Raw genomic sequence first — 43,676 nt, forward strand, 5'->3', positions numbered from 1 at the left:
CACCGCTCACCGGCGGTTCACAAGGCTGTCCGGCTCGCTTCGCATCGCGGCTTCGGGTGTGCCTTGGCTTCGCCGTTGGCCCGCGTTGCCGTGTGGGTGGTTGCCTTGCGTTGGTGCCGTGCGAGTGGCTGCCTGTGGGGATCAGGGAGTGGTGATTACCTGACCCGCCCAGGAAAGGCCGCCGCCGAAGGCGAAGAGGAGGACTGGCTGGCCTGACGGGAGCTCGCCGCGTTCCACCATCTTCGACAGGGCGAGTGGGACCGAAGCCGCCGAGGTGTTGCCCGAGACGACTACATCGCGGCCGATCACCACGTCGTCGCGGAGCTTGAGCTTGCGGGTCATCGCTTCGATGATGCGGAGGTTCGCCTGGTGCGTGACCACGCCTGCGAGGTCGGTGGTGGCGATGCCCGCGCGTTCGCAGGCCTGGGCCGCGATCGAAGGAAGTTCGCTGGTGGCCCAGCGGAAGACTGCTTGGCCTTCCTGCTCGAAGCGCGGCTGCCACTCGTTCACCAGGCGGACCGTGTTGCTGCGGGAGGGGTCTGAGCCCCAGGTGACGGGGCTGATGCCGGCGTTGTCGGAGGCGCTGACCACCGCTGCGCCCGCGCCGTCGCCCAGCAGGATGCAGGAGGAACGGTCGGTCCAGTCGACCAGGTCGGACATCTTTTCCGCGCCGATCACCAGTGCGTGGTGGGCGGCGCCTGCTCGGATGGTGTGGTCTGCGGTGGCCAGGGCGGTGCAGAAGCCCGCGCAGGCGTTGTTCAGGTCGAAGCACACTGCTGTGGGAATGCCCAGGCGTGCGGCCACCTGGGCTGCGGTCGACGGGCTGCGGTCTATGGCGGAGCAGGTGGCCACGATGACCTGGCCGATGTCGGACGGGGCCAGGCCCGAGTTCGCCAGGGCCTTGGCGGCTGCGCTGGAGGCCATGTCCGCCACGGTTTCCGTGGGAGCGGCGATGCGGCGGGTGGAGATGCCGGTGCGCTGGAGGATCCACTCGTCGTTCGTGTCGACCATCTTTTCCAGGTCGGCGTTGGTCAGCACCCGTTCTGGTTGGTGGTGGCCTAGCGCTACGACACGGGATCCGGACACGGTGGCTCCTTCTGCGAGGCCTGGACTGCGACGCGGCGAATATAGCAACCGATCGGTCGGTAGCTAAAGGGTCGTAAACTGTGACGATGAGCCCGCGCCGATCCGTTGCCGACACGCTGGAGACCCGGCAGCGCATCCTGGACCGGAGTCTCGCCATCGCTTCGGCCGAAGGGCTCGAGGGGTTGACGATCGGGCGGCTCGCCGCCGAGCTCGGGATGAGCAAGGCCGGGTTGCTGGGGCACTTCGGGACCAAGGAGGCGTTGCAGCTCGCGGTGGTCGACCAGGCCGCCGAGGTCTTCCAGCGCGAGGTGCCGCGCAAGGTCAAGCAGATGCCGTCCGGGCTGACGCGGCTCAAGGCGGTCACCGAGGCGTGGGTGTCGTACCTCGAGCGCAACGTGTTGCCAGGGGGCTGCTTCTTCACGGCGGCCACAGCGGAGTTCGACGGGCGGAGCGGGCCGGTGCGGGACGCGCTGGCCGGCATGAACGCGTTGTGGCGCCGCGACCTGAGGATCCACATCCGGCGGGCGGTCAGCGATGGCGAGCTGCCGGGGGACGCGGACGTCGACCAGCTGATCTACGAGATCCTCGGGGTCATGCTGGCGCTCAACCACTTCCTGCAGCTGGAGCGCGACGCCGCCGCGCCGCGCAGGGCCCGTCAGGCGTTGGAGCGGTTGCTCACGAAGTGATTCACGATCGCCGCGATCTCGGCCGGTCGTTCGACGACCATGCCGTGCGTCGCGTCGATCTCGTGCACGCGGACGTTCGGGCAGATGGTCGGCAGGTCGCGGCGCAGGCCCGCTCGGTGGGCGTCCATCAGTGGCAGGAGATCGGGCGGTACCGGCAGGTTCCTCGTGGCGAGGACGAGCAGGAACGGGCTGGTCGCCTTGGCGAAGACCGGCAGCGCGTCCATGAACTCCGGTGCGGTGCGCAAGAACGACGTGATCGAGCGGTCCGGGCGGGTGATCGTCTCCAGCTGGGCGGTGAAGAGGGCGTTCAGGCGTGCCAGGCCGGTCTGGAGCTGCTCGTCGGGCAGTCCCGCGTAGTTCTCCGGATCCGTTGTGGCGGAACGGTGTCCGTCCAAGCTCACCGCGGCCGGGCACGACGGGTGCCGGAGCGCCCACATGGCGGCGAGGATGCCGCCCAGTGAGTGGCCGACGACCACGGGGTCTGCTAGTCCGAAGTGGACGGTTGTCGTGTCGAGGTCGTCGAGAACGGCCTCCCAGTCCCACGGGCCGTCGGGGGACTGGCCGTGCCCGCGCAGGTCCACGGCCACCGCACGGCCGTTCAGCTGCGGTGCAAGCGTCTCCCACACCGACATGTCGCCGCCCAGGCCGTGCAGGAGCAGGAACGGCTGACCGCCGGAGCCGTACTCGCGAGCCGCCAGTTTCACTGTTGTCTCCTCAGGCTGAGCCGTGCGCGGATCGAGTCGACGGTCACGCCGCCGTCGGCGTGGCGCACGAGCTTGTCGCGGTTGACCAGGTCGTGGACGCCCTGGCGGGTGATGCCGAGCATCGCGCCGGCCACCCCGAAGGACACGCCCTGCTTGCTCGGGTGGCCGACGCGACGGGCGGCCACCCGGCCCAGCGGCGTCGACCACCACGTGTCGGGCGGGTCGAACGGGGTGTCGCCGGGGTGCAGCACCGTCATGAGGCGGACCGCGGTCTGCCGGGCCACCGCGTCGTCCGGGCCCAGCAGCTGTGCCGCCCACATCTCGGCGTCGGCCTCGACGGAGTGCCGCAGACCGGTGAGATCGGCCTGCGGCAGAAGGATCTCGAGCGGGTCGAGCAGACGGCTCGTCACGAGCCGGATCAGGTCGTTCCGCAGGTCGACGTGCTCCGAGGTGGTCGCCACTTGACAGACGATAGCAAGTACTTGACGCCTGTCGTCAAGTAGTTACGATCGCGGACGTGGAGTTCCGGGTGCTCGGGCCGGTGGAGTGCTACGCCGACGACGGCGTGCGCCTGGGCCTGGGGCCGCCCAAGCAACGGGCCGTGCTGGCGCTGCTGCTCGCCGAGCCGGGCCAGGTGGTGCCGGTCGACCGGCTGGTCAGCGCGCTGTGGGACGACGCGCCGCCCAAGACGGCGCTCAAGAACCTCCAGGTGTACGTCTACCAGCTGCGCAAGGTCGTCGGATCTCGGTTGGAGTCGCGTCCGCCCGGCTACCTGATGTCGGTCGGTCCCGCCGAGCTGGACCTCATCCGGTTCACCGAGCTGCTCGACATCGCCAGGCAAGAGCGTACGCCGCAGCGCTATCGGGAGGCGCTCGCGTTGTGGCGCGGGCCCGCGCTGGCCGACCTCGCGAGTTCCGGGCTGCTGGGTGGAGTCGTTGCGCAGCTGGAGGAACTGCGGCTCGCTGCCCGCGTCGAGTGCGCCGAGGCGGAGCTCGACCTCGGCCGGCACGGTGAAATCGTCGCGGACCTCACCGAGTGGGTGCGCGAGCACCCGTTGAACGAACGCCTGCGCGAGCAGCAGATGCTCGCGCTGCATCGCGCGGGACGGCCCGCCGAGGCGCTCTCCGCCTACCTGGAGTGCCGCCGGGTGCTGCTGGACGAGCTCGGCGTCGAGCCGGGGGAGTCGTTGCGGCGGCTTCAGGCCGAGATCCTGCGCGCCAAACCCGTTGGGGCGGCGGCGATCCGGCAGCTGCCGCCGGACGTGGTGCCGTTCTTCGGCCGCAGCCGCGAGATGGGGCTGGTGAAGGCGCAGCTCCGTCAGGACGGGGTCGCGGTGTGCGTGATCACCGGGCAGGCGGGCGCCGGCAAGTCGGCGCTCGCGGTCAGGGCGGCCCACGAGATCGCGCCGGGGTTTCCGGACGGCCAGCTCTACGCCGATCTGTCCGACGGCGCCTCCGACCGGGTGTTGAGCCAGTTCCTGCGTGCGCTGGGGGAACGGCCCGGTGATGAGGAGGTGTTGCGGTACCGGTCGCTCACCGCGTCACGGCGGCTGCTCGTGGTGCTGGACAACGTCGCCAGCACGTCCCAGGTCAAGCGCTTGCTGCCCACCGGCTCCGGCTCGGTCGCGCTGATCACGTCACGGCTCCCGCTCGCGTCGTTGCACGACGCGTCGCACGTGAAGCTCGGCGCCCTGCCGTTGAACGAGGCCCTCCAGCTCCTCGAAGGGGTTGCCGGGGAGGTCGAGGACGCGGCGGAGCTCGTGCGCTGGTGCGGAGGTCTGCCTCTCGCGCTGCGGATCGCGGGCGCTCAGCTCGCCGCACGTCCACAGTGGACGGCAGCCTTTCTGGCCTCACGGCTTGCCGACGAGACCCGCCGGCTCGGGCTCGGTGACGTCGCGGTGCGCTCGGCGTTCGAGGTCAGCTACGCCGAGCTGCGTTCTCCCGCCGCGGCACGGGTCTTCCGCCTGCTCGGTCTCGTGGACGGGCCGGACTTCTCGGTCGCGGCGGCGCGGGCGTTGACCGACGTGCCGGACGTCGGGGAGTTGCTCGCCGAACTGGCCGGCGCGCACCTCGTCGAGGAACCGGTGCCCGGCCGGTTCGCCCTGCACGACCTGCTGCGGGTGTTCGCCCGTGAGCGCTGCCGCGGCTCGGAGGCGTCCGGGGAACGGGAGCCGGCGCTGGAGCGGCTGCACAAGCACTACCTGGAAGCCCTGTCGGACACCCCTTCCGACCTCTGGCTCGCGGAGGAGCGCGACAACCTGATCGCCGCCGCGCACCAGGCCTCGCCGGCCGACGCGATCGCGTTCGCCGCCGGGCTCTCCTGGTACTTCCGCCGCCGGTCCGAGGTGGCGGACTGGGCCGCGGTGAACGTGCTCGCCCTGGAAGCGGCCCGGTCGCTGGGCGATGTCCGCGCGGAAGCGCAGGCGTTGAAGGAACTCGGCGCGGCCTGCGAGCGCGGGTTCAGGTTCGCGGAAGCTCAGCAGCACTGGACGGAGGCGCTCGCGCTGGCCCGCTCGCTGCACGACCGGCGGCTCGAAGCCGTGACGCTCAACAACCTCGGCATCGTGCACTGGCGCCGCCGCGACCTGCCCGCGGCGGTGGCGTCACTAGAGGCGTCGCTGACGTTGCGCGAGGAGTTGGACGACGCGCAGGGCGCCGCCTACGTGCGCACGAACCTGGGGCTGGTGCACGCGGCGCTGGGTGACCTCCCGGCGGCTTTGGCCTGCTACGAGGAGACCCTGACGACGTTGCGCGCGTGCGGCGACAGGTCGGGCGAACTGCACGCGTTGGCGAACATGGCCGACGCCCACCGCCGGCTCGGGTCCCTGGACAGGGCTTTGGAACGGGCGGAGGAGGCGTTGCCGCTCGCGCGGTCGGTGGGGGACAGGCAGGTCGAGGCCGGGGTGCTGCTCGACCTCGGCATCGTGCACGAGCTGGCCGGACGGGTCGCCGAGGCGCGTGCGTCGTACGCGGGGGCCGTCGAGCTGTCGCGGCGGATCGGGTTCCGCTGGGGCGAGTCCGAAGCGTCCAGGAAGCTCGCGGCGCTGCCCGTTCAGTGAGCCGAACGGCCTAGTCTGGATCACGTGGAACTGCTGCACCTCCGGTACTTCGTCGCGGTCGCAGAAGAGCTCAACTTCTCGGCGGCCGCGCGCAAGCTGCACATGGCCGCGTCGCCGTTGAGCCAGCGCATCAAGGACCTGGAGCACGAGCTGGGGCGCCCGCTCTTCGACCGCAGCACCCACCACGTGGCGCTGACGGACGCCGGCAGTGCCCTGTTGCCGATCGCGCGGGACGTGCTCGACCGGGTCGGGTCCATCAGGTGGCGCCTCGACCAGGCGGCGAAGCCCGCGCGGTCGACCGTGTTCGTCGGCATGCCGGCTGGGGTCCACCCGGCGTTGCGGGAACGGCTGGCCGTGCTGGCGGAACGGGTCGGTGAGCGGTTCGAGGTCAAGCGGTGGCCGGGGACGACGACGGACCTGGTCGCGGCGGTGAAGGACGGCAGGCTCGCGCTCACACTGGCGCGGTTGCCCGTGCAGGAGGCCTCTCTCGAGACTCTCCATGTGATGACGGAACGCCTTGGTGCCGTGGTGCCCGCCGACCAGTTCGAGAACAGGGAATCCGTCACACTGGCCGATCTCGCCGATCTCGCCTATGCGAAATCACCGGAGGAAATCATGCCCGCGTATTTCGAGCAGCTGGACAGGCAACTGCACGAGCTGGGCATCAAAAAGCGCATCCAGCTCAGCAACACCGGCTACCAGGGCACGTCGGAGATCGTGTCGAGCGGGCTCGGGTTCTCCGTCTCGATGCTCGACGAGGACAGCGCCATGCAGGGCTATCGCTTGGAGAACATGGCGATCCTGCCCTTCGAGGACTTCCGGGCGCAGCTCGACACGGGGCTGCTGTGGCGGCGCGACCGAGGCGAGCAGGACATCGCGGAAATAGTGGAAACCGCCCGCGAGATCTTCGCGGAGCCCATCGTCAGATAATGGTGTGACCGCTGTGGTCATACCATTGTTCGCGACTTGATCGTTCCCTTTTCCGCTGTTCGTCACTAACTTCGGTGGTGCAGGACGAACAGGTGCGAAAGGACGAACGATGAAGGACATCACCGCCGGTCCGCTGGACGGCGTGCGGGTGATCGACCTCTCGACCGTGGTGATGGGCCCGTACGCGGCCCAAATCCTCGGAGACCTCGGCGCCGACGTGATCAAGATCGAGTCGCCTGTGGACACCGTCCGCAACGGCCGTTACCGCACCACGCCGGGCATGACGCCGCTGAGCCTCAACGTCAACCGGAACAAGCGCAGCGTCGCTCTGAACCTGAAGGATCCCGGCGAGCGCGAGACCGCTCTCAAACTGATCGACACGGCTGACGTGCTGATCACCAACATGCGGCCCGGCGCGCTGAGCAGGCTCGGCATGGACTACGCCGACGTCGCCGCGCGCAACCCCGGACTGGTCTACGCCCACGCCCAGGGCTTCCGCGGAGACTCCGACCGCGCGGGGATCGCCGCCTACGACGAGACGATCCAGGGCGCGTCCGGCCTGGTGGACATCGCGAACCGCGCCCTCGGCCGGCCCGTCTACCTGCCGACGATCATCGGCGACAAGGTGTCGTCGCTGACCATCGCCTACAGCGTGCTCGCCGCGCTCGTGCACCGGAACGCCACCGGTGAGGGTCAGCGGGTCGAGGTCCCCATGGCCGACACGATGATCGCGTTCAACCTGGTGGAGCACCTCTCCGGCCACACGTTCGTGCCGGAGGAGGGGCCGACGGGCTTCACCCTGTCGATGGCCAAGGGGCACCACGCCGTGCACACCAAGGACGGCCTCGCGTGCGTCGTGCCCTACAACCCGCAGAACTTCCGCGACTTCTTCGCCGCCGCCGGACGTCCCGACCTGGTCGAGGACCCACGTGTCGCGGGGGAGCGGATCGACCCCGGCCACAGCGACGACCTGATGGGCCTGGCCGACGAGTGCGCGTCCGCGCTGACCACCGAGGAGTGGGGCGAGGTGTGCGCGAAGCACAGCATCCCGTTCGGGCCGGTGCTGGAGCTCGACCGGGCGCACGAGGACGACTACGTCTGCGGCGGTCACCTGCTCGACGTCGTGCGGCACCCCACCGAGGGCGAGATCCGCTCGATCGGCATCCCCGTCCGGTTCTCCGCCACGCCCGCCACCGTCCGCCGCCAGGCGCCGTTGCCCGGCGCGGACACCGCCGAAGTGTTGAAGGAGCTGTCATGAACGAGGTTCGCACCGAACGCGTCGGCTCGGCGCTGCTGATCACGATCGACCGCCCGGAAGCCCGCAACGCCGTGAACGCGACCGTCGCCACCGCGCTGTCCGCCGCTCTGGACGAGCTGGAAGCGACCCCGGAACTGCGCGTGGGCGTGCTCACCGGAGCGGGCGGGTCGTTCAGCGCGGGCATGGACCTCAAGGCCGCGCTGAAGGGCGAGTCGCCGGTCGTCGGCGATCGAGGGCTCGGCGGTCTCACCGAGGCCGAGCTCGGCAAGCCGCTGATCGCCGCGGTCGAGGGGTTCGCGCTGGGCGGCGGGTTCGAACTGGCACTGGCCTGCGACCTGGTCGTCGCCGCCGACGACGCGAAGTTCGGGTTGCCCGAGGTCAAGCGCGGCCTGATCGCCGCCGCCGGGGGAGTCGTCCGCCTGCCGCGACGGATCCCGCACCACCTCGCGATGGAGCTGCTGCTCACCGGCGAGCCGATCGACGGCCGCCGTGCCGGCGAGCTGGGCCTGGCCAACCGGGTCGTGCCGAACGGCGAGACCGCCGCGGTCGCCCTCCAGCTGGCCGAGCAGATCGCGCTGAACGCCCCGCTGGCGCTCGCCGCCGTCAAGGCCGTCGTGCGGTCGCAGGATCCCTGGGCCGCGCAACGCACTGAGAGCGCCCGGTTGATGACTACCGCCGACGTCCGCGAGGGCATGACCGCCTTCGCCGAACGCCGCGCTCCACAGTGGACGGGGCGGTGACCGTGCTCGGCATCACACCGCTGACCGCGCCCGCGTTTCCCGCGGTGCGGCCCCGGTTCTTCGACCGCGAGTACCTGAACATCGTGTACCGGACGGATCCCGAGGCGCTGCGGGCCGTCGTCCCGGCGCCGCTCGAGATCGACGAGCCGCTCGTCCGGTTCGAGGTCATGAAGATGAACGACGTCACCGGCTACGGCCCCTACACCGAGGCCGGCCAGGCGGTCCAGGTCGTCTTCGACGGCGAACGCGGCGAGTACCTGCACGCGATGTACCTCGACAGCTTCGCCGCCACCGCGTCCGGCCGCGAGGTCAGCGCCTACCCGAAGGTCATGGGCTCGCCGGAGCTCTACGTCGACAGCGGTGCCCTGGTCGGCACGCTCGACTACGGCACCTTGCGGGTGGCGACGGCCACGATGGGGTACAAGCAGTACGAACTGGACACGCGCAAGGCTGAGGCGGAGATCACGGTTCCCACGTTCATGCTGAAGACCATTCCTCACTATGACGGATCGTTGCGGGTGCAGGAGCTCGTGCGCACGGAGATCACCGACGTGGTGGTCAAGGCCGCGTACACCGGCCCGGCGCGCCTGCAGCTGTTCCAGCACGTCCTCGCGCCGCTCGCCGACCTCCCCGTGCTCGAGGTCGTCTCCGCCAGCCACATCATCACCGACCTGACGCTCGCTCCCGCCAAGCCGGTTCACGACTACTTGGAGGAAGCATGAAGACCGTCGCAGTCGTCGGGGCCGGTGTCATCGGCCTGTCCTGGGCCCGCCTGTTCGCCGAGCACGGCATGACCGTGCTGGTCACCGACCCGAGGCCGGACCTCGCCGAGGTCGTGCCCGATGGCGTCCAGGTGGCGCAGGGCGTCGCCGAAGCCGTGCGGGACGCGGACTTCGTGCAGGAGAACGGCCCCGAGGACCTCCAGTTCAAGAAGGACCTCTTCGCCGAGCTGGTCCGGGAGGCGCCCGAGCACGCCCTGCTGCTCAGCTCGTCGTCCGCGATCCCCTCCACCGCGTTCACCGAGGGCATCGACGGCTCGCGAGTCCTGATCGGACACCCGTTCAACCCGCCGCACGTGATGCCGCTGGTCGAGGTCGTGCCGGGGGAGCAGACCTCGGAAGACTCGATCACCAGGGCCGTCGGGTTCTACCGCTCCGCCGGGCGCACTCCGGTCGTCGAGCGCAAGGAGATCCCCGGTTTCGTCGGCAACCGCCTGCAGGCGGCGCTGTCCCGCGAGGCCGCCTACCTGGTCGAACAGGGCGTCGTCACGCCCGCCGACCTGGACACCGTCGTCACCGGCTCGCTCGGCCTGCGCTGGGCGACCGTCGGCCCGTTCCTCGGCGCCCACCTCGGCGGTGGCCCCGGTGGGTACCGCCACCTCGCCCAGCACATCGGCGCCTCCATGCGCGACCTGGAGCTGGGCACCCCGTCGCACGATCCCGAACGGCTGATCAAGGCCGTGGAAGACGCTTACGGCTCCTCCACGTACTCGGCGCTCGCCGAGGCGCGCGACCGCAGGCAGCTCGCCGTTCTGACCGCATTGGAGGAGAACTGATGGACCGCGTGGAAGACCAGCTAACCGCCGACTTCTACAACTACGAGGCGCTGCTGAGCGACGAGGAGCGCAAGATCCTGCTCGGCGCCCGCGAGTTCATGACCACCGAGGTCAAGCCTCTGGTGAACGACGCATGGGGCAAGGGCGAGTTCCCGCACGAGCTGATCGACAAGTTCCGCGGGGCCGGCCTCACCGCGTTGTCGTACGAGGGCTACGGCGAGCACCCCGCCGCCGTCAGCAACCTGCTCACCGGCATGCTGGCGATGGAGATGACCCGCACGGACGCGTCGGTCGCGACGTTCTTCGGCGTCCACAACGGACTCGCGATGTACTCGATCTACTCCGGCGGCTCGCAGGAGCAGCGCGACCGCTGGCTGCCCGCCATGGCCGCGATGGACAAGATCGGCGCCTTCGCGATGACCGAACCGCTCGGCGGCTCCGACGTGGCGGGCGGCATGCGCACCACCGCGAAGCGCGACGGCGACGCGTGGGTCCTCAACGGCGCCAAGAGGTGGATCGGCAACGCCACCTTCGCCGACTACGTCGTGGTGTGGGCGCGCGACCTCGACGACAACCAGGTCAAGGGCTTCGTCGTCGAGAAGGGCACGCCCGGCTTCGTCGCGGAGAAGATCGAGGGCAAGATCGCGTTCCGGATCGTCGAGAACGCCGAGATCACCCTCACCGACGTCCGCGTGCCGGAGGAGAACCGGTTGCAGGGCATCAACTCGTTCCGCGACGTCGCGGAGATCCTGCGCGCCACCCGCGGCGGCGTCGCGTGGCAGGCGCTCGGCGTGATGATCGGCGCCTACGAGCTCGCCCTCGCCTACGCGAAGGAGCGCGAGCAGTTCGGCCGCCCGATCGCCGGTTTCCAGATGGTGCAGGACAAGCTGGTGCAGTCGCTCGGCAACATCACCGCCTCGTGGGGCATGCTCGTGCAGCTGGCGCGTTTGCAGGACGCGGGCATCTTCCGGGACGAGCACTCGTCGCTCGCCAAGGCGTTCGTCACCTCCCGGATGCGCGAGGTCGTCGCCTGGGCGCGCGAGATCTTCGGCGGCAACGGCATCGTGCTCGGCTACGACGTGGCGCGCTTCTTCGCCGACGCCGAGGCGATCTACTCGTTCGAGGGCACCCGCGAGATGAACACTCTGATCGTGGGCAAGGCCATCACCGGGAAGAGCGCCTTCGTGTGAGGCCGCGCGGTTGACCCCGCGCCTGAGCAGGAGCAACCTGTCGAATTGAAGACTTCTTCAATTCGACAGGTCGTGATGCCGTGAACGAGTTCAGGGACAACCTCCTCGCCCGCATCGAACAGGCGGAGGAGGCCGTGCGCGAGGCCACGGAACGGCAGGACGCCTACGGCGCGGAAGTGCACGGCGCCGATCTGGCCAACCTGAGGCGACTGGCTGCCGAGCACGGTGTGAAGTGACCGTGCCGGTCCTGCTCTGCCAGGCCAAGGCGCAGTTCTTCCGCATGCTCGGGCACCCGGTGCGCATCCGGGTGCTGGAGCTGCTGCTGGACGGGCCGAAGGCGGTGCGGGACCTGCTCGCCGAGATAGACGTCGAGGCCTCGAACCTGTCCGCGCAGCTGGCCGTGCTGCGCAGATCGGGGATCGTCACGGCGACCCGCGAGGGTTCGACGGTGGTCTACGTCCTCGCGGGGGCCGACGTGGCCGAGCTGCTCGGAGTGGCCAGGCGCATCCTCACGGAGGTGCTGGCGGGCCAGAACGAGCTGCTGGTGGAACTCAGGAAAGAAGCCGTGCGCTGATGGCGTGATCCGGAACGCTGCCGGACCACACCACTAGGAATGACCGGCGATGCGGTGCGGCTCGTACGCGGACTCGAGCGAGCGCACCTCGTCGTCGGTCAGCTCGACGTCCAGCGCCGCCACCGCGTCGTCGAGCTGCGCCGGCTTGGTCACGCCGACGATCGGCGCCGTCACGACCGGGTTGCGCAGCAGCCACGCCAGCGCGACCTGCGCCCGTGACACGCCACGGGCCGAAGCGACCGCGGCCACCTGCTCGACGATCGCGCGGTCCGACTCGACGTACAGGGTGGACCCGAACTCGTCGGTCTCGGTGCGCGCCGTCGTCGCGTCCCAGTCGCGGGTCAGGCGGCCCCTGGCCAGCGGGCTCCACGGGATCACGGCGACGCCCTGGTCCGCGCACAGCGGCAGCATCTCGCGTTCCTCCTCGCGGTAGAGGAGGTTGTAGTGGTTCTGCATCGACACGAACCGCGTCCAGCCGTTCTGCCGTTGCGTGAACAAGGCCTTCGCGAACTGCCAGGCGTACATCGACGACGCGCCGATGTAGCGGGCCTTGCCGGACTTCACCACGTCGTGCAGTGCCTCCAGCGTCTCCTCCAGCGGGACGGACGCGTCGAAGCGGTGGATCTGGTACAGGTCCACGTAGTCGGTGCCCAGGCGGCGCAGCGAGTCGTCGATCTCGGTGAAGATCGCCTTGCGGGACAGCCCGGCGCCGTTCGCCCCGTCGCGCATGCGGCCGTGCACCTTGGTGGCCAGCACGACGTCCTCGCGGCGCGCGAAGTCGAGCAGGGCGCGTCCGGTGATCTCCTCGGAGGAACCGGCGGAGTAGACGTTCGCGGTGTCGAAGAAGTTGATGCCGGCGTCGAGGGCGGCCTTGATGAACGGCCGGGACTCCTCCTCCGCCAACGACCACGCGTGGGTGCCCCGCGATGGGTCTCCGTAGCTCATCATGCCGAGACAGATCTCCGACACGTCCATGCCGGCGAGCTTGGTGTAGCGCACGGTCAGCCTCTCAGGAAAACGACGGTCACGGCCGGGTGATGGTGGCGACAACCCGTTCAACATCAACCTAGTCCGGCTCGCCGGATCGTGCCTCGTTCCGACACGGCAGTGGCGATCGGGCCCGTGTGCCCGACCAGCGGTTTAGCGTCGCTTTCCCGGTGTCCGAGAGGAAAGCACATGACGATCGCCGAGCTGGTCGCGCCACCGAGGGACGTGCTGGAGCGCGTCCGCGCCGCGGTGGAGCCGCCGCTGCGGGCCGCGCTGGCCGGGCTTCCCGACGAGACCCGCGAGGTGGCCGAGTTCGCCCTGCGGCAGCAGGACTTCTCGACGGCCGCACTCGTGCTGCTCAGCGCCGGGGCCGTCGGCGGCACCGCGGACGTGACCGGCGTCGCGACGGCGCTGGAGCTCGCCGCCCTGCACGAACGGCTGCACTCCGACCTGATGGCCCAGGAGGCGAGCGCGCGGGCGGAGTTCGGGAGGGGCAGGGTCGTGGCGGCCGCGGACGCGTTGCTCTGCCTGGCCTTCGCGCGGCTCAGCAAGCCGTGGGTGATGATCCTCAACATCGCTCTTCTGTCCGTTGTGGACGGTTGCGTCCAGGAGATCGAGATGGACGAACGGGACGACGTCGACATGGCCGGGTACCTGGGGGTCGCGGCCGCGAAGCACAGCGCGCTGACGGCCGCGGCGTGCGAGATCGGCGCGCTGGCCGCGGGCGCGAGCAGGAGCCGGGCCGGCCACCTGCGGGAGTTCGGCGACGACATCGGCCTGGCCCGCAAGCACGTGGACGACGTGCTGGCGTTGCACGACGACCTGGCGCACCGCCGCCGCGGCCTCCCGGTGGTGGCCGCGATGGTCGCGGGCGTCGACGTCCACGGCGGGGCGAGCCCGCGGGAGAGGGCCTCACTGGCCGAGGACGGGCGGAAGTGGTGCGAGCAGCAGGCCGGACTGCTGCTCGCCCGCGGCCTCGGCCACCTGCGGCAGGCGGCCCTGGGGGAGGCGGAGGAACTGGCCGGGCTCGCCGAGGCCGTCACGACCGCCCGGTGCACCCCTGTCGTGCCTCCCCAGCCGACCGGGGACTGACCACGCCCTACGGCCGCAGGACGATCTTCCCGGCGGCGTGACCGGTCGCGCTCAGCTCCTGCGCGGTCGCGGCGTCGGCCAGCGGAAGGCTCTCCGCGACCCGCACCGTGAGCTTGCCGTCGGCGGCGAGACGGGCGTACTCGCCGAGCCGGGCACCGAACGGGGCGCCGCCGCCGGAGAACGTGACGCCCAGCTCTGCGGCGTTCGGGTCGGCGATGGTGATGATCCGGCCGGTCCCGCCGCGCAGGTCGATGGACACCTCCAGGTCGCCCTGCCCGGCGGCGTCGTACACGGCGTCGACGCCCTGCGGCGCGGCGGCGCGGACCCTGTCGGCGAGCCCGTCACCGTAGGCGACCGGGATGGCGCCCAGCGACCGCAGGTAGTCGTGGTTGCCGGGGGAGGCGGTGCCGATGACCGTGGCGCCGCGGGCGACCGCGAGCTGGACGCCGACGGCGCCGACCACACCGGCGGCTCCGTGCAGCAGCAGCGTGTCGCCCTCCCCGACGCCGAGGGCGTCGAGCACGCGGACCGAGGTCTCGACGGCCACGGGCAGCGCGGCGGCGAGGTCCCAGTCGAGGTCCGCGGGCTTCGGGCCGAAGTCGACGGCCAGCGCGTGCTCGGCGTAGGCACCGGTGACGGTCCAGCCCAGCACCTCGTCCCCCACGGCGACACCGGTCACGCCCTCGCCGACCTCGTCGACGACACCGGCCGCCTCCAGGCCGGGAACCACCGGGAACGGGGGCGCCATCTGCGGCATCCACCCGTTGCGGATCTTGTGGTCGAGCGGGTTGACCCCCGCCGCCACGACCTTCAGCCGCACCTGTCCGGGTCCGGCGTGCGGTTCGTCGACCTCGCCGAGGCGCAGGACGTCCGGGCCGCCGAACTCGGTGTAGGTGATCGCCTTCATTTCATGCTCCAGTGCTCGTCGATCGTGGTGACACATCGATCTTGATCTCTGGACGGCGGGAAGCGTGCCAGTACTTCGGCTAGTTCCGCCTGGTCGAAAGACCAGCCGGACTTCCTGCTGTGCGCACTACGCTCGGGAACGTGGACTTGCAGACGGCCGTAGAAGTGATTCAGGCGCCCATGGGCGAGACGCTGCCGCGGCTGTCCGCGGCGCTGGGCCTCACCATTCCCCACCGCGCGGTCGCCGAGCTGTCCAACTGCACGTTCGCGCCGTTCAAGTTCCGCGGCGAGTCGCCCGGTGCCCTGGTCACCATCGCCGACATCGCCGCGCTGCGGTCGCTGGTGCCGGCGAGCGGAGCCTGGCAGGGGCGGACGGTCGTGGCCGGCGTGGAGGTCCCGCTGGTCGTCCTGGCGAGCGACGTCACCGAGCAAAGCTCGTTGCTCGCGTTCTTCCGGACCGACGACACGCTGTTGCCGGAAGAGCTTCTGGCCCCGGCCCATTCGCTGTGGGACGTCGTGACCGCGCATTCGGAGGGTCTGCGCAACGAGGCGATCCCCGCCACGCTCGCGGTGTCACGGGCAGCGGCGGCGGCGCGTGGCATGACCATCGCCGACCTCGGTGACGCCTACGGGACCGCGCTGACGGCGTTGCTCGGCGTGCTGCGGGATCGAGGCGTGGACGACGCGACCGCCCGTTCGCGTGCCGTCGGCCTGGCCGTCACCGCACTGACCGAGCTGCGCTCCCGGGCCGAGCTGGACCGCGCCCTGACCGAGGAACGCGCGGGCGACGCCTTCGGCCGCCTCGCCGAGTCGCTGCGCCGGGTCCTGCGTGGCCGTGGCGTGCGGCTGGACCTGGGCACCCCCGGCGCGGAGGAGGGCGCGGACCGCGTCGTGCCGGCCGAGGTCGCGGCGACGGCCGCCGCGGTGGTCCGCTCCGCCGTGCACGCGATGCTCGACGACCAGCGCGACGTCGGCCGTGTCCACGTCACCTGGAAGGTCGTGGGCACGGTGCTGAAGGCCACCGTGCGGGACGACGGCCCCGGCACCCTGTCGTGCGGCAGCCTCGACCGCCGTCACGCCACCGAACGCCTGGGACCGCTCGGCGGCAAGGCGGAGGTCGACGCCGTTCCGGGCTGGGGCACGACCGTGACGATCGAGGTGCCGCTCGGCGCGCAGGAGAGCCCGCGCGAGGACCCGTTGACGGTGCTCGGTGCCCGTGAGCTGGAGGTGCTGGGCCAGCTGGCCCGCGGCCGGCGCAACCGCGACATCGCGGGCGATCTGCACATCAGCGAGTCCACGGTGAAGTTTCACGTGGCGAAGATCCTGGAGAAGCTGGGCGTCGGTTCGCGCGGCGAGGCGGCCGCATTGGCGCACGAGTGGGGTGCGGCGGCCACGCGGTAAGCCAGCCGATTCACACCTCCAGGTGTGCTGATTCCAATTTGCGTGGCAACCGCCGGAAACAACGGAAATGCCGCGCGGCGGCGCAGGCGGATTCCCGCGAACTGGATTAGGGTCTCCCGCGAGGGGAATGAGGCGCACGTACTCGTGGGGGGTCGAAATGCCTCGACCGGAACGACCGCTGGATGCTGCCCAGGACGCGGTGCAGCACTTCGCCGCCGAACTGCGCGAGCTGCGGGAACGCGCGGGAAAACCGACCTACCGGCAGCTCGCCGAACGCAGCGGCTACGCCGTCTCGACCGTGTCGGAAGCCGCGGGAGGACGGCGGCTGCCCACGCTGGACGTGGCTCTCGCGTATGCCGTGGCCTGTGGTGGCGACAAGCAGGAATGGGCGGCGAAATGGCAGATCGCCTCGCTCGCCGCGACCGAGATCAGGAGCGCGCGTTCGGCGGGTGGTGAAAACCGGCCGCCGTACTGCGGGCTGAGCAGTTTCCGGACCGAGGACGCTGATCTTTTCTTCGGGCGTGAGCGGCTGGTCGCCGACGTCGTGGAACGGATAGCGGCCCATCCCGTCACGGTGGTCCTCGGGCCGTCGGGCGCGGGGAAGAGCTCGCTGCTCGCGGCGGGCGTCCTGCCGGCGTTGCGCGGCACCGGGACGGAGTCCGTCGTCCTCACCCCCGGCAGCCGTCCGCCGGCGAGCCTGGCGGAGGCGTTGCCGGACGGCGAGGTGCTGGTCGTCGTCGACCAGTTCGAGGAGCTCTACACGCTGTGCGACGCGGACGAGCGGACCGCTTTCATCGACGGCCTGCTGGCGCTGGCGGGGGACCGGGTCCGGCTGGTGCTGGTGGTGCGCGCCGACTTCTACGGTCGGTGCGCCGAGCACCTCGGCCTCCTCGACGTGCTGCGGGAGAACCAGGTGCTCGTGGGGCCGATGGGCCGCGAGGAGCTGTGCGCCGCGGTGAGCAGGCCCGCCCTGTCCGTGGGGCTGTCGGTCGAGCGCGCGCTGCTGGTCATGGTCGTGAACGAGGCGCAGGGGCAGGCGGGCGTGCTGCCGTTGCTTTCCCACGCCCTGCTGGAGACGTGGCGGCGACGGCGCGGCGACGTGCTGACCGCGGCCGGGTTCACCGCGGCGGGCGGCATCAACGCCGCCGTGGCGCGCACGGCGGAGACCGCGTTCGGGGCGCTCGACCCCGCGGTGCACGGACTGGCCGCCGAGCTGCTGCTCAGGCTGCTCACCCTCGACGAGAGCACCGGGGCGGCGGTCCGCCGCCGGGCGGACCTCGCCGAACTGCTGGACGTCGCACCGGAGGCGGAGGTGGTGATCAACCGGCTCGCGTGCGCGCGGCTCATCACCGTCGACCTGGACACCGTCGAGATCGCGCACGAGGCGGTGCTCACCGCCTGGCCGCGGTTGCGCGGCTGGATCGACGACCACCGCGACGCGTTGCGCGTGCACCGGGCCGTCGTCGAGGCGACCAGGATCTGGGCGGAGCACGGGCACGACCCCACGACCCTGGCGACCGGTGCGCGGCTGGAGCTGCTGAGCGCCTACGCCGGGTCCGACACCGCGCCCGTGCGGCTCAGCCGGGAGGAGCGGGCGTTCGTCGAGGAGAGCACCGCCCAGGTCCGGCGGGCCGAGGCCGCGGTCCGGCGGCGCTCCCGGCGTCTGCGCACGGTGACCGCCCTCGCCGTCGTCTGCGCGATCGTCGCCGGTCTGCTCGCCGTCGTGGCCGGCAATGCCAGGACCGAGGCGTTGCAGGCCCGCAACAACGCGTTGTCCCGACAGCTCGCGCTCACCGCGGGGAAGCTGCGCGGCACCGATCCCGGGCTCGCGGCGCAGCTGTCGATCGCCGGGTACCGGATCGCCAGGACCACCGAGGCCAGGTCGGCGCTGCTCGAGTCGTCGGACGCGGTGCTGCCCGCCCGCTACCTCGGCGGCGCCGGTCCGACCGCGCTGGACGCCTCCGCCGACGGCTCCGTGATGGCCGTCAGCAACGCGACCGACGGCACCGTGCAGCTGTTCACCAGGACGCCGTCGGGGCTGAGCCGCGCGCGGCGGATCGTGCCGAGGCAGCTGGCGAGCGCCGCGGTCTACGCGCTGGCGTTGTCACCGGACGGCCGGATGCTCGCGATCGGCGACAAGGACGGGACCATCACCCTGTGGGACGTCGCCGACCCGTGGAACGCCATGCCGCTCACCGGCGCGCTCAGTGCTCCCGGCGGTCCTGTCGAACGCCTCGACATCGACGCCGGCGGCACGCAGCTCGCGGCGGCGTCCGGCGACAGGATCCTGCGGTGGGGCATCGGTGACCCGGCGAACCCGAAGCCGTTGCCGCCTCTGCTCGCGCCCTCCACGACCAAGACGGTCACCTACGGCACCGGCGGGCTGGTGGCGTTCGGAACCGAGGCGGGCACCGTCCACCTGTGGAACGACGGCGGGACCGAACTGGCGGTGCTGAACGCGGGCGGGGGACCGGTGCCCGCCGTGTCGATCTCCCCGGACGGTCGCACGCTCGTGGCCGGTGCGCACGACCGCTCGCTCCAGTCGTGGGACATCTCCTCACCGCGGACGCCCGAACCGCTCAAGCGGCCCACGGCCCTGTTCGACCTCAAGATCACCACGACCGCGTTCAGCCCGGACGGCCGGTACCTGGTCGCGGGCAGCGCGGACTCCACGATCCGCGTGCTCGACGCCACCACCTGGGCGACGCTGCAGACGCTGCCGCACCCCGACGTGGTCAGCTGGGCCACCTTCACCGACAACGGCGCGTCCATCGCCTCCGCGGCGAGCGACGGCGCCCTGCGGGTCTGGCCGATGTCCCTGACGCGGCGGGCGGACGCGCCGATCGGCGACACGCCCTTCAGCGACGACGGCACGCGCCTGGCGGTCTTCGCTGAGGGCGGCGCGTCGGTCTGGGACACCTCGGCCGTGATGAAACCGCTGGTCACCGGGCTGACCGCGACCGGAGCCACGTTCAGCGGCGCCGGTGACCTCTCCGGCGGCGGCACCCTGCTCGCCGCCGGGACGACCGGCGGCGAGGTCCACCTGCTCGACGTCGCCGATCCCGCCCACCCGCACCTGCTGGCACGGCTGGGCGGCTCCCGGGACGAGGTGACGGCGGTGGCGTTCAGCCCGGACGGCACGATGCTCGCCGCGGCGGGCCGCGACTCGGCGGTGCGGCTCTGGCACCTCGCCGACCTCCCGCGGCCGCGCCTCGCCGCCGTGCTCGACGCACCCGCGGACCTCGTGCTGGACCTGGACTGGCACCCGTCCGGCAAGGTCCTGGCCGCGGCGAGCGGGGACAGCATCGTGTACCTGTTCGACGTGACCGGCACGCCACGGCTGTCGGGGCGGCTGGAAGGCCTGGAGAGCTACGCCTACAGCGCCACCTTCAACCCGGCGGGCACCGTGCTGGCCGTCGGCGGCGTCGACAGCGTCGTGGTGCTGTGGGACGTGCGCGACCTGGCCGCGCCCCGCCGGATCGGACACCCGCTCGACGGGCCCACCGGACGCATCTTCGAGCTGTCCTTCCACCCGCGCGGCGACGTGCTCGCCGCCGCCGTCATCGACGGCTCGACCTGGTTGTGGAACGTCGCCGACCCCGCGAACGCGACGCGGACCGCGGTGCTCTCGGCCGCGGGGTCGCCGGTCAACACCGCGGTGTTCCGGCCTTCGGGCGACCTGCTGCTGACCGGGGGCGGCGATCGGACCCTCCGCGCGTTCCGGACCGATGCCGACGCCGTGATCGCCGCCGTGTGCGGTGGGGCGGGGGATCCGCTCACCGAACGCGAGTGGCACACCTACGTGCCGGAGCTTCCGCACACGCCGGTGTGTCCGAGGCCTTGAGCTGGGTTTTGTGCGTGGCCGGGTAGTCCACGGGCGGTTTTCCGGCCCGGCTCCGGGTTACCGGACAACACGCCCGCTCTGTAGACCTGGTCGGGCACGCTCTGGCGTGACGGGTGCGGCAGCGGGCCGCATGAGGGGTCGGCCCGCTGTCCACCGGAACTCCACCCGTCCACCCGAACCTCGACGCAGAGCCGCCTTCCTGCTCGATCCAGAGACCTGGACCACCCTCGGTTGCACGTCCAATAGTAGGAAGTCAAACTATTCTCATGGCGACCACTCTGCACAGGCCGGTGAACCCGGTGCGCTTTGTGACCGCGTCCAGCCTCTTCGACGGCCACGACGCGGCGATCAACATCATGCGGCGCATCCTGCAGTCGCAGGGTGCGGAGGTCATCCACCTCGGCCACAACCGGTCGGTGGCGGAGGTCGTCGACGCCGCGATCCAGGAGGACGCGCAGGGCATCGCCATCAGCGCCTACCAGGGCGGCCACGTCGAGTACTTCTCGTACCTCGTGGAGCTGCTGGACGAGCGCGGCGCCGGGCACATCCGCGTCTACGGCGGCGGTGGCGGCGTCATCGTGCCCGAGGAGATCGAGCTGCTGCACTCGCGCGGCGTCGCGCGGATCTTCTCGCCGCAGGACGGGCAGTCGCTCGGCCTGGCCAGGATGATCAACCTGATGATCGAGGAGTGCGACCACGCGCTCACCGAGCCGTTCAGCCACGACGCGCTGCTGACGGGGGCGGACGACGCCCTGGCGCGCGCGATCACCCACATCGAGGCCGGTACGGCCGCACCGCTGGAGACCACCCGCAAGGTCCCGGTCCTGGGCATCACGGGCACCGGTGGCTCCGGCAAGTCATCGCTCACCGACGAGCTCGTGCGCCGCTTCCGGCTCGACCAGCAGGACAAGCTGCGCATCGCCGTGCTCGCCGTCGACCCGACGCGCCGCCGTGGTGGTGGCGCGCTGCTCGGTGACCGCATCCGCATGAACTGCCTCGACGGCGACCGCGTGTTCTTCCGTTCGCTGGCCACGCGCCGTGCGGGCAGCGAGATCCCGGACGGGCTGGAGCAGGCCATCGTGGCGTGCAAGGCGTCCGGTGCGGACCTGGTCATCGTCGAGACGCCCGGCATCGGTCAGGGCGACGCGGCGATCGTGCCGTTCGTCGACTTCTCGCTGTACGTGATGACGCCGGAGTTCGGTGCCGCGTCGCAGCTGGAGAAGATCGACATGCTCGACTACGCCGACGCCGTCGCGATCAACAAGTTCGAGCGCCGCGGCGCCGAGGACGCGCGCAGGGACGTGGCACGGCAGCTGGTGCGCAACCGTGAGGCGTTCGGCGCCCGGTGGGAGGACATGCCGGTCTTCGGCACGTCCGCCGCGACGTTCAACGACGACGGCGTCACCGCGCTCTACCAGTTCCTGCGCGAAGGTCTGAAGGAACACGGCCTGCACGTGGAGGAGGGCTCTCTCCCGATCGTCGACGGCAAGACGTCCACGTCGGCGTCCACGGTCGTGCCCGCCTCCCGCGCCCGCTACCTCAGCGACATCTCCGACACCGTGCGGGGCTACCACCGCAAGACCGAGGAGCAGGTCGCCGCGGTCCGCACCCACACCCAGCTCACGGCGGCGCAGAAGGCCCTGGAGACCGCGGGCAAGGGCGTCGCGGACATCGCCGAGCTGGCTTCCGAAGCCGAGCGCAGGATCGACCGCGAGGCCTCGGACCTGCTCCGGGCGTGGCCGGCGACCGTCGAGCAGTACTCCGGCGACGAGCTCGTGTTCAAGGTCCGGGACAAGGAGATCCGCACCAGGCTGACGCGGGAGACGTTGTCGGGCAACCAGGTCCGCCGGGTGAGCCTGCCTCGCCACGACGACGAGGGCTCGCTGCTGCGGTTCCTGCGCAAGGAGAACCTGCCGGGCTTCTTCCCGTACGCCGCCGGCGTCTTCCCGTTCAAGCGCGAGGGCGAGGACCCGGCGCGCATGTTCGCGGGCGAGGGCGACGCGTTCCGCACCAACCGCCGCTTCAAGTACCTGTCGAAGGGCAACCCGGCCACGCGCCTGTCGACGGCGTTCGACTCGGTGACGCTCTACGGCCGCGACCCCGACACCCCGCCGGACGTCTACGGCAAGATCGGCACCTCCGGCGTCTCGATCGCGTCGCTCGACGACATGAAGGCGCTCTACGACGGCTTCGACCTCGTCGCGCCGACCACGTCCGTGTCGATGACGATCAACGGCCCGGCGCCCACGATCCTCGCCTACTTCCTGAACACCGTGATCGACCAGCAGGTGGAGAAGTTCCAGGCCGACGAGGCCCGCGAGCCGTCCGCCGACGAGTACGCGAGGCTGCGCGCGTTCGCGCTGGCCAACGTCCGCGGCACCGTCCAGGCCGACATCCTCAAGGAGGACCAGGGCCAGAACACCTGCATCTTCTCCACGGAGTTCTCGCTGCGCATGATGGCGGACATCCAGGAGTGGTTCATCCAGCAGCAGGTGCGCAACTTCTACTCGGTGTCGATCTCCGGCTACCACATCGCCGAGGCCGGGGCGAACCCCATCAGCCAGCTCGCCTTCACGCTCGCCAACGGCTTCACCTACGTCGAGTCGTACCTGGCGCGCGGCATGGACATCGACGACTTCGCGCCGAACCTGTCGTTCTTCTTCTCCAACGGCATGGACGCCGAGTACAGCGTCATCGGCCGCGTCGCACGGCGGATCTGGGCCGTGGCCATGCGCGACCGCTACGGCGCCTCGGAGCGTTCGCAGAAGTTCAAGTACCACGTGCAGACCTCGGGCCGTTCGCTGCACGCGCAGGAGATGGACTTCAACGACATCCGCACCACCCTGCAGGCGTTGTGCGCCCTGTACGACAACTGCAACTCCTTGCACACCAACGCCTACGACGAGGCGATCACCACTCCGACGGAGTCGTCCGTCCGCCGCGCGATGGCCATCCAGATGATCATCAACAAGGAATGGGGCCTCTCCGCCAACGAGAACCCGCTGCAGGGTTCGTTCGTCATCGACGAGCTGACCGACCTCGTCGAGGAGGCGGTGCTGATGGAGTTCGACCGCATCTCCGAACGCGGCGGCGTGCTCGGCGCGATGGAGACGGGCTACCAGCGCGGTCGCATCCAGGACGAGTCGATGCTCTACGAACAGCGCAAGCACGACGGCTCGCTGCCGTTGGTCGGCGTCAACACCTTCCTGCCGGAGGACGGCACGCGCGAGGTCGTGAAGATCGAGCTCGCACGCGCCACCGAGGAGGAGAAGGAGTCGCAGGTCGCGCGCACGCGTGCGTTCCAGGCCGCTCACCGCGACGAGGCCGAGAAGGCGTTGACGCGGTTGCGTGAGGTCGCGCGAACGAACGAGAACGTGTTCGCGGTGCTGATGGACGCCGCGCGCGTGTGCACGCTTGGACAGATCACGGAGGCGTTCTTCGAGGTGGGCGGGCAGTACCGCCGCAACGTCTAGACGGCGTAAGGCCGGCCGACGATCCACCCGCCCACGTGGCCGGGCAGCTCGTCGGTCGGCACCACCTCCACCGCGTCGCCGACCTCCACCACCCCCGGCCGGATCACCCAGCTGTCGAGGCACAGCACACCGCCGAACTCGTGCCGGATCCGCCGGTGCACGTCCAGGTCCTGCGCGCCCGTGTCCGGATCGATCGTCGTCACGACGCACCGAGCCCGCTTCTGCAGCATCCCGATCACCACGTCACCGACCACCAGCGCATGTCCGGGCCAGGAGTCCTCGACGCCGGCCTCCACACCGCCGATCAGGATGTTGGGCCGCAACCGCCGCACGTCGACCCCGGCCGCCGCGACCTGGCCGTCCGTGGCGACGAGGACGTTGAGCACGTCGAACCGCTCCGGCCCGGCGTAGCGGGTCAACCGGCCGCCGTACGGCAGCACCTTCTCGTGCGCCTGCCAGCTGTCCCACGGATGTCCGTCCACCAGCGGGCCGTCGGGGCCGGTGGTCGCGGGGATCGTGAGCAGCCCGTATCGGGTGCGACCGGTCAGGACGCCGCGCGGCCCCCGCACGTGCACCAGCCGGTCACCCGCCACGCCGTCCGGGGTGAACTCGGCCTCCTGCAGTGGTTCGCCGCCCAGCGACTTCACCGGATATCGCCACAACGCCTCGACGTGCACGTCATCACTCCGTCGGGATCTCGTAGGTCGACGCGGGATCGATGCGGCGGTCGCCGGAAGCGATCTTCACGTCGTTGATGCTCGCCTCACGCCGCGACATCAGGCCGGACGGCGCGAACTCCCAGTTCTCGTTGCCGTAGCTGCGCCACCACTGGCCCTCGTCGTCGTGCCACTCGTACTGGAAGCGCACGGCGATGCGGTCGTCGCCGAAGGCCCACAGCGACTTGCGCAGCACGTACTCGTGCTCGCGCTCCCACTTGCGGGTCAGGAACGCGACGATCTCGCCGGTGCCGCGGACGAACTCGGACCTGTTGCGCCACACCGAGTCCGGCGTGTAGGCGCCGGCGACGCGCTGCGGATCGCGCGTGTTCCAGGCGTCCTGGGCGGCTTGGACCTTGAGGCGGGCGGTCTCCGCGTCGAACGGGGGCACTAGCGTCACGGCGGATCCTTCCAACGGTTGGGTGACGCTGTAAACGTTAGAACGGAAGACTAACGGATGCAAGCCTGTGTTACCGTTAGACGTGCTGACGCCCGACGAGCCCCGTCCGGTCCTGCTGATGAACACCGTCTGGGCCAACAGGTCGCAGGTGCACGACGACCTGACCACGGTCGGTGGGCTCCGCGACTTCCTGGGGGTTCCGGCGGACGAGGACGACCTCGTGGCGTTCCGCGCCCTCCGGCAGGCCTTGAGAGACCTCGCGGGTGTGCTCACCGAGGACACGCGTGAGATCGCGCAAGGTCGTGACCTGGAACGCGCGGTGGCCGAGGTCAACCGCGCGGCGAGGAGCGCGAGGCACTGGCCGCAGCTGGTCGTGGCCGACGGAGAGCTGTTGCGGCACAACGAGAGCGAAGGATCGCTCGCGGACAGGGAGCGCGCGTCGATCGCAGCCGAGGCGGTGGACCTGTTCGCCGGCGAGGACCGCGTCCTGTTGCGCGCCTGCTACGCGCCGGGGTGCGTGCTGTACTTCGTGAAGGATCACCCGCGCCGTGAATGGTGTTCGCCGTCGTGCGGCAACAGGGTCCGCGCCGCGCGCCACTACCGGCGCAATCGGGGGTGAATCGCCTGGTCCGAACGGGTTTTCCTGATCGCAGGGCCTACACATGAGCCGCCACCGATCCGATAACCCGGGAACAGAGGCGCATTTCGTGTGTGGTGGTGATCCGCGATGTCCCGAGAAACCGTGCCAGGCCACGACATCAGCTATCACCTCGTCTGCTTCGACGAGACCGGTGACGAGCGGGGGCGCGAGAGCGCGGACGTCCTGTACGACGCCCGTCGCGGCGTCACCGATGTGTTCTTCTTCATCCACGGGTGGAACGGCGACGTACCGGCCGCCCGCCACCAGTACGGGCAGTGGATCGCGACGATGGCAGGCTGCCACGCCGAACGCGAGGCGGCGCACCGGCTTCCTGGCGGCTTCAAGGCGTTGCTCGTCGGCCTGCACTGGCCGTCGAAGGCCTGGGGCGACGAGGACGTGCGGTCCGACGAGTTCATCAAGGCGCAGGCGAGCCGGCTCGGCGGAGGTGCCGGGCGCACGGCCGCCGTCCGCACGATCGTGGAGGCGGCGCGGGAGCACCCGTGCCGGATGTCCCCGGCGGTCAAACAGGCCTACGACTACCTGGAGAGCTCGGTTCCCGACCTGCCGGGCGAGGACGGGTCGGCGTTCGACGCCGCGGAGCTCTACCGGGCGTGCCTGGAGGACCCGGCGCTGGGCGGCATCCTGTCACCGCTGAGGATCCTGACGTTCTGGAAGATGAAACGGCGCGCGAGGGTGTTCGGCGAGAGCGGTGCCGCGCGCGTCGCCCGTGAAGTCGCCCAGGCCGCCCCGAACGCCCGCATCCACCTGATGGGCCACAGCTTCGGCTGCATCACGGCGACCGCGATGGCGAACGTCGTGCCCGCCGCGACGCTGACCCTCGTGCAGGGCGCGATGTCGCTGTGGTCGTTCGCGGAACGTCTGCCCGGCGAGCCGGGCTCCGGCTACTTCCGGGGAGTGCTCGGCCGCGTGCCGGGCCCGATCATCGTGACCACGTCGTCGCACGACTACGCGATCGGCCGGTTCTACCCGCTGGCCGCGCGGTCGGGCCGCCAGGTCGACCTCGACGCGTACCCGAAGTACGGCGGTCTCGGCTCGCACGGCGTGCAGGGCACCTATGCCCACGGCCACAGCATCGGCTCACCCGGTGAGCTGACCAGGGGACAGGTGCACAACGTCGACTGCACGTCCGTGATCCGCCGCATCGACGGCATCGCGGGTGCCCACAACGACATCTGCCACCCGGAGCTGGCGAGGCTGCTGTGGAGGGCGGTGATGTCGCGCTAGCGGTCCTGTGTGGAGCTCAGCCGAGCCGCAGGACCATCTGCGGCACCAGCGTGTCGCCGAGGTGCTGGCGGAGTTCCACGCGCAACGCGGACAGGCTCACCGGCTCCAGGGCGACCGATATCCCCGCCGTCGCGGCCGTGAGCACGACGCGCTGCAACGCCTGTCCCGCGCGGATCTCCGCCGCGGCCCCCTGGCTGAACGTGCACAGCACCAGGTCGGTGCCGTTCCTCACGTGCAGCCAGGCCCGTTCCACCTCGGAGGCCCGCGACAGCAGCCCGCGCCACCAAGCCGGTTTGGGGAACGTCGTCCACGTGCGACGGTGCGTGCGCAACGAGTGCAGCAACGCCAGCGCGTCCGGATCCGGCTCCTGGTAGCCGCCGAGCCGCACGGCCGCGGCGGCGTCGGCGGCGCTCTGGCCGGGCAGCAGCGTCACGAGCGGACGGATGCCCTGGCACTGCAGCGCCAGCCGGAGGTTGAGCAGCGCGACACCGCAGGCGATCCGCGTCTCCCTGCTGTGCGGGGCGGTGGTGTGCAGCTCGATCTGCTCGGGGCGCACCTCGAACCGGATCCCGGGAGCGGCGGCTCTCGCGAGCGCCAGGACGCCGCGCACCTCCTCACCCGCGAGTCCAAGTGAGCTGGGCACGGCGATCGTCATGGTGACACTGTCCGGCCGTGGGGACTGGCCTGCCACGGTCGAAGGTCCCCTTTTGTCAGGGCCGTGCGGTGGGCGGAAAGTGTGCGAATCTAGTCGTCGTGCCTGACTCGCCCGGTCGCCGCGACCTCGAAGAGCTGCTCGACGAGGTGCGTGACCGCATGGACGAGATCGTGACCACCCGCGACCACATGCAGGAGTTGCTCGGCGCCGTCCTCGCCGTCGCCTCCGGGCTGGAGCTCGAGCCGACGCTGCTGCGCATCGTCCAGGCCGCGGTCGACCTCGTCGGCGCCCGCTACGGGGCGCTCGGTGTGCTCGGCACCCGTGACGACCTGTCCGAGTTCCTGCACGTGGGCATCAACCAGGCGACCCGCCAGAAGATGGGCCACCTGCCCGAGGGCAAGGGCCTGCTCGGGCTGCTCATCAAGGACCCGACCCCGTTGCGGCTGCGGGACCTGGCCGGGCACGAGATGTCGGTCGGCTTCCCGCCCAACCACCCGCCGATGCACAGCTTCCTGGGCGTGCCCGTGCGCGTGCGCGACGAGGTGTTCGGCAACCTCTACATGACCGAGAAGATCGACGCCGCCGAGTTCACCGCGGACGACGAGGCCGTGCTGCAGGCGCTCGCGGCCGCAGCCGGCATCGCCATCGAGAACGCCCGGCTGTTCGAGCGGTCCCGCCTGCGCGAGCGGTGGCTGGAGGCCATCGGCGAGGTCAACTCCGAGCTGCTCGGGGGCGCGTCCGGTGAGTACGCGCTGCGCCTGATCACCCAGCGGACCCTGGAGCTGGCCGGCGCCGACTCCGCGCTGGTGGTGCTCGGCGACGGGCGGCACACGCCGTTGTCGGTGGCGGCGAACGCGGGCGTGAAGATCGGCGACTTCGACGCGCACGACTACGCCGTCGACGAGGTGGTCCGCTCCGGCGTCCCGCTGTTGGTGGACGACCTGCACTCGGCGTTCGGTCCCGCGCTGGCCGTGCCGCTGCGCTCCGGCCCGGTCGTCACGGGCGTGCTCGTCGTGCTGCGCAGGGCGGGCGAGACGAAGTTCCTGCCCGACCAGGTGCCGGTGCTGGCGTCGTTCGCCGACCAGGCGGCCGTCGCGCTGGAGTTCGCCGAGCAGCAACGCTCACAGCGGCTGCTCGACGTGCTGGAGGACCGCGACCGCATCGCCCGCGACCTGCACGACCACGTCATCCAGCGGCTCTTCGTCACCGGCCTGACGCTGCAGGCGACCATGCGCCGGATCGCCGACCCCGAGGTGGCCGCACGCCTGCGCACCGCCGTCGAGCAGCTGGACGAGACGGTCCGCGAGATCCGCACGTCCATCTTCGACCTGCATTCGACGGACAACACGTCGTTGCGCCGCCGCCTGCTCGACCTGGTGGCGGGCCTGACCGAGGCCACGCACCTCAAGCCGTCCGTCCGCATGTCCGGCACCGTCGACAACTCGGTGCCGCCCGAGCTCGCCGAACACGTCGAGGCCGTGGTGCGCGAGGCCGTCACGAACGCCGTGCGGCACGCGCGGGCGACCGAGCTCACGGTGCTGATCGACGCCGGCGAGGACGTCGTGATCACCGTGCAGGACAACGGGATCGGCATCCAGGACGACGCCTCGCGCAGCGGCCTGCGCAACCTCGCTCACCGCGCGTCGAAGTTCGGCGGCTCGCTCGCGGTGAGCGCGGCCGAGGGAGGCGGTGCGTGCGTCGTGTGGCGGGTACCGCTTTAGTGGCGCGGCCCGGCCCGTTGGAGGGCGTATTCACGCTCAGCAGGCCACCTCGCGGCACTGACCCCACGCCCCTATACGACTCTGGTATGAGAACGTGGGGGCTGCACCACGATGCGCCCGTCTGACCGCGAACTCGCCCGGCAACGTCCCGGTCACACCACTAGCGGGGCCTTTCGCCGTCCTTGCGGAACTGCGACGCGAACACGGCGGCCTGCGTGCGGCGCTGCATGCCGAGCTTCGCCAGCAGGTGCGAGACGTAGTTCTTGACCGTCTTCTCGGCGAGGAACATGCGCTCGGCGATCTGCCGGTTCGTCAGGCCCTCGCCGATGAGCTCGAGCACCGTGCGCTCCTGCTCGCTGAGTATGCGCAGCGGGTCGCCCTCCTCCCGCTCGCGGCGGATCCTGTTCAGCAGGGCCGACGTCGTGCGGGCGTCCAGAAGGGACTGTCCCGCCGCGACGGTGCGGACGGCGTTGACCAGGTCGGCGCCCAGGATCTGCTTGAGCACGAAACCGGACGCGCCCGCCATGATCGCGTCGAACAGGGCCTCGTCGTCCGCGAAGCTCGTGAGCATCAGGCACTGCAGACCGGGCAGCCGGCTGCGCAGCTCGCGGCACAGCTCGATGCCGTTGCCGTCGGGCAGCCTGATGTCGAGCACCGCCACGTCGGCCTGGGCACCCGGCACCTTCGCCAGGGCCTCCGTGACCGACGCGGCGTCGCCGACCACCTCGAGGTCGGACTCCTCGCCGAGCAGGTCCGCGATGCCGCGGCGGACGATCTCGTGGTCGTCGACGAGGAACACACGCGTCGCCATGGAGGCCACGGTAACCCAAGGAGCCCGGCACGAGAGGACCAACAGCACGTGCCCCGCTACGACGATCGGGCGTCTTTCACGAGCCCCGGAAACGCGGAAGTCCGGGCCACTGGGAAAGTGCCCGGACATCCGCGGTGGAAACGGCCTGGGTCAGGCCTGCTTGATCGCCGAGATCTCGAACTCGAGCACGACCTTCTCGCTCACCAGGACACCGCCGGCCTCGAGGGCGGCGTTCCAGCTGACGCCGTAGTCCTTGCGGTTGATGGTGTGCGAGCCCTCGAAGCCCACGCGGGTGTTGCCGAACGGGTCGACGGCCACGCCCTCGAAGGCGAACGGGATGGTGATGTTCTTGGTGACGTCCTTGATGGTGAGGTCACCGGAGATCTCGAAGTTGTCGTCGTCGATCTGCTTCGCGGAGGTCGAGACGAACTTGATCTCCGGGTAGGTCTCGACGTCGAGGAACTCGTTGGTGGTCAGGTGACCGTCGCGCTGCGCGTTGCGGGTGTCGATGCTCGCGGCCTTGATGACGACCTCGGCGGTGGTGTTCTCCGGCTTGTCACCGTCGACCGTGATCTTGCCGTCGAACTCGTTGAACGCACCACGAACCTTGGTGACCATCGCGTGGCGGGCGACGAAGCCGATGCGGGAGTGCGACGGGTCGATGACGTAGTCGCCGGTCAGTTCGGTGAGGTTGGTGGCCGTGGTCATGGTGGTCAGTCCTTCGGTTGCTCGATCTGGTTGAAGTGTCATCCACTTTGCCGGAACGTGGATGATGTGTCAACTATTCCCGTATGCTGGTCTGGTGACACGATGGTTGGAACCTGAACAGCAGCGTGCGTGGCGTGCCTACGTCCGCATGCAGGGGGAGCTGAATGCGCATCTGAGCAGGCAGATGTCGGCCGACTCCGAGATCTCGATGGCCGACTTCGCTGTGCTGGTGCAGCTCACCGACACGCGTGAGGAGCGCGTGCGCGTGTTGGAGCTCGCACGGTCGTTGAACTGGGAGAAAAGCCGTATCTCACATCACGTCGCACGGATGGAGAAGCGCGGCCTGGTGCGTCGGGAGAGCTGTGGCAGCGACGGGCGTGGGTCGTTCGTCGTGCTGACGGACCTGGGTCGGTCCGCGATCGAGGCGGCCGCGCCAGCGCACGCCGAGACGGTGCACAAGCTGGTGTTCGACCTGCTCGACGACAGCGAGGTCGAGGCGCTGCGGGAGATCTCCGAGAAGATCTTCACCCGCTTAACGACAGGAGAATGCGCGGCGGTAGTCGCTCGGTGCGATGCCGACGACGCGGTGGAAGTGGTGCCGGAGGAGGGCGGCTGTCCCGAAGCCCGACCTCGTGGCGACGGCGTCGACGTCGAGGTCTGACTCCTCGAGCAGCCTGCGCGCGTGAAGCACCCGTTGGAGTGACAGCCACTTGTTCGGGGTGGTGCCGGTCTCCGCGGCGAACCGGCGCGCGAACGTCCGCTCGGACATGACGGCGAGCTTCGCCATGGACGCCACCGTGTGGTTGTCCGCGATCGTGGCGAGCACCCTCTCCAGCACCGGTTCGAGGCTGTCCGAGCTGCACTCCGGGATCGGGAGCTCCACGAACTGCCGCTGACCCCCGTCGCGCTGCGGTGCCACGACCATCCTGCGCGCGATGGTGTTCGCGACCTTGGTTCCGAGCTCCCTGCGGACCAGGTGCAGGCACGCGTCGATGCCCGCGGCCGTGCCGGCGCTCGTGATGACGTTGCCGTCGTCGACGAAGAGCACGTCCGGGTCGAGCTGGGCCTTCGGGAAGCGCTCCTTGAACTGCCGCACCTCGTGCCAGTGCGTGGTGCAGCGCCTGTCGTCGAGCAGCCCGGCCGCACCGAGGATGAAGGCCCCGCTGCACACGCTGAGCAGCGTCGCGCTGGTCTCCTGGAGCGCCTTGACGAGCTTCTCCGGGTACTCCTCGCGGACGCGCGCGGCGGGAAGTGCGACGAGGTCGACGCTCTGCAGCGCGTCGAACCCATGCTCGGGTGTGATGCTCACGCCGCGGATGCTCGTGGTCACCGGCTGGTTCGGGAGCTCGCCGCACACGCGGAAGTCGATCAGCGGCACGCCCTCCTCGGTCCGGTCGATGCCGAACACCTCGCAGAGCAGGCCGAACTCGAACGGCGCGACACCGTCGATGAGGGGTACCGCCACCGATCGCAGCATGGCAGGATTTTAGCGCGCCACGTCAGATCTGCCACTGTTGGCGGGATATAGCCGGTCGCAAACTTACTGACATGACTCTTGCAGCGATCGTCCTGGTGGTAGCAGGCATCTCCGTCTGGCTCGACCGGCACCGTGACCGCACCGCCGGCCTGGCAGGCTCCTCCGACGTCAACGACCGTGACCGCATCCGAGTTCGCAACGACCTCCGCTACCTCACCTGACGGTGTGCGACCGGGTGATCTTCGGCTGGGGGCCGGTGTAGCGGGCGACCGGGCGGATGATCTTCGTGTCCTCGGACTGCTCGAGCGCGTTGGCACACCACCCGATCACCCGGCTGCACGCGAACGTCGGCGTGAACATCTCGCGCGGGATCCCGCACTGCTCCATCACCACGCCGGCGTAGAACTCCACGTTCGCGTACAGCTGCCGGCCGGGCTTGAGCTCGGCCAGCAGCTCCGTGACCCTCCGCTCGACGGTGACCGCGAAGTCCGTGAGGCCGGTCGGCCGTTCCTGCGCGATCTCCCTGAGCAGGCGCGCCCTGGGGTCCTCGGTCTTGTAGACGGCGTGACCGAAGCCCATGATCCGGTCGCCCCGCTCGATGCGCTCCCGGACCCAGGCGTCGATGTTGTCCGGCGACCCGATCAGGTCGAGCGCCTCCAGCGCCCTGTCCGGCGCGCCGCCGTGCAACGGCCCGGAGAACGTCCCGATCGCCGCAGTCACCGCCGACACGACATCGGCTCCCGCCGACGCGACCACGCGTGCGGTGAACGTCGACGCGTTGAACCCATGGTCGATCGTGGCGATCAAGTACTGCTCGACGGCACGACTCGTCCACGTCGACGGCTCTTGTCCAGTCAACATGTACAGCCAGTTGGCCGACGTTGACAGATCAATCCTGGGATCGATCGGATCAAGCCCGAGCTTGATCCGGTGCAGTGCCGCCAGGATCGTCGGCGTCATCGCGCTGACCTTGAGCGCGTCCGCCTTGCGGATGCTCATCGGCGCGTCCCACATCGGCTGCGACGGCAACATCGACAGTGCGGTCCGCAGGCCGGCCAACGCCGTGCATCCCGACCGCGCGATGGCGGGCAGCACCTCCTTGACGGCCGGCGGCAGTTCCCGCAGCCCGGCGGTCTCCTGAGCGAACCGCGCGGCCTCCTCGGGATCCGGCAGACGGCCCTCGACGAAGAGGAACCACACATCCTCGAACGACCGCGTCCTGGCCAGCTCGATCGCGTCGTGCTCGCGGTAGTGGTAGTAGCCCGCGGCACCGTTCACGTCCCCGATCAGGGTCGTGGTGACGACGACGTCTTTAAGCCCTTTGGGTGCATCAATCAACATGGACAAGAGGGTCCGTCAACCTGTCTTGTACAGTCAACGTTGATGGAATCAATGTTGACGACGAATCAAGCTGCCCGTCGTCTGGGCGTGAAGCCGGCGACGGTGTACTCGTACGTCAGTCGCGGGCTCCTGACCAGCACGAAGGTCAACCGCTCCAGCATGTTCGGAGTCGCGGAGGTGGAAGCCTTGGCGCAACGCACTGGTGCACGCGGCTCAGTGGCCGCTGTGACCGATTGCATCCGCACCCGCATCTCGTTGCTGGAGAACGACCACCTCTACTACCGGGGCCGCTCCGTGCCCGCGCTCTCGAGCACCAGGCGCTTCGAGGATGTGGCGCACTGGCTGTGGACCGAGATCGACTCGACGGACCTGCAGTTCCCCGAGGGCCAGGAGATCTGGATGGCCCTCCCCGAGAGCGCCACCCTGACCGACAGGGTCCGCGTCGCCGTGGCCCTCGCCGGCGCCGGCGACCCGCTGCGGTTCGATCTGGACCGGGGCGTCACCACGGCCAAGGCCCTCATCGCCGACGTGGTCGAATCCCTGCCCATGGTCGGCCGCCCGCAGGGCACCGACATAGCCGACCGCCTGTGGGCCCGCCTCTCGGCGGAGCCACCGCAGACGGACCTGCTGAACGCCGCCCTGATCCTGCTGGCCGACCACGACCTGGCGATCTCCACGATGGCAGCCAGAGTGGCAGCCTCGGCCCACGCCCACCCGTACGCCGTCGTGTCCGCGGGCCTCGGCGCCATGGAGGGCCAGAAGCACGGCACCGCCACGACGACCGCGCACCGCTTCCTCGCCCAGGCCGAGTCCGATCCGATGGGCGCCGTGGCCGAGCACCTGCGCTCGGGAGTGCCGATCCCGGGCTTCGGCCACCGCGTCTACCAGGCCCGAGACCCACGAGCCGACCACCTGTTCGCGTTGCTGCGCAGCCACGGCGACCTGGTGGCGGACAAGGTGATCGCGACCCAGAGGAAGACGTTCCCGAACGTCGACCTGGCGCTCGCCCAGTTCGGGCTGATGTTCAAGATGCGGCCGGACGCGGGGGAGGCGATCTTCGCGATCGCGCGGATCGTGGGGTGGATCGCGCACGCGATGGAGGAGTACAAGGAGCCGGGGCTGAGGTTCCGGGCGATGGGCGTCTACACGGGGGACAGGCCGTAGCGTGCCGGCGCAGGGCGACGGCACGGCCCGTCGCCGGCCGCTCCCACGCGGTTGCGGGCAGCCCTGGGAAGCCTTGGCGGCTGCTGCGGCTGCGGGTGATCGCGGGAGCGGGAGGGGTGCGGAGAGCCGGCCGCGTCCGCGGAACTTCCGCACCTGACGTCGTGGCGGCATACGCCTCCCTGTGCGCTCTGCGACATCCGTCGTGGCCGTGCCGCTCTACCTGTTGCACTGCCGCCATGCCGCCGGCCTGCCCGACGCCAGCGTGCCGCGTGCCGTTGCGCTCCCGCTCCGCCTTGCCTCGCCGAACTTCGCCGCGCCAGCCTGCCTGACGTATGCCGCCCTCCGTGGCGCCGCGTGCCGTTGCGCCTCGCCGTTGCCGCGCTGGCCACGTCCTACTTCGTGGCCGGGATCTTCACGCCCGGCTCGGTCGAGTGCAAAGGGCGGCGGCGGTTCGTCGTCGAGCGGCTTGGCAGGCTTGGTGTGCCTTGGGTGGTCAGTGCGGTCGTGGTGTGGCCGGCGTTCGTGTGGATCGCCTACGACAGTGCTGGGCGGCAGGTCTCGTGGTGGCAGGCGTTCACGGATCGGCGGCCGTTCCTGGACAGCGGGTCGCCGCGGCGCTCGTGGGTGTGCTGGACCTGGCGAAGAGCGCGGAACCGTTCCTCGGTTGCTGGAGGTGGCAGGCGCTGGCGCGTTCGCCGTGCAGGAGCCGATCCTGCTCAGCCTCGCGACCGCCCTGCGCCCGCTGGAACTGCCCGCCGAGGTGAAGGCACCGGTGGTGGGCGCGAAGGCGATCGCGTTGTCGTCCGCCATCGGCTGGTTCGTCACTTCGCGCCGAGGCGCTTCAGCACGCTCGTCGTGATGCCGGCTGCATCCAGGCCGTGTGCGCGCATGATGCGTGCGCGTGAGTCGTGGGGTAGGAAGCGTGCAGGCAAGGCGAAGGTGGCGACGCACGACGGGAAACCTGCCAGGGCCTGACCGAGGCGTGCGCCCAGCGCGCCGGTGGACGTCGTGTCCTCGACGGCCAGGACCAGGCGGTGCTGGCCGCTGTACTTGACGAGGTGCGGGTCCAGCGGTGCGGTCCAGCGCGGGTCGACGACGTTGACGCGGACGTCGTGCGAGGCCAGTTCCGAGGCGGCGGCCAGGCAAGGGCCGGCGAGAGGGCCGACAGCGACCAGCAGCACCTCGGCGTCCGGGACCTCGCGCAGCACGTCGAAGTGGCTCACGCGGCGCACGGCGGGCACGTCGGGGCCGATGGCGGCCTTCGGGTAGCGCACGACCGTCGGTCCGTCGGACACGTTGACGGCCTCGCGCAGCAATGTGCCCAACGACGCCGGGTCGCGCGGAGCGGCGAGGCGCAGGCCGGGGACCACGGGCAGGATGGACGCGTCCCACATGCCGTGGTGCGAGGCGCCGTCCGGGCCCGTCACGCCGGCGCGGTCCAGCACGAACGTCACCGGCAACCGGTGCAGCGCCACGTCCATCAGCAGCTGGTCGAACGCGCGGGACAGGAACGTCGCGTAGACGGCGACGACCGGGTGCAGGCCGCCCATCGCCATGCCGGCGGCGGACGTCACTGCGTGCTGTTCGGCGATACCGACGTCGAAGGTGCGCGCCGGGAACCTCCGCGAGAAAGGCCGCAGCCCCACCGGTTCCAGCATCGCCGCGGTCAGGCAGACGATGTCCGGGCGCTCCTCGCCGATCGCCACGATCTCGTCGGAGAACGCGTCGGTCCAGGTGCGGCCGCCGGACGCCCCGTAGGCGCCGACCGCGTGCATGCGGTCGGCCTCGTCGGTCTCCGCGGCGGTGTAGCCCTTGCCCTTCACGGTCTTGCAGTGCACGACGACCGGGCGTCCGAGGCCTTTGGCCTCCCACAGCGCGCTCTCGACGGCGTGCACGTCGTGGCCATCGACCTCGCCGATGTAGGCGAGCCCCAGGGCCTCGAACAGCCGGCGGGCCGAGCCGTCGAGCAACGACGCAGCGAAGCCGCCCGCCGTCGGGTCGTAGGAGCGGCCGTTGTCGTTCAGCAGCACCACGACGGGCCGGGAGGAGCCGCCGATGTTGTTCAGCGCCTCCCAGCACATGCCGCCGGTCAGCGCCCCGTCGCCGACGATGGCCACCACCCGGCGGTCGGCGCCGCTGAGCTCGAACGCCTTGGCCAGACCGTCCGCATAGGACAGTGCGGTCGATGCGTGCGAGTTCTCGACCACGTCGTGCGCCGACTCGGCGGCGGACGGGTAGCCGGACAGGCCGCCGGCCTGGCGCAGCGAGTCGAAGTCCGGGCACCGGCCGGTCAGCATCTTGTGCACGTACGACTGGTGCCCGGTGTCGAACAGCACCACGTCGACGGGCGAGGAGAACACCCGGTGCACCGCGATGGTCAGCTCGACCGCGCCGAGGTTCGGGCCGAGGTGGCCGCCCGTCCGGTGCACCTTGGAGATCAGGAACGACCGGATCTCCGCTGCCAGCGAGCAGAGTTCCGAGGACGACAGTGCCCGCACGTCCGCGGGCGAGGCGATGTCAGCCAGCACGGCGCACCGCCGGCGGCAATGTGAACGCGATCGTCTCGGTCGCGGTCGTGTGCGTCGACACCGAGACCGGCCCCAGCGCCTCCAGCGCCCTGACCACCTCGTCCACCAGCTCCGACGGGGCGGAGGCGCCGGCCGACAACCCCACGGACGACACCCCCTCCAGCCACGCCGGGTCGATCTCGGACGCGTCGTCGACGAGGTGCGCGGGGGTGCCGGCGCGGGCGGCGAGCTCGACCATCCGCACCGAGTTGGAGGAGTTGCGGGAGCCCACGACCAGGACGAGGTCCGACTGCTCGGCCACCTCCCTGATCGCGACCTGCCGGTTCGTGGTGGCGTAGCAGATGTCGTCGGACCCCGGCCCGCGCACGTCGGGGAACTTGTGGCGCAGGGCCTCGACCACCTCGGCCGTCTCGTCCACGGCCAGCGTCGTCTGCGTCAGGTACGACACGGGACCGGTGATCTCCAGCGCGAGCACGTCGTCAACGGTCTCGACGAGCACCATCCGGTCGGGCGCCTCCCCGAGGGTGCCCTCGACCTCTTCGTGCCCGGCGTGACCGATCAGCACGATGGTGTCGCCGCGGTCGGCGAAGCGCCGCGCCTCGGAGTGCACCTTCGTCACGAGAGGGCACGTCGCGTCCAGGACGTCCAGCGAGCGTCCGCGGGCCTCGGCACGCACGGCGGGAGAGACGCCGTGCGCGGAGAACACCGCCGTGGCACCGAAAGGCACCTCGGACAGCTCCTCCACGAACACCGCGCCACGTTCCTCCAGCGACCGCACGACGTGGACGTTGTGCACGATCTGCTTGCGCACGTAGACAGGGCCGCCACGCTGATCGAGCAGTCGTTCCACGATCTGGATCGCGCGCTCCACCCCGGCGCAGAACGACCGGGGTGAGGCGAGCAGCACCGAACGCGGCGGGTGTTCCGTCATGAGTGGCCTTTCAGTGGTCTCGGTGGGTGACCAGCTGGGCGAGCGTCCCCAGCTCGACCGCCGCGCGTGCGGTCGGCGAGGCCTCGCCGAGGTGGACCAGCGCCCGCGTGTGCAGCTCGTCGGCCTGCGACTGGCTCCACGCCCGGCCACCGGCCTCGTCGACCAGGGAAGCCGCCCGCGCAAGCGTTTCCGCGTTCAGCTCGTGCGAGCCGGAGTACAGCGACGCCAGCTCGGCGGAGGCGGGGACGCCGGCGGTCAGCGCCCGCACGACCGGCAGGGACTTCTTGCGGTTCACCAGGTCCGAGTGCGCGGCCTTGCCCGTCACCGCCGGGTCGCCCCAGATGCCGAGCAGGTCGTCCACGTGCTGGAACGCCAGGCCCAGCTCGGCGCCGTAGCCGCGCATCGCCTCGATCTGGAGGTCCGACCCGTTGCCGTACAGCGCGCCCAGGGCCGTCGACGCGCCCAGCAAAGCGCCGGTCTTGCCGCGCGCCATCCGCTCGACCTCGGACACCACGACGTCGGACCGCGTCTCGAAGTCGAGGTCGTAGGCCTGCCCGTCGAGCAACGCCACCACGGCGTCACCCAACGTCCGGATCGCCTCCAACGCGCGCGGATGTCCCGATGCGGCGAGGACGTCGATGGCCAACGCCTGCAACGCGTCTCCCGCCAGTACCGCCGCGCTGACGCCGAACACCGTCCACGCCGTGGCACGGTGACGCCGGGTCGTGTCGCGGTCCATCACGTCGTCGTGCAGCAACGAGAAGTTGTGGATCAGCTCCACCGCGACGGCCGCCGGCACGGCCTCGGAGGCGGTGCCGCCGACGGCCTCGGCCGCCAGCAGCACCAACGCGGGACGGATCGCCTTGCCGCCGTTCTCCAGCACCGGGTTGCCGTACTCGTCGCGCCAGCCGTGGTGGTACTCCGCGATCGTGCGCATCGACGGCGGCAGCTGGTCGACCGCCTTGCGCAGAGCCGGCTGCACGAGGCCCCTGCTCCACGCGAGCACCTCGCCGGCCGGCCTCCCGGCGGCGAGCGGTTCTGTCACCTCGTCGAAAGTCTCCGCTGTCATGGCTAGAGACCGATCTCCACGTTCTCCAGCACGCCCAGCGCGTCCGGGACGAGGATCGCCGCCGAGTAGTACGTCGACACCAGGTACTTGAGCATCGCGTGCTCGTCGACGCCCATGAACCGCACGTTCAAGCCGGGCTCGTACTCGTCTGGGATGCCGGTCTGGCGCAAGCCGATGACGCCCTGCTTCTCCTCGCCCAGGCGCATTGCGAGGATCGACGTCGTGCCGTTCTTGTTGACCGGGATCTTGTCGCACGGCGCGATCGGGATGCCGCGCCACGTCTGCAGCTGCTGCCCCTCGACGTCGGCGGTCGGCGAGTAGACCCCGCGCGAGTTGAGCTGACGGCCGAACGCCGCGATCGCCTTGGGGTGGGCGAGGATCAGCCTGGTGTTGCGGCGCCGCGAGATCAGCTCGTCCATGTCGTCCGGCGTGACGGGACCCGAGTGCGTGCTGATCCGCTGCTTGAGGTCGGCGTTCGCGATGAGGCCGAACTCCTTGTTGTTGATCAGCTCGTACTCCTGCCGCTCGCGCAGGGCCTCGATGGTGAGCCGCAACTGGTGCTCGACCTGGTCCATCGGCTTGCTGTAGAGGTCGGCCACACGCGTGTGGACGCGCAGGATCGTCTGCGCCACCGAGAGCTCGTACTCGCGCGGCCGCAGCTCGTAGTCGACGAACGTGCCGGGCAGCGCCGGCTCGCCGTCGTGGCCCGACGCGATGTCGATCTCGGCCTCGCCGTGCTTGTTCGAAGGGTTAGCCGGGTGCGCCAGCTGCTGCGCGATGTGCTCGTGCAGCGGTTCGATCTGGTCGTTGAGCCGGTTGAACGCGGCCCGCGTCAGCACGACGGCGGTCGTCGGCGTCACCGCGCGCGCCGTGAAGGACCACTTCTTGTCGGCACCGGACAGGACCGGCTCGTCGCCGAGGTACTCGCCGTCCGCGATCGTGCCCAGCGCCACGTCGCTGCCGTACTCGCCGCGGCCGGTCTTGGCGACCTTGCCGTGCGCGATGACGATGATCTCGTCGACGGACTCGTCGCGCTGCGCGATCACCTCGCCCGGCTGGTACTCGCGCTGTTCGAAGGTGTTCGCCACGACCGTCAGCGCCGCCTCGTCCTCGAACCCGCGCAGCAGCACGAACTCCGCCAGCTCCTGCGGCACGATCCGCACCTCGGAGCCGACGCTGGTGAACGTGACGCGGCCGTCGCCGATCGCGAAGCTGAGCCGCCGGTTGACCCGGAAAGCGCCGCCCTTGGCCTCCACCCACGGCAGCGATCGCAGCAGCCAGCGGGGCGAGATCCCCTGCATCTGCGGTGCGGACTTGGTGGTCGTCGAGAGGTTGCGCGCAGCAGCCCTCGACAGGCTCATCTGCTGGTCCTCGACCCCAAGATCCGGATCGGTAACAGTCACTGCGAATCCTGCCAATCTGCTTGCGCGAAGGGAACTAGCGAACTGAAACTGCGGCCGTGCCCAGTCCGCTGGGGGAGTGGAACGACTTCCGGGTGGGGACCGGGGAGAAGCGGTACCTGCCGGTGCGCTGCGTCCAGAGCAGCTCACCGGCGAGCCACGACCTCAGCGCCTCGGCGTACCGGGACAGCCCGGCCCTGGCCTCGGTGCCGAGGTCGTACTCGATGGCGAGCGACGGGAGTTCGGCGAAGATCGAGCCGATCTGCCGCAACCGGGCGGCGATCAGGTCCGCGACGACGTCCACGGCCTTCTGCGTCTCGCACTCGAAGAACTGCTGCACCGCGAGCACCGCGCTGACCGTGCTGCCGCCGGTGGCGGCGATCCGGTCGAAGTTGTGCAGGTCCTGGCGCAGCGCCGGAACGTCGCCGAACGAGTCGACCAGCGCTCTCATCGTGGAGTTGCGCAACAGCTCGGCCGGGAGCTCGGCGCGCGCGGTCCTGCGCACCTGCTTCGCCGAGATGTCCGCCATCGCGGTCCTGCGGCGCATCTCGACCAGGTCGATCGGATCCGGTACCCGGCCTTGCGCGGTGTTGTGCAGCTCCCACAGCAACGCGTCGAGGTACTCGGTGATGTTGGTGCGGTCCTCGTCGTCCATGGTGGACTGGGCGACCAGGTCCGCGAGCCCTCGCTCCGCCGGGGTCGTCGGCGCGGAGCCGGCGAGGACGTCCTTGAGCCGGGCCACGAACGCCTTGCCGCCCGCCACGGTGCGCGGGCGGAGGAAGCCTTCGAGGAACATGTCGTCGACGTAGAAGCCCCAGGTCCCCCAGAGGCTGATGTTCTTCAGCTCGTCGAAGGAGGCCGTGGGGAACGCCAGCGGGGCGAAGCCGCCGTAGTCCGCCGCGTCGTAGAACGCCTCGGTCCACGGCACGCCGCCGAGCATGCCCATGTCCCGCACCCACGTTTTGGTGTGCTGGCGGACGCGGTCGACGTGAGGAGAAAGTCTTGCGGCGAAGGGCATGTCGAACGAGGGGATCTCAACCACGGGGCGCCCCCAGCCACGCCGCGGACGTGCCCAGCCCGGTCGGCCCGCGCAGGATCGTGCGGAAGAACGCGCTGTTGCCCGCGCCCTCCACCCCGGAGTTGTCCGCTTTGGTGTACCGGCCGGCGTGCAGGTGCCACTCGTGCCCGCCGGACTGCCAGTCCTGCAGGCCCTTCACGTACTTGAGCACCCGTGCCTGTTCCTCCGGGCCCGACGAGTTCTCGGCGAACAGCTGCGGCAACTCCGTGAACACGGTGTTCTCGAACTGGTGCAGCCGCGACGTCAGCAGCGCGTTCACGGCCTCGACGGCGGTCTGCGTGTCGTGGCCGAAGAACTTCTCGAACACGAGCACCCCGTTGGAGTTCTCGCCCTCCCGCTGCACCTCGCGCTCGTACGAGAAGATGTCGTTGCGCAGGTGGATCGCGTCGGAGAACGTGTCGGAGAGGACCCGCAACGGGCGGGTGCCCGCGACGGAGGCGGGCACCTCGGCGGCTTCGGAGACCTCCACCAGGTTCGCCGACCACGGCGCGCCGCCGACCTTGCGGCGCATCTCGATGTACTCGATCGGGTTGGCGACCGTGCCGCTCTCGATGTTCTTGATCTCCCACATGCACTCGAGCAGCAGGTTGTGGGTGCTGGTGGTGAACCGGCGCCGCCAGTCCTGCGACATGAGGGGAATCGTGCGCTGCCAGAGGTCGACGAGCCCGCGTTCGGTCGGGTTCCGCGGCTCCGGCCACGGGTCCGTGCCGCCCGGCGGCATGAACGCCGGCAACCGGTCGAGGTAGGCCTTCGCCCCGGCGACGTCCTTGCTCTGCTTGAACTCCGCGAAGAACTCGTCGTCGAAGTAGAAGACCCAGACGTACCAGTCCGTGATGAGGTCGAGGATCTCCGCGGGCGCGTCCGGGTGGGTCCACGCGCACATGAACCCGTAGTCGTCGCCCGCGAGGACCTCGTCGGTCCACACCCCGGTGTCGAGCATCCCCATGTCCCGCGCCCACTGCGTGGAGTGGGCGCGGGCGCGTTCGAGGTGCGGGCTCATCCGTGCCGGGTGCGGCACATAGAACTCCGGCATGGTGAAGGAGGCCAACGTGCTAGCCCTCGCGGCCGAGCTCGACGTGCTCGAGCACACCGATCGCGTCCGGCACCATGATGGCGGCCGAGTAGTAGGCGCTGACCAGGTAGTTGATGATCGCCTGGTCGTTGATGCCCATGAACCGCACCGAGAGGCCCGGCTGGTACTCGTCGGGGATGCCGGTCTGGTGCAGGCCGATGACGCCCTGGTTCTGCTCGCCGGCGCGGATGAGCATGACCGAGGACGTGCGGGTGTCCGAGATCGGGATCTTGTTGCACGGCAGCACGGGGACGCCGCGCCACGCCGGCACCTTCTGACCGCTGAAGTCGATGTGCTGCGGGTAGAGGCCGCGCTTGTTCAGCTCGCGGCCGAACGCGGCGATCGTGCGCGGGTGGGCCAGGAAGTAGCTCGGCTCCTTCCACACGATCGACAGCAGCTCGTCGAAGTCGTCCGGGGTGGGCGGGCCGGTGCGGGTGTGGATGCGCTGCTTGAGGTCGGCGTTGTGCAGCAGGCCGAAGGAGCGGTTGTTGACGATCTCGTGCTCCTGGCGTTCGCGCAGGGCCTCGATCGTGAGCCGCAGCTGCTGCTCGACCTGGTCCATCGGGTTGTTGTAGAGGTCCGCGACGCGGCTGTGCACCCGCAGCACGGTCTGCGCGACGCTCAGCTCCAATTCGCGCGGCGCCAGCTCGTAGTCGACGAACGTGCCGGGCAGGTCCGGTTCGCCGTCGTGGCCGGAGGCGATGTCGATCTCCGCCTCGCCGTGCGCGTTGGAGCGGCCGGCGGAACCGGTGAACGCGCGCTGGATGTGTGCGCGCAGGCCGCCCGCCGCGCCGTTGAGCTCTTCGAACACCCGCCACGGCAGCGTCAGCGCGATCACCGGGGTGACCGCCTTGATGGTGAACTCCCACTCGTCCTGCGGGTCGGCGAGCACCTGGTCGCCGACGTAGTCGCCGTTGGCCAGCACGCCGAGCACGGTCTGGTCGCCGTACTCGCCGCGGCCGATCTTCTCGACCTTGCCGTGCGCGATGAGGACGACCTCGTCCTGCGGCCGGCCCTCCTCGACGATCACCTGGCCGGGCTCGTACTCGTGCTGCTCGAAGCGGTCGGCGAGCGCGGTGAGCGCGTCGACGTCGTCGAACTCGCGCAGCAGCGGCAGCTCGGTCAGCTCCTGCGGGACGACCCGCACCTCGGCGCCGGTGTTGGTGAACGTGAGCCGCCCGTCGCCGATGGCGTAGCTGAGCCTGCGGTTGACCCGGAAGGCACCGCCCTTCGCCT

At 70.3% G+C, this 43,676-nt stretch carries 39 protein-coding genes and 1 pseudogene; 21 read left to right on the plus strand and 19 right to left on the minus strand.

Annotation, left to right across the window (positions count from 1 at the left end; translation table 11 throughout):
- Positions 1-141: 141 nt before the first annotated feature.
- A complete protein-coding gene (locus VM306_RS36445; protein ID WP_325523175.1) occupies positions 142-1,086 on the minus strand; it encodes a beta-ketoacyl-ACP synthase III in 945 nt (314 codons plus the stop codon).
- 86 nt (positions 1,087-1,172) lie between these two features.
- Between VM306_RS36445 and VM306_RS36450 the strand changes: the two genes are divergently transcribed.
- Complete coding sequence (locus VM306_RS36450) at positions 1,173-1,772, plus strand: TetR/AcrR family transcriptional regulator (RefSeq protein ID WP_325523177.1); 600 nt, start codon at positions 1,173-1,175, stop codon at positions 1,770-1,772.
- Here VM306_RS36450 and VM306_RS36455 read toward each other — a convergent pair.
- Both VM306_RS36455 and VM306_RS36460 read right to left on the minus strand, forming a co-directional pair.
- The gene (locus tag VM306_RS36455) at positions 1,742-2,476 is read right to left on the minus strand and encodes an alpha/beta hydrolase (RefSeq protein WP_325523179.1); all 735 of its coding nucleotides are present in this window, start codon (positions 2,474-2,476) and stop codon (positions 1,742-1,744) included. The genes VM306_RS36450 and VM306_RS36455 overlap by 31 nt on opposite strands.
- Entirely contained in the window at positions 2,473-2,937 is a 465-nt protein-coding gene (locus VM306_RS36460) for a hypothetical protein (protein WP_325523181.1), read from the minus strand. Before VM306_RS36460 ends, VM306_RS36455 begins: the two co-directional genes overlap by 4 nt.
- 56 nt (positions 2,938-2,993) lie before the next feature.
- On the opposite strand from VM306_RS36460, the gene VM306_RS36465 reads away from it, so the two are divergent.
- The 9 genes from VM306_RS36465 (at position 2,994) to VM306_RS36505 (ending at position 11,781) form a co-directional block, all read left to right on the plus strand.
- Positions 2,994-5,534, plus strand: a complete 2,541-nt coding sequence (locus tag VM306_RS36465) for an AfsR/SARP family transcriptional regulator (RefSeq protein ID WP_325523183.1) — start codon at positions 2,994-2,996, stop codon at positions 5,532-5,534.
- A 24-nt stretch (positions 5,535-5,558) separates the two neighbouring features.
- Positions 5,559-6,464 carry a LysR family transcriptional regulator gene (locus VM306_RS36470; RefSeq protein WP_325523185.1) on the plus strand — a complete coding sequence of 302 codons (906 nt, stop codon included), beginning with the start codon at positions 5,559-5,561 and terminating at the stop codon, positions 6,462-6,464.
- Between the two features lie 109 nt (positions 6,465-6,573).
- The gene (locus tag VM306_RS36475) at positions 6,574-7,722 is read left to right on the plus strand and encodes a CoA transferase (RefSeq protein ID WP_325523187.1); all 1,149 of its coding nucleotides are present in this window, start codon (positions 6,574-6,576) and stop codon (positions 7,720-7,722) included.
- Positions 7,719-8,462, plus strand: coding sequence for a crotonase/enoyl-CoA hydratase family protein (locus tag VM306_RS36480; RefSeq protein ID WP_325523189.1), 744 nt, complete (start codon positions 7,719-7,721; stop codon positions 8,460-8,462). The genes VM306_RS36475 and VM306_RS36480 overlap by 4 nt, the downstream gene beginning before the upstream one ends.
- Positions 8,459-9,184 (plus strand): acetoacetate decarboxylase, encoded by a 726-nt coding sequence (locus tag VM306_RS36485; protein WP_325523191.1) that lies wholly within the window; start codon positions 8,459-8,461, stop codon positions 9,182-9,184. Before VM306_RS36480 ends, VM306_RS36485 begins: the two co-directional genes overlap by 4 nt.
- Positions 9,181-10,017 (plus strand): 3-hydroxyacyl-CoA dehydrogenase NAD-binding domain-containing protein, encoded by an 837-nt coding sequence (locus tag VM306_RS36490; RefSeq protein WP_325523194.1) that lies wholly within the window; start codon positions 9,181-9,183, stop codon positions 10,015-10,017. Before VM306_RS36485 ends, VM306_RS36490 begins: the two co-directional genes overlap by 4 nt.
- A complete protein-coding gene (locus VM306_RS36495) occupies positions 10,017-11,207 on the plus strand; it encodes an acyl-CoA dehydrogenase family protein (RefSeq protein WP_325523196.1) in 1,191 nt (396 codons plus the stop codon). Before VM306_RS36490 ends, VM306_RS36495 begins: the two co-directional genes overlap by 1 nt.
- A gap of 80 nt (positions 11,208-11,287) precedes the next feature.
- Complete coding sequence (locus VM306_RS36500; protein ID WP_325523198.1) at positions 11,288-11,443, plus strand: hypothetical protein; 156 nt, start codon at positions 11,288-11,290, stop codon at positions 11,441-11,443.
- A 2-nt stretch (positions 11,444-11,445) separates the two neighbouring features.
- The gene (locus tag VM306_RS36505) at positions 11,446-11,781 is read left to right on the plus strand and encodes a metalloregulator ArsR/SmtB family transcription factor (RefSeq protein WP_325523248.1); all 336 of its coding nucleotides are present in this window, start codon (positions 11,446-11,448) and stop codon (positions 11,779-11,781) included.
- Positions 11,782-11,814: 33 nt separating this feature from the next.
- Here the strand turns inward: VM306_RS36505 and VM306_RS36510 are convergent, their stop codons facing one another.
- Positions 11,815-12,780: an aldo/keto reductase gene (locus VM306_RS36510; protein ID WP_325523200.1), complete on the minus strand. Its 966-nt coding sequence runs from the start codon at positions 12,778-12,780 to the stop codon at positions 11,815-11,817.
- Between the two features lie 177 nt (positions 12,781-12,957).
- Here VM306_RS36510 and VM306_RS36515 point away from each other — a divergent pair, with 177 nt between their 5' ends.
- Complete coding sequence (locus tag VM306_RS36515) at positions 12,958-13,860, plus strand: polyprenyl synthetase family protein (protein WP_325523202.1); 903 nt, start codon at positions 12,958-12,960, stop codon at positions 13,858-13,860.
- Between the two features lie 7 nt (positions 13,861-13,867).
- On the opposite strand, the gene VM306_RS36520 is transcribed toward VM306_RS36515, so the two are convergent.
- A complete protein-coding gene (locus VM306_RS36520) occupies positions 13,868-14,767 on the minus strand; it encodes an NADP-dependent oxidoreductase (protein ID WP_325523204.1) in 900 nt (299 codons plus the stop codon).
- Positions 14,768-14,907: 140 nt separating this feature from the next.
- Between VM306_RS36520 and VM306_RS36525 the strand changes: the two genes are divergently transcribed.
- From VM306_RS36525 to icmF, 3 genes are all read left to right on the plus strand, one after another.
- A complete protein-coding gene (locus tag VM306_RS36525; protein ID WP_325523206.1) occupies positions 14,908-16,167 on the plus strand; it encodes a helix-turn-helix transcriptional regulator in 1,260 nt (419 codons plus the stop codon).
- Positions 16,168-16,324: 157 nt separating this feature from the next.
- Complete coding sequence (locus VM306_RS36530; RefSeq protein WP_325523208.1) at positions 16,325-20,011, plus strand: helix-turn-helix domain-containing protein; 3,687 nt, start codon at positions 16,325-16,327, stop codon at positions 20,009-20,011.
- 266 nt (positions 20,012-20,277) lie between these two features.
- Positions 20,278-23,484 (plus strand): fused isobutyryl-CoA mutase/GTPase IcmF, encoded by a 3,207-nt coding sequence (icmF, locus tag VM306_RS36535; protein ID WP_325523210.1) that lies wholly within the window; start codon positions 20,278-20,280, stop codon positions 23,482-23,484.
- Here icmF and VM306_RS36540 read toward each other — a convergent pair.
- Together VM306_RS36540 and VM306_RS36545 are read right to left on the minus strand one after the other, a co-directional pair.
- Positions 23,481-24,161 carry an MOSC domain-containing protein gene (locus VM306_RS36540; protein WP_325523212.1) on the minus strand — a complete coding sequence of 227 codons (681 nt, stop codon included), beginning with the start codon at positions 24,159-24,161 and terminating at the stop codon, positions 23,481-23,483. The two genes, icmF and VM306_RS36540, sit on opposite strands and share 4 nt — an antisense overlap.
- A gap of 4 nt (positions 24,162-24,165) precedes the next feature.
- Entirely contained in the window at positions 24,166-24,600 is a 435-nt protein-coding gene (locus VM306_RS36545) for a nuclear transport factor 2 family protein (RefSeq protein ID WP_325523214.1), read from the minus strand.
- Between the two features lie 67 nt (positions 24,601-24,667).
- Here VM306_RS36545 and VM306_RS36550 point away from each other — a divergent pair, with 67 nt between their 5' ends.
- Together VM306_RS36550 and VM306_RS36555 are read left to right on the plus strand one after the other, a co-directional pair.
- Positions 24,668-25,219: a CGNR zinc finger domain-containing protein gene (locus VM306_RS36550; protein ID WP_325523216.1), complete on the plus strand. Its 552-nt coding sequence runs from the start codon at positions 24,668-24,670 to the stop codon at positions 25,217-25,219.
- Positions 25,220-25,327: 108 nt separating this feature from the next.
- Positions 25,328-26,485: a hypothetical protein gene (locus tag VM306_RS36555; RefSeq protein ID WP_325523218.1), complete on the plus strand. Its 1,158-nt coding sequence runs from the start codon at positions 25,328-25,330 to the stop codon at positions 26,483-26,485.
- Between the two features lie 16 nt (positions 26,486-26,501).
- Here the strand turns inward: VM306_RS36555 and VM306_RS36560 are convergent, their stop codons facing one another.
- The gene (locus VM306_RS36560) at positions 26,502-27,140 is read right to left on the minus strand and encodes a hypothetical protein (RefSeq protein ID WP_325523220.1); all 639 of its coding nucleotides are present in this window, start codon (positions 27,138-27,140) and stop codon (positions 26,502-26,504) included.
- 158 nt (positions 27,141-27,298) lie between these two features.
- Between VM306_RS36560 and VM306_RS36565 the strand changes: the two genes are divergently transcribed.
- A complete protein-coding gene (locus tag VM306_RS36565; RefSeq protein ID WP_325523250.1) occupies positions 27,299-28,861 on the plus strand; it encodes a GAF domain-containing sensor histidine kinase in 1,563 nt (520 codons plus the stop codon).
- A 160-nt stretch (positions 28,862-29,021) separates the two neighbouring features.
- Here the strand turns inward: VM306_RS36565 and VM306_RS36570 are convergent, their stop codons facing one another.
- Positions 29,022-29,672 (minus strand): response regulator transcription factor, encoded by a 651-nt coding sequence (locus tag VM306_RS36570; protein WP_325523222.1) that lies wholly within the window; start codon positions 29,670-29,672, stop codon positions 29,022-29,024.
- Positions 29,673-29,822: 150 nt separating this feature from the next.
- The gene (locus tag VM306_RS36575) at positions 29,823-30,380 is read right to left on the minus strand and encodes a YceI family protein (RefSeq protein WP_325523224.1); all 558 of its coding nucleotides are present in this window, start codon (positions 30,378-30,380) and stop codon (positions 29,823-29,825) included.
- Between the two features lie 208 nt (positions 30,381-30,588).
- On the opposite strand from VM306_RS36575, the pseudogene VM306_RS36580 reads away from it, so the two are divergent.
- A pseudogene (locus tag VM306_RS36580) lies at positions 30,589-30,777 on the plus strand (MarR family winged helix-turn-helix transcriptional regulator); the annotation flags it as partial.
- A gap of 135 nt (positions 30,778-30,912) precedes the next feature.
- On the opposite strand, the gene VM306_RS36585 reads toward VM306_RS36580, so the two are convergent.
- The gene (locus VM306_RS36585) at positions 30,913-31,857 is read right to left on the minus strand and encodes a GlxA family transcriptional regulator (RefSeq protein WP_325523226.1); all 945 of its coding nucleotides are present in this window, start codon (positions 31,855-31,857) and stop codon (positions 30,913-30,915) included.
- Positions 31,858-31,928: 71 nt separating this feature from the next.
- Here VM306_RS36585 and VM306_RS36590 point away from each other — a divergent pair, with 71 nt between their 5' ends.
- Positions 31,929-32,078, plus strand: a complete 150-nt coding sequence (locus VM306_RS36590) for a hypothetical protein (RefSeq protein WP_325523228.1) — start codon at positions 31,929-31,931, stop codon at positions 32,076-32,078.
- On the opposite strand, the gene VM306_RS36595 is transcribed toward VM306_RS36590, so the two are convergent.
- Complete coding sequence (locus VM306_RS36595; protein ID WP_325523230.1) at positions 32,071-33,198, minus strand: citrate synthase/methylcitrate synthase; 1,128 nt, start codon at positions 33,196-33,198, stop codon at positions 32,071-32,073. The genes VM306_RS36590 and VM306_RS36595 overlap by 8 nt on opposite strands.
- 51 nt (positions 33,199-33,249) lie before the next feature.
- Between VM306_RS36595 and VM306_RS36600 the strand changes: the two genes are divergently transcribed.
- Positions 33,250-34,362 (plus strand): citrate synthase, encoded by a 1,113-nt coding sequence (locus tag VM306_RS36600; protein ID WP_325523252.1) that lies wholly within the window; start codon positions 33,250-33,252, stop codon positions 34,360-34,362.
- Positions 34,363-35,026: 664 nt separating this feature from the next.
- A complete protein-coding gene (locus VM306_RS36605) occupies positions 35,027-35,221 on the plus strand; it encodes a hypothetical protein (RefSeq protein ID WP_325523232.1) in 195 nt (64 codons plus the stop codon).
- On the opposite strand, the gene VM306_RS36610 is transcribed toward VM306_RS36605, so the two are convergent.
- The 7 genes from VM306_RS36610 to VM306_RS36640 all read right to left on the minus strand — a co-directional run.
- Positions 35,184-36,890, minus strand: coding sequence for a 1-deoxy-D-xylulose-5-phosphate synthase (locus VM306_RS36610; RefSeq protein ID WP_325523234.1), 1,707 nt, complete (start codon positions 36,888-36,890; stop codon positions 35,184-35,186). The two genes, VM306_RS36605 and VM306_RS36610, sit on opposite strands and share 38 nt — an antisense overlap.
- Positions 36,880-37,821: a 4-hydroxy-3-methylbut-2-enyl diphosphate reductase gene (locus VM306_RS36615; RefSeq protein WP_325523236.1), complete on the minus strand. Its 942-nt coding sequence runs from the start codon at positions 37,819-37,821 to the stop codon at positions 36,880-36,882. The genes VM306_RS36610 and VM306_RS36615 overlap by 11 nt, the downstream gene beginning before the upstream one ends.
- Positions 37,822-37,831: 10 nt before the next feature.
- A complete protein-coding gene (locus VM306_RS36620; protein ID WP_325523238.1) occupies positions 37,832-38,890 on the minus strand; it encodes a family 2 encapsulin nanocompartment cargo protein polyprenyl transferase in 1,059 nt (352 codons plus the stop codon).
- Positions 38,891-38,892: 2 nt separating this feature from the next.
- Positions 38,893-40,293: a family 2B encapsulin nanocompartment shell protein gene (locus VM306_RS36625; RefSeq protein ID WP_414672498.1), complete on the minus strand. Its 1,401-nt coding sequence runs from the start codon at positions 40,291-40,293 to the stop codon at positions 38,893-38,895.
- A 34-nt stretch (positions 40,294-40,327) separates the two neighbouring features.
- Positions 40,328-41,332: a terpene synthase family protein gene (locus tag VM306_RS36630; RefSeq protein WP_325523242.1), complete on the minus strand. Its 1,005-nt coding sequence runs from the start codon at positions 41,330-41,332 to the stop codon at positions 40,328-40,330.
- Positions 41,325-42,401, minus strand: a complete 1,077-nt coding sequence (locus VM306_RS36635) for a terpene synthase family protein (protein ID WP_325523244.1) — start codon at positions 42,399-42,401, stop codon at positions 41,325-41,327. The genes VM306_RS36630 and VM306_RS36635 overlap by 8 nt, the downstream gene beginning before the upstream one ends.
- Before the next feature lie 19 nt (positions 42,402-42,420).
- Positions 42,421-43,676 (minus strand): family 2B encapsulin nanocompartment shell protein (locus tag VM306_RS36640; protein ID WP_325523246.1); only part of this gene is annotated, 1,256 nt, incomplete at its 5' end.

This window comes from Lentzea sp. (assembly GCF_035525475.1).
Classification (GTDB): domain Bacteria; phylum Actinomycetota; class Actinomycetes; order Mycobacteriales; family Pseudonocardiaceae; genus Lentzea.

Bases quoted from the DNA above. Each gene is read 5' to 3' on its own strand.
- VM306_RS36620 (WP_325523238.1), bottom strand. From the start codon at position 38,890: ATGACAGCGGAGACTTTCGACGAGGTGACAGAACCGCTCGCCGCCGGG.
- VM306_RS36585 (WP_325523226.1), bottom strand. From the start codon at position 31,857: ATGCTGCGATCGGTGGCGGTACCCCTCATCGACGGTGTCGCGCCGTTC.
- VM306_RS36590 (WP_325523228.1), top strand. From the start codon at position 31,929: ATGACTCTTGCAGCGATCGTCCTGGTGGTAGCAGGCATCTCCGTCTGG.
- icmF (WP_325523210.1), top strand. From the start codon at position 20,278: ATGGCGACCACTCTGCACAGGCCGGTGAACCCGGTGCGCTTTGTGACC.
- VM306_RS36495 (WP_325523196.1), top strand. From the start codon at position 10,017: ATGGACCGCGTGGAAGACCAGCTAACCGCCGACTTCTACAACTACGAG.
- VM306_RS36480 (WP_325523189.1), top strand. From the start codon at position 7,719: ATGAACGAGGTTCGCACCGAACGCGTCGGCTCGGCGCTGCTGATCACG.
- VM306_RS36490 (WP_325523194.1), top strand. From the start codon at position 9,181: ATGAAGACCGTCGCAGTCGTCGGGGCCGGTGTCATCGGCCTGTCCTGG.
- VM306_RS36530 (WP_325523208.1), top strand. From the start codon at position 16,325: ATGCCTCGACCGGAACGACCGCTGGATGCTGCCCAGGACGCGGTGCAG.
- VM306_RS36600 (WP_325523252.1), top strand. From the start codon at position 33,250: ATGTTGACGACGAATCAAGCTGCCCGTCGTCTGGGCGTGAAGCCGGCG.
- VM306_RS36475 (WP_325523187.1), top strand. From the start codon at position 6,574: ATGAAGGACATCACCGCCGGTCCGCTGGACGGCGTGCGGGTGATCGAC.
- VM306_RS36520 (WP_325523204.1), bottom strand. From the start codon at position 14,767: ATGAAGGCGATCACCTACACCGAGTTCGGCGGCCCGGACGTCCTGCGC.
- VM306_RS36450 (WP_325523177.1), top strand. From the start codon at position 1,173: ATGAGCCCGCGCCGATCCGTTGCCGACACGCTGGAGACCCGGCAGCGC.
- VM306_RS36565 (WP_325523250.1), top strand. From the start codon at position 27,299: ATGGACGAGATCGTGACCACCCGCGACCACATGCAGGAGTTGCTCGGC.
- VM306_RS36595 (WP_325523230.1), bottom strand. From the start codon at position 33,198: ATGTTGATTGATGCACCCAAAGGGCTTAAAGACGTCGTCGTCACCACG.
- VM306_RS36575 (WP_325523224.1), bottom strand. From the start codon at position 30,380: ATGACCACGGCCACCAACCTCACCGAACTGACCGGCGACTACGTCATC.
- VM306_RS36635 (WP_325523244.1), bottom strand. From the start codon at position 42,401: ATGCCGGAGTTCTATGTGCCGCACCCGGCACGGATGAGCCCGCACCTC.
- VM306_RS36570 (WP_325523222.1), bottom strand. From the start codon at position 29,672: ATGGCGACGCGTGTGTTCCTCGTCGACGACCACGAGATCGTCCGCCGC.
- VM306_RS36560 (WP_325523220.1), bottom strand. From the start codon at position 27,140: ATGACGATCGCCGTGCCCAGCTCACTTGGACTCGCGGGTGAGGAGGTG.
- VM306_RS36515 (WP_325523202.1), top strand. From the start codon at position 12,958: ATGACGATCGCCGAGCTGGTCGCGCCACCGAGGGACGTGCTGGAGCGC.
- VM306_RS36615 (WP_325523236.1), bottom strand. From the start codon at position 37,821: ATGACGGAACACCCGCCGCGTTCGGTGCTGCTCGCCTCACCCCGGTCG.
- VM306_RS36555 (WP_325523218.1), top strand. From the start codon at position 25,328: ATGTCCCGAGAAACCGTGCCAGGCCACGACATCAGCTATCACCTCGTC.